The sequence below is a fragment of the Algibacter sp. genome (assembly GCF_039977455.1).
GTDB lineage: Bacteria > Bacteroidota > Bacteroidia > Flavobacteriales > Flavobacteriaceae > Algibacter_B.
In genome coordinates this window covers 1-48400 of record NZ_JBDWDG010000027.1, presented here as the reverse complement: position 1 = coordinate 48400, position 48400 = coordinate 1, and the positions used below count along the sequence as shown (strand labels likewise).

Here is a 48400-nt window from a genome sequence, read left to right as displayed (position 1 = left end):
ATCTTGATGGCCTCCAAAATTCCCGTCTGGAATTGGGTAAGGCACGTAACCGTTCTCAATATAATATTTTAAACCACCACCCAGATCTGTATTGTGCTCATACCCTGCTTTGCCCATAATACCATTAAGCATATGGTTCTTTTTTAAGGCTTGATAAATACCTTCCAAATCTTCGGTAATTAGTCCTTTTTGAATGGCAGTAACCATAAATGGTGTAGAGGATGCACCCGTCATCACGTAAGTGTAATTACCTCCTGAAGGTCCACGTGGCACTAAGCCCCCATCTTTATAATATTGCATTAAAGAATGCGCAAAGTCGGCCATAACTTCAGGAAAAACCAATCCCCAAAGGGTGTTAAGAGTCCATTGTGCACCCCAAAATGAATCGGAATTAAAGTGATTAAACTTTGGCTTTCCGTTTTCGTCTAATGGCAATTGCCCCATTCTGAATTCGTCTCCAGTATTATCAGGATACGCTCCGTTGACATCGTTTATAATTCTACGACCTTGTAGCGCATGCCATAAATCGGTATAAAAACGCCTTTGCGCTTGTTCTGTGTTTCCTTTTACATCAATTCGACCAAGTAACGCATTCCACTCCGTTTTAGAAGCCTCTACTATTTGATTGAAATCCCAATTTGGTAATTCTTCAATTATATTAAGATTTGCATGTTCAACGGAAGTGTATGAAATACCCACTTTCATCAAAACGTTCTTTTTATCTTCTTTTAAATTCACGAGGTAGTTGCCCGTTTCTTCATCTCGTTCTAAAGCTTCAATTTCTGTATTTAGCTTTACTTTAAAATAAACAGTTACGGGCTTTGGACGTCGGTGAGTTGGCTCCATAACCAAATGCCCCGAAAGTTCATTTTTATTATGTTGCTCTAAAACCCCATTCGAATTTTCACATGGCCCCAAAATGGTATTCAGATTGAAAAGAATAGCTGCTTTTTCATTTTTAGGAAAATTATATTGATGCAAACCTACGCGTTTTGTGCTGGTCAACTTAGTTTCTATTTGGTAACGCTCCAGCTCTAAACTATGGAAACCTGGTGTTATTTTTTCTTTATTATGACTAAATTTTGAATAATAATCTTTAAAAACACTCGTTTTATTATCTTCGGAAACAGTAACTGGCATAACAGAAACACCAGACATTTGCCAAGCATGAATATGGCTAAACCCTTTAATAGTATCTGTTTTAAAACGATAACCACTACCCCAAGCACCTCCAATTTGTGTATCGGGACTTAAATTAACCATCCCAAACGGACGATTAGCCGACGAGAAGAAAAACCAACGTGAATTTTCGGTATCTAATAAGGGATACACTTTTTCGGTATAATCTATAGCTGATACATGATCTGCTTTTAATTCTTGTTTTTCATTTTCTTTACACGAAAACAGGACAAGACATACAACACTTAAAATGTAAAATCTGGTTTTAAAGAGGTAAGGTAACTTCATTATCATTGTTTTTTAAGGCGTCATTTTATTTAAATTTTCTTCAATGGCATTCAGCATATCTAATGTTGGAAAACCATTGTTTTGTCTTCTGTTTTTTATGGCGTACCAATCTTTCCATTTATCATCTAAATCGCCAGATGCTCTACGTTTATATATATTTTCTAATTGACTTTTAGCTATAGGCAGCAACTGTTTTGCTTCATTTAAAAACCTTGCTTTTTTAGAAGTTTCAAACTCTCGTTTTAATTTTGACATGTTATGAAGCGTAGTTTCAAAAGTAATTAAATCACTATACAATTGCACTGGTAATAAGATATAGGCATGATAAAACTTAGATTTTTCATTTTGATATCCTTTCTCGGCTTCCGCTAAAGCTTTTTCGATGTTTTTTACAGCTATTGCTATATGGTCATAATCATTTTCCACACGTTTATAATCAAATGGAATAGGTGTTTTTCCTGGTCTTCTAATTGGTGCATTTGATAAATATGAAACCGCCTCTCGAATTTCCCATAAATGTTCTACATACCCTTTTCGTCCCTTCTGTGCTTCATGTAAATATTTCATCGAAGCTATAGCGTGGTTCGCTGCTTCTTCTGAAAAATACCGTGATGTCCATCCCTTGTAAAATTCATCTCCGCTAAACGTTTCAGGATTATTACAAACAGCACTATAGGCTTCTAGATTTAATAAAAACGGTCTGAAATTTTGTCCGTTTACTAAACAAAATTTATCGGCATTATAGGTTTCAAACATCTCTTTCATTACCGTTTCCACCTTATTTGGATATGGATTATGAACGGTATGATTTAACCAATATCCAGCATGCATATAGGTACCAAACTCATAATTATCTGTAGTATTTGGAAGATGTTCAAAATCGCCAAATCCATGATCGGACCAAACTACCATCCAATCTGTTGGTGGTCTAAAACCTTCGTTCCACATTTCCATCCCATCGGAATAGCACACCAATACTTTTGGGGCATTAGGTTTATATTCGTCTATTAGTTTCCCAAATTCCACATACACCTCATTAAACACATCTATTTTACTTTCGCCGCAAGAGCTTTTGTATTCCCAATCCCAAACCTGATGGCGTGGACGTAGAATAAAAATATCGGTTTTGGATAACGGCGTCTCTTCTAAATAGTAGCGCCAAGCTTTAATCCAATCGGCTTTATAGGTTTTCCAACAATCTGCTTTATCGGCATCCATAGGATGAATTTGATAGCCCAACTCGAAATCTATAGCCACTTTCATACCCTTCAATTGGGCATAATCGATCATTTTATCTATAAAATCAATGTCTACTTGATAGTCTGGTTTTAGCTTTTTGTATTCTGGACGGACATAGAATTCTGGTCGCCCCAACATATCGAATAATTGAATAGCGTTGTATCGCATACGCACTAAAGCATCGATTAACTCGGTGTAAGTTTCCCAATCGTATTCTAATAATTTACCACGGTAATTTGCTAACTCGTCCACATCGTTTTCAAAATAGGCTAAAACGGGAACTTTTGGCGGTGTTATGGTTTTAGGAGTGAAGTTAAAAAGGGCATCGTTAGATATTTTATTGGCAGTTTTACCTGTCCAATATTCTAAAGGATCAATGCCTAAAACATCTTTTGAATAATCGTAGACAGCATATTGAAACCCTTGAACATCTGAACCTGCAATTACAATTACATTGTTTCCTAGTTTACTCCAAATACCACCTCTAGCTCCTGGAATAACTTTAGAAACATTTATTTTGCCATTATTTGCTTTATCTGCAATTAAATTATTAGAATCCGGTGTTCCTAAAAGAAAAACAATAGCATCCTTTGGAAAATATTCTTTTTCTGTTATTACACTAACTTCTATATCTACTTTGGCTAAATCTTGTTTTAAATCTTCCACGGTCGATAATTCAACCGGACTTATAAGGTTACCAGTAACCAAGTAAACTAACGTTGTATTTGAAACCTTAGATTTACATGACACTAACAATACACTTAAACATAAGCATAAAGTGAGTATTATATTTGATTTAGTAGTCATACTATTTAGTTACTTTTTTAAATAAATTAACGGTAAATTTAATTTTAAAAAACAGGCAGGTTTTTTTAACGACCTGCCTATTTTTAAAAACTAAATTAACTAACTTCAAACTGTTTTTTATGCTATTAATATCCTGGGTTTTGTTCCATAGTAGTAGGAGAAATCACCAACTCGTTGTTAGGAATAGGTCGTAAATAGTGAATATCTGGATCAAAAGCTCCATGATCTATTACGTGCGGATTATACAACTCAATTCGTTCTTCTAATTTACCTGTACGTTTTAATACGGCCCATCGATTAGATTCGCCTGCTAACTCTAGCGCACGCTCTACTAATATATCATCAACAGAAATAGAAGTATAATAATTTGCAACACCTGTTGCACGTTCTCTTACTCTATTTAAATGAATTAATGCATTTACAGGATCATTAGCCCCTAAATAAGCTTCGGCAGCCAATAAATGAGATTCTGCAACTCTAAATACAAAGGTATCTCTGCTCCCCTCTATCTCAGCATTAATATCTTCATCATCAAATTTCTTAAAAATTGGAAAGTGAATATTCTGTGATGGACTTGCAGAATATAAATAATTTACCCCTGGAATATCGTCAGGCACCATGTATAAATACTGATCTGGTTGATATACCCAATACCGGTCTAACTTATCTGTTAATTCAGCAATATCTAAAGCTTTTTTAGGGTAATACACTACAGTATCACCAGCAACAATATTATCTGTTCCCATTACTCCTTCTTTATCTGCAATAATAGTACGATGTATCGTAGCATTCTCCCTTTCATCATCATCTGCGAATAGTGAGTAAAAATAAGGTGTTGGCATACCACTAGACCCTACACCACCATATGGATTTGCTCTACTAACGCCTTGCGATTCATAGTTAAAAACACTATACATAAAAAGTGAGTGTTTTGTATTTGACTTATCACTAGAGAAGCCACTATTTCCAAATTGTACTGCAAACAACACTTCATCATTTACTTGATTATCAAAATCAAAAACTTCTGCATAAGACTGACTTCTAATATCATACCCTCCAATTGCAGATTCTGCTAAAGTTGCAGCAGTTTCAAAATCGTTAGTTCCTGCATACGATTTATAAGCTCTAGTTAAATACACTTCGGATAACAGATGTTGAGCTGCGCGTTTTGAAAAACGCCCAGTTTCTGGAGTATCCAATAAATCTGGTATTGCTGCTTCTAATTCTGCAATAATTAATGTGTAAGTTTCTTCTTCGGAAGACCTAGTATAGTCAGTTCTAATACTCTGAGGTTCTTCTAACTCCAGCGCCACACCCCCGTACTGCACTACCAAATTAAAATAGGCCAATGCTCTTAAAGCGCGCGCTTGGGCTATACCGTAAGCTTTATCATCCAAGTTGGTATCACTCCAATTGATTTGATTTTCATATCTGTTAATAGCGGTATTGGCTTTTGCTATAACATTATAATTACTTGACCATACACCATTACCATCTGGAGCTGTAACGGCAAAATAGTCGTTTTCAGAACTCGTGGAGAATAATTCTCCTTTAATAGTAAAAATATCGGTTCCTAAAAATTTATAACCATAATTTTTATATACTGAACGCAATTGAGTATAAACTCCCACTACAAGTTGATCGGCAGTATTTTCATCAATAAAATTTTCACTGGTAATATCAGAAAAAATATCTTCTTCTATATAATCGTTACAAGCACTAAATAATACAGCAAATGCGAGTAAAACTATTTTATATTTTATATTTTTTAATAATTTCATTTTCTATATATTTTTAAATTAATAAGATAGTTTAAGACCAAACAATACGGTTTTCATTAAATAACCACCATTATAAGAGTTTTGAAGCCCTGTTTCTGGGTCTGGCCCAGCATAGTCTGTAAATGTAAATGGATTTTGAATATCTAATGATAATCGTAAACTAGACATTTTTAACTTATCCAACATAGGTTGAGGAAATTGATAGCCCAAGCCTATATTCCCAATTCTAACAAAATCAAAGCTGGTATAATAATTATTACCTGTAGAGCCATACTCTAGTGCAGGAAACTCAGCATCAGGATTGTTTGGTGTCCAGTAATCTAAATCTACTTTATTAAATTTAGCATCGTCATTTTGCCACGGCACAAAATTATTATAGAATTCAGAATGTCCAAAAGAGCCTTGTCTTGTGTAAACTTGTACCGAAAGATCTAAATTTTTATAGGTAAATGTATTGGTCATACCCCCTATCCAATCTGGTGAAACTTGTCCTAATATTACGTAATCATCTGCACTATTAAGTGAACCATCTCCATTCTGGTCTTTATATTTTTCTTGACCCGGAAAATATTGATAGCTATTCGCTTCAGCAGCCTCATCTAACTGCCATATCCCAATTTTTTCATATCCATAAATGGCATCAACAGCTTCACCTATTTTTAAAATACCATGGTTTCCAAAAGCTTCTTCATCCCTATCGCCATCTAATTCTAAAATTTCGTTTTTATTTCTAGAAAAATTGATATTTGTTGTCCACTTAAAATTATCCGTTTGAATATTTGTTGTATTTAATGTAACCTCAACACCACTATTACGAACTGATGCGTAATTACCTATTGCATTACCATAGCCAGTTATATTAGATAAAGTTCTATCAAAAATACCATCTACTGTCTTTTTATTATATATTTCTAAACCAAGACGTACTCTATTTTGTAGTACAGCTAAATCTACACCGAAGTTAAATTCTTTAGAGCGCTCCCATGTTAAATCATAATTTGGCAATCCACCAACTACAACACCATTAGTTGTGCTATCTCCATATAGATAATCTGCTCCTCCTAAAAACGCTAAGGAACTATAGGCGCTTACTGAACTATCATTTCCAGATTCTCCATAGCTTAATCGTAATTTTAAATTACTTAACCAATCTACATCTTGTAAAAATGTTTCATCGCTGGCTTTCCAAGCAAAAGCTGCTGACGGGAAGAACGCCCATTCATTTCCAACGGCCAACTTAGAAGACCCATCATATCTACCAGTAAATGTGAACAAGTATTTATCCAAAATGCTATAATTTAATCTACCCGCAAAAGACGATAATGTCTCCTTATAATATTGCGTGGAATAATTTCTTACATCTGTACCTGACTCAGTGTTATAAAACAAATACGCATCTGTATCAAAATCTCTAGTTTCAATATTACTTCCTTCTCTTTGTTGGTAATAAACCGAAGATATAAGTGTGGCTTTTAAGTTATGGCCTTCAGTCACATCAAAATTAAAGTTTGCAATATTATCCCAAGTGTACGAAGTGTTGAAAGATGAATTATAATATGCTCTTATTCTATTGGCTTCATTACGAGAAGATTTTGTAAGTAACCCTCTGTACTCCCCAAATCTCGCATTCCTAATATTGGGGGCAAACTGTGTTTTGAAGTTAAACCAATCCGTTGGTTTATAGTCTAAAAATACGTTTGCAATTATGTTCAGTGTTTTTGTATTTACCCTCCAGGCACCGTTAGCATCGTAGTAAGGGTTTGTAAAACGTCCATCTTGTGCGTCTGGGAAAAGAATTACATTACCTTCTGGATCCCTTGAATTTACTGTAGGTGCTAGACGCAGGGTGCTTCTAAATAACTCCCTACTTCCTTCTTCACGTTCAGACAATGCTAAATATGATTTTAGTCCTACACTAAATTGGTCTGACACTTTTTTAGTAAGCGATAAATTTAAATTATAACGTTCAAAATCCTCTATACCAATAACACCCTCATCTTTTAAATAACCAATAGATCCATTATAAACCAAGCCATTTGCACCACCAGACATTCCTAAAGTGTGACTAGTTTGAATTCCTGTATGCCTAAAATCCTCACCCCAATCAGTATATCTGCCGGTAGCTGCATTATTTGCCTCTTCGTTTCCAATTTGTATTTCTGAAGATATATTAACAGCTACATTGTTATAATCTTCCACCGTTGGAAAAATCCCGTTATTTGGATCTGCCAGTCCTCTCCATGCGGTGCTCCTTAGTACCTTGTCAACAAAATCAACATATTCATCTCCATTGTACATATCAGGAACATTGGCTGCTGATCTAACACCCAAAGTAGCCTCGTAGGTAAATTGAGTTTTACCTTCTATACCGTTTTTAGTAGTAATAATTACTACTCCATTTGCCCCTCGTGCTCCATAGATTGCAGTTGCAGATGCATCTTTTAAAATATCCAATTGCTGTATATCAGCTGGATTTAACATATTAATATCCTCAAAAAACACACCATCTACAACAAATAATGGCTGCGAAAGATCGTCGGACAAATTATCACTAACTCCATCCCTACCTGCATTGTTGTTTTTAATAACAGTATTACCCCTTACATCTATTGAAAGTGGTGCACCTGGTTTATTACTAAGAGACCTAACATCTACACCTGCTACTCTACCTTGCAAAGCTTGACCAATATCTGTCTTCTTTTGTTCTGTTATATTTGCTGCACTTAATGAAGCAACGGCACCAGTTAAATCGGTTCTTTTAACAGCTCCATATCCAATAACAACCACCTCTTCAAGTTGAGAAGCATCTTCTAGTAATTGAATATTTAAATTTGATTGCCCCTTGTAAGCTACTTCTAAAGTTTGAAAACCAAGAAAAGAAAACACAAGCACATCTCCATTTTTTGCACCGATTTGATAATTACCATCAAAATCGGTGGCGGCTCCAATATTAGAACCTTTTACCAATACATTTACTCCCGGAATAGGGATATTTTGTTCATCAGTCACGACACCGGTAACTTTAGTTTGCGACCATGATGTCCCAGTAAAGCCTATTATTAAGACTATTAATAAGAGTTTTAGTTTTTTCATATTATTATCTTGTTTAGTTATGACAGCTAATTTATTGTTATACTTTAATTTGTAAATGGACAAATTATTCAAAAACATGGAAAATTGAATTTTACTAGGCATTACTTATAATTTAAGAGCTTTTAAAAAACAGTTATTTTAAGTTTATAAAAATTCGTTTTTAACACTTCAGCAAACCTTACATTCTTATTTTTTTATTAAAACTCAAATGCTGTCTTGTTAAATCTATTCATGTTTTTGACGTTTTAGTCCATAATCAAAACCTCTTAAAACACTATTTTTATAACATTAGTTATTAATATAAATAAAGACTTAAATCATGGAAAATAATATAGCAAATGAAAACCCAATGGATAATATTGATGACTGGGAAGACAACTTAAAAAGCCGTTACCCAAATCCAGAAGCTACAAAAAAAGAAAAAGAAGAATTTAGAAACTATATAGATTCTGATCGTGTAGATACTGTAAAGGAATTTTACAAAATTAACCACATAAACCAAACGTATGATTTTGTTTGTAAAAAGGAAGAAGAGTTTTTAAAGTTTGACAAGAAAGAAATGTCGCTTTGGGAAGCTGTTGATTTTTTAAACACTTTAGTAGATGATAGCGATCCAGATATTGATTTAGATCAATTACAGCATTTGTTACAAACATCGGAAGCAATTCGAGCCGATGGACACCCAGACTGGTTTGTGCTAACAGGCTTTATACATGATATAGGCAAGGTTTTGTGCTTATTTGGAGAGCCTCAATGGGCCGTAGTTGGAGATACGTTTCCGGTTGGGTGTAAATATGCCGATAGTATCGTATATCCAGAATTTTTTAAAGAAAACCCAGATTATACCGATGAAAGGTACAATACTAAATATGGCATTTATTCTCCTAATTGTGGATTAGATAATGTAAAAATGAGTTGGGGACATGATGAATATTTGTATCAAATTTTAAAAGACTACTTGCCCGAGCCCGCTTTATATATAATAAGGTATCATTCTTTTTACTCGCAACACAGAGAAGAATCTTATACGCATTTAATGAATGATAAAGACATTGAAATGTTTGAGTGGGTTAAAAAGTTTAATCCTTATGATTTATATTCCAAAGCACCTGTAGAACCAGATGTAAACGCTTTAAAACCCTATTATGAAGCATTGGTATCTAAATATTTACCAAATAAGTTAAAATTTTAAACGCAAAAACTAACTAATCAATAATTTGTTATGCTTTATACCTACCTAGGTTTTTTCGGATTTACCCTTTTAGTAATATTTTACACGACATACAAACTTCGAAAAGATAAATTTACAACTACAAAAGGATATTTTTTAGCAGGTAAAAGTTTAACAGGGCCTATAATTGCGGGGTCTATGATACTTACAAATATCTCTACTGAACATTTAATAGGAATGAATGGTAGTTCGTATAAAAACGGTATTATTATTATAGCTTGGGAAGTTACCTCTGCCATAGCCTTAGTAATAGCTGCCATTTTTTTTATTCCTAAGTTTATGAAAATGGGGTTAACAACAATTCCAGAGTTTTTAGAAAAACGATTTGATGGTGCCATCCGCTCTGTTGTTGCTTTTTTATTAATGTCCTCATTTGTAATTACCTTACTACCCATTGTTTTATATTCGGGCGCCATAAATATTGAAAGTGTTTTTGAGTTTTCTGAAATATTTCAAATTTCGAAACAAGAATCGTTAATTTATACCGTGCTTGTTATAGGGGTAATTGGATCATTATATGCCATATTTGGAGGTTTAAAAGCTGTGGCGTATTCAGATTCATTAAACGGTTTAGGCTTGATGATAGGAGGCTTATTAATACCTATTATAGCCCTCTATCAAATAGGTAACGGTGATATGTTTAGCGGATTAACGACTGTGTATAACTTTGCTCCAGAAAAATTTGATATTATAGGTAAACCAGATTCTGTATTACCTTTTTCTGTGTTATTTACGGGGTTAATGATCAATCAATTATATTTCTGGGGAATGAATCAAGCCATAATACAACGGGCATTTGGTGCAAAAAACCTAGTAGAAGCACAAAAGGGTTTAATATATACAGGTGTATTAAAATTATTTGTACCGGCAATTATAGTGTTACCAGGCTTAATTGCATATTATTATTTTCAAGATCAATATTATGAAACTCCAGATTTAATTTACCCTATGCTCGTTAAAAAAGTATTACCTACCTATTTATACGGCTTCTTTGCCGCAGTAATTTTAGGAGCTGTACTTAGTACTTTTAATAGTGTTTTAAATTCGGCGAGTACTATTTTTTGCTTAGACATCTACAAAAAAATAATTAACAAAAATGCATCGGATACTAAATTAGTAAAATACGGGAAATTATCTTCGGTTATTTTAGCTGTAATAGCTATAGCTGTAGCGCCTATGGTGGCTTATGCGCCAGATGGATTATACCAACTATTACAGCAATTAAATGGCATCTTTTTTATTCCTATTTCTTCAATAATAATAGCAGGTATATTTTTTAAACAAATTAGCACTAAAGGCGCTAAAGCGGGGTTATTTTTTGGGTTTACATTCTATATTCTTACCACTTTTATACTTGATTTAAATATTCATTTTGTGCATTTATGGGGAATTGAGTTTGTATTAAATTTTATTATTATGTTTTTAGTTTCCTTTTATACGACAGAAAAAGACATTCCATCAACGTATGTTGATAAGGATATTGAAGACCCATCATGGCCTGCTGTAAACACAGCTGGAGTTATACTCGTTACATTAACAGTATTAATTTATGTATTACTGTCTTAAAAATTTAAAATAATCTAACTCTATTTTAAAATTTTTATTTCCAGTAAAAGTTAAATACAAATCTGATTTCCCTTTTAAACACTTTAAGTTTTTTAAGGAGTATTTTAGTTTTTGATTTGAAGCATCAATAAAAACCTTTCCTAAAGATTCTCCGTTTATTGTGCCCTGTCTTAATTCTAAAACACCTTTTCCTTGAATGTCCTTTAAATATACTTCTAATTCAAAATTTTCATTTTCAAATAACATTTCAGCATATCTAATCCAACTTCCATCTTTTATATTAGTTATTCTAAAGCCATCACCTTTAAGGCCTTTCTTTTCTATATTTGAAGATTTCTCATAAAACCATTCGGCTTCAATTTTATCCCAAGATGCCTTATATTGACCAACTCCATTACTAAAATGCTTATCCAAAAAATTAGTATCGGTAACTATATACCCATTATCATCTATATGGCAATAGGTAATTATACTCTCTCTAAATTTATATGCATTATCAATATAATAGCACCAAATATGATAAAACTGCCCTTTCCATGTAAAAAAACTACCATGAGCAAACTCTCCTAATTTGTACCCCGCCCCAACACTATCCATACACTCATAAGGTCCATAAATATTTTTAGAAACTGCATATTGGTTTCCCCAACTTAAATAGTATCTGTTTTTATGTTTGAACAAATAATTTTTATCCATCCATTCTGGAGCATTTTCCCAAGCCTTTCCTGTAATTAAAATAGGCCTAGGGGTTTCTGCCAGAGATACCATATCATCATTTAATTTAGAAATATAATAAGCGTCTGATTTATCTCCATAAATAATATAAGGACTTTTATTTTTATCATTATCTATAAATATAGTTGGATCGTGCAATGGGGCTACTAATGGCTTATTTAGCGCATCGACAAAATTTCCCGAAGGGTGTTTTGCTTTCATAACACCAATCCCTCGTTTTCTATCGGAAAAATAAAAGTAATAGTTTCCATTTCTAGAAATGGCATCACTAGCCCAACAGTCTTCACTGTTATTGTCCATATAATTATTTCTTGGAGAAATAGTTTGAATGTGTTTCCAATCTAATAAATTGGTAGATGAAAAAACACGCCAATCCTTCATTACCCAAGTTTCATCTTTTGGGTTAGAGTCATGTCCGCTATACAAATAAATGGTGTCATTAAAAACACGAATGTGCGGATCTGAAACGCCTTTATAAGTGGTAATAGGATTCTGAGCATATAATGGTGAGCCAGTAAGAAGCAGACCTAGCATTACTTTAAATAAAAAAACACTGTATTTTAAGCTTTTCATTACCATGACATCGCAATTCGTTTTTAGTCATTTAACACAAGTAAAAACGAATCTTTTAAAATTAATTATTTGTTTTCAATATCAGTTCTAAAAGGATAAGCTGGTAAATTACTAGCATTAACCAAATTAACATCTGGTTTCCCTGCAAAAGCATATCGGATAAAAAGCGGCTTATCCATATCCGGATGACTGAGTACGACTGTTTCTCCTATAATCTTTGCTTCTGCCTCTTGCCATTTTAATGATTTATCGGCTATCCAAAAGCCAGAGGGCGCTTTTTTGTTTAAAGTTTTTAAGCCTGTACTGTTTTTAAAATGTACAAGAAGGGTATTATTTTGAGATTCAACACTTTTAAGCATAGGGCCTTCTGCAACTATAGTCTTGTTTAAAGTATATTTGGCTGCTAAAAGTGCTAACCGTTGACCAATAGGAAACTTATCCGTCGGATGGATGTTTTTTTCATCGCCAAGGTCAATAGTATTAGCCACACTCGTATTGGGTAATTTTAATATTTTTAATTGTGATTCTCGTATCCAAGCAAAGGACTCTTCTGTAGGGCTTTTTGAATCAATATTAGGATTAGCATGAGTACCTTTTCCGTAACCTGGTAACATAACTATTGAAAAATGCATGTTTTCATTACCCCATTCTTCCCTGTAGCGCTCAACCCATAACTTTAAAACATCGCCATATTCTTTCATTCCAATAACCCTATGAAAAAAATTAGCTTTAGTTACTTTAGGCACACCAAATAAGTAACGTGCATTGCGTTCACCTTGATAAAAAACCAAACCTTTACAAGCGTATGGGGCTATTGGTTTTATCATAGCGTTATAAAGAATATTAGGTTGTCGACGTAAAAAAATATCCTCATTTCTAGTCCAACCTTCTTTTTTGCTAAGTGCTGTTTTAATCTTGATATGGGTTTCTTTATCCGCATCAAAATCATCCATTATAGCCTTAAAATACGGCAATTCGTTTGTCATATCCCTAGGCATCCAAGCTTCAAGTGAAGAACTTCCCCATGATGCATGAATAATTCCAACGGGAACATCGCCAATTGCTTCTAAAAAATATGCAAAGCCAAATGCCACTGCACTTTCCGGGTGGTTTGTTGTCCAAGTTCCAGTAACCTCATCTGCTTCTTTAAACGAGACGGTTCTTTTAACTTCAAAGCTTCTAATATTTTTAGCAAATGGTATTAAGGATTCTGTTTGTTTTACTTTATTAACTGGAAATTGCATGTTAGATTGACCAGAACAAATCCAAACCTCTCCAACTAAAACGTTAGAAAATTTAAGTTCTGTGCTTCCTTTTATAAGCATCTCACGGCCTATCTTAGAAACCACAAGAGGTTCCAAAACAACCTCCCATTTTCCATCTTTTCCTGCAATTGTAGACTTAATTTGATTTGCAAACTTAATCGTAATTTCATCATTAGGTTTTGAAGTTCCCCAAACCGGAACCTCAACACCCTGCTGCAATACCATATTATCGCTAAATATTGCTGCCGTTTTTACTTGTTGAGAAAATCCATTATTTAATTGGAAGATTAAAAGAAAAACTAGAATTAAGCTTTGACGTTTCATATTGACTTCTAAAAATTATCTTTATTAAAATTTTGCGGTAATGTTACTTGTTCCTGGATGTAATATTAATATTGAATTTTCATTCACTTTTTTATTATTTAAAAAGACATCCCTTAAACTATCGGGTAAAACAAATTCTGCAGTCATGCCTCCCGGAATATCAACATTAAAATTAATCTCTGAGTTATCCTTAACTTTAAAATTAGCACTAATACTTCCCATTACAGTCGGCACTTTTATTTTAGAGAATGATAAATCGCCCCATTGAGGTTTTATTATAGCTGTTTTAAAACCTGGTGTTTTAGGTTGAATTCCCCACAAACCACGTGGTATAATATTGGCTGGTGTAGCACCCCAAGCGTGGTTCCAATCGGAATTTGGTTTATACTTCATATCCCAAGCTTCTAAAGTCATGGTAGATCCTATTCTAATCATATTATACCAACTTCTATTTTCAGTAGAACGCATTAAATCTAAAGCATAATCACTTTTATTAGCATTATACAAGGCATCTAATAAATATTGAGATCCGTAAACGCTACACGCCATCCCTCTAGATTTAATAAAATTTGCTACTGATGTAATATGTTTTTCCGGTACAATATTAAAGGCTAATGCCATCATATTGGAATGCAAAGAGGCATGCTCTGTACCTTCGCCATCTCTATAATACCCTTTATTTTCATCAAGTAAAATAGTGTTTATGGCTAATTTTACTTTGGCGGCCAAATCACCATATGTTTTGGCTTCTTCAGGTTTATTCAATAATTGAGCAAATTCAGCTAAAATTTCAACATTTCTATAATACAAACAATTTACTACGGTATTTATAGGTTTAAAAACAAAGCCATCGCGTTCTCCTTCTTCAGTAGCTAATTTCCAACCTGTATCTTTTTGTGCCGGAGGCCAATCAACAATATCTTTTAATTTAGTTTTAGGGTTTTTAAATCCTAATTTTTTCATGAACTCTGGAGTGGCATTAGATGAACTTATTAATCCATCTTCACGTTTCAATTCCATTAAAGTTTTATGCTTTAAATCTTCATAATATTTTTCAATAAGTTCTGTACTTCCCGTGTACATATAATCGGCATGAAACATTAAAGCCACATGCAATTGCCACTCAGTTGGCCATGTTGGGTGTTCCATAAAGTACTCTATAGTTTGACGCGCCATAGCATACTCTCTATCGGTTGTATAGTGACTTAATTGATTTAAGTAAGCGTCTGCTTCATACGGAATGCGTTCCCTATCTCCATCAACATAAACACCTGCAAAAGTTGTTGCCTTTATAGAATATTTACACAAATCCCACACTTGATTTAGTATAGCATCAGAACTTTCAAAATAGCTTTCATCCTCTTCCCAATAACTATGATAGACTAATTGTGTGAAATTATTAGCATTAAAATTTTGATTATAATTTTCTATTTCCGCGTATCTAAAAGGCATTAAAACAGGAAAAGAATCCGGCAATATAATAGCCCCTTTTTTAGTATTTCTTTTATCTGGTTTTATAGGTAAAATATAATCTCGCTTTCGCGGATTTACGGGCACTTTAATTTCTTGATAACGTATAGTACCTTTTGGTTTTCTATTTATTGCACCGTCAATTAGTTGTTCGCCAATACGAATAATTAAGGTGTCATTTTCTTTGGCTTTATATTCAAAATGTAAGTTAGCAAAGGCATCTTTTCCAAAATCTATAAAGTAAGAATTACCAGCCATTTTATTCGTTTTTACAGGCTTAATACTATCAACTTGAAAACTATTGGCCGTCGTAATTGTAGAGTTGCTTTTACCTAATTTAAACGATTGAATATTTGAAAATAAGGATTCTGTATTTTTTTCGTCCCAAACTTTAACTTTCCAAAAATAAGTTTGTCCTTCTTTTAAGGGCGCACCATCATATTCAATATTTATAGAATTACGACTCAAGACTTTTTCAGAATTCCATAGGTCGCCCGAGTTATTTTCAAGGATACCCTTGGAAGATGCTACTAGGATTTTATACGCGGTTTGCGTTTTAATTGTTCCAGGTAATACCCAACCAAACTCAGGTTTAGCATCCACTAAGGATACATTATAGGTGTTTCTAATATTTTCTATTACTAGGTCAATAGGTTTAACTAAAACATCTGTTTTGTTAGTAATTCGAGATTTACAACTAAAACTTAATAACAAGACACTTAAACAAATTAAGCGTGTTTTACTTTTAAATAAAACACGCTGAGAAAAACAATTCATATTTTTAATATAACAATTAATTTAATGGGATTAAGGTTTTAGTAATTATATAACTTAAAACCAACTTTCATAGCATTATACAGGTTTAATTTCCCAACCTGGTTCGTACGTTCTAGACCATAATTTCATAGCTTCTCTATTAAATATGCGTCCTGTTGCTTCATCAACCTCAAAAGCATCATCAATTCTTGAAGCAATATTGGCATAGTGTGTAAGCATCTGGCTGATAACACCTTGCTCGATTGGAGATGTTAATGGTGCCTTTCCTCGTATAGCATCAAAAAAGTTTAATGTATGGTTTGTAGAAAGTTGACCACCGCCACCAAGGGAATTTCCAGATTCAATTCCTGAAACAACATTTTCTTTAATTAGTTCATTTTTTTGATTGTACAGTTTGTATCCATCACGATCTATAAACACACAACCTTTTGATCCATAAATAATAGTACCTCTTCCGGCTCCAAATTTTTGGTATCCATTTCTGCTTTGTCCGTCCCACATAATTCTTCTATTACCTGAAAACTCAAAATTAGCTTGCATGGTATCATACATTTCCCAACCATCATCTTTAAAATGAAATTTACCTGCATTCACATCCACACGCTCCGGGTACTTTACTTGTAAAGCCCAACGTGCAATATCTAATTCATGGGTTGCATTATTACCCATTTCGGCAGTTCCATAATCCCAACCGTACCAATGCCAATTATAATCCCATGTGTTATCGGTATAATCTCTTCGAGGTGCAGGACCTTGAAAAAGTTCCCAATCTAAACCTTCTGGTGGCGCTGTCTTTGTTTGGTGCGGTACTGGTCCTCTTCTACTAGTGTAAAAGGCTGTAGCCTCATAAACATCACCAATAATTCCGTTATGAATATCTTTTATAATTTCTTGAGATTGTAATGATGAACGTTGTTGGTTCCCCATTTGCACCATTCTATTATACTTTTGTTGATAGGCTACTAACAGTTCACCTTCTCTAGGGTTATGACTACATGGTTTTTCTAAATAAACGTGTTTACCAGCTTGCATGGCCATACATGCGCCTGGAGCATGCCAATGGTCGGGTGTTGCCATAAAAATAGCATCTACCTTTTTATCGTTTATTACCTTACGAATATCGTTCTCTAAAGTTGGTTTAGTATTTAAAGCTTTAGATACCACTTTAGCTGCCTTATCTCTTTGGCTTTTCATTACATCGCATAAGTACACTAATTCAACATTACTATTTTTAGAAGCAATGGCTCCTAAATATGCTTGATAACGACGTCCAAGGCCCTGAATAGCGACATGAATACGATCATTAGATCCTAAAATTTTCGAGTAACTTTTTGCACTCATTGCATTTGCTGTACTTCCTAATGCAATACCTGCTGTGCCAGCTGCTGCTTTTTTTATAAAATTTCTTCTACTACTCATATTTTATATTTTATAACGATTTTACTTTAATGTTTTTAAAAGATACTCTATCACCGTGATCCTGTAATAAAATTTGTCCTTTATCAAGCTCTCCAAAATTAGGCCATTTTACATACTTACTTTCCGAAACAAGCTTTAAATAATCTTCACTTTTTCTTTCGTATTCTAAAACTTTCATGCCATTTAACCAATGTTCTACATGATTGTTTTTTGAAATAATATGTGCCGTATTCCATTCTCCAATAGGATTCATGTGTTTATTAAGATCTGCTTGTATTAAATCGTATAATGAACCTACCGTTCTGCTACCTTCGTGATTTCCTAATTTAGCATCAGGGTGAAGGGCATCGTCTAATATTTGAAATTCTAAACCTATTGAAGATCCTGGTCCTTTATTAATTTCGGTATCTACATAATATTTAATACCACTATTTGCACCTGGAGTTAGTTTAAAATCGGCTTTAAATTCAAAATCCCCAAATAATTCTTCTGTTACAATGTCCCCACCAGCATTAGATTCTGCTCCTCCTGAAGACAAAACGGTTAATTCTCCATTTTCAATTACCCAACCTTCTTTTGGAAACTCATTCAGTTTAGCACCTTTCCATCCTGTAGTTGTTTTGCCATCCCAAAGTAATTTCCAACCTTGTTTTTGTTCATCAATCGTTAAGGCATTTTTAGTTACAATAGGCTCTAAAGACGTTTTTTTTGAGTATTTCTCTAAATTCTCGGTTAAAATATTAATGTTTTTCCAAATAATTTCCGTCCCTTCTTTTTGAGCATCTTTAATACTATGCACTTGTAAACCAATAAAGCCTGTTGCCGTTTTATCGTCTATTAAATGAGCCGCTTCAACACCATTTATCCATGTTTTAAGCGTGTCTCCAATAGCTTCTATACGATAATGATTCCAATCGTTTTGTTTAAAAGCTTTTTGAGCTGCCGGGTTATTGGTTAATGGATTAAGCCAACCTCTACGACTTTCATCATAAATACCTGCACTCCAAGCACGATCTGAAGGATCTATTTCTATTTGATAACCATGTACTCTTCCATTTCTATAATGAGGAAAACTATTTGTTCTAATTTGAATTCCAGAATTCATTGAAGAATCTACCTTGTAATCTAACTCTAATATGAAATCACCATAAAGTTTATCTGTCCTTAAAAAGGTATTTGGAGTATTTTTAACTGTAGTTCCAACTATCGCACCATCTTGAACTTTATACGTTGCCTTACCCCCTATTATGGACCAACCCTTTAATGTTTTTCCATCAAACAAACTTACCCAAGGGGTTGTATCTTTTGTAGTATTACCACATCCTAGAATCCCTAGTGTAACCGTTAATAAAATTAGTTTTAGTGAATGTCTTTTTTTCATAATAAATTTATAGAAATGTTTAGTAAATATTTTTTTAAAAATATATAATATATCCCTTAACGGCATGGATTTTTCAATCAAAAATATGGTAATACACGTCTAGAAGGGGGGTGTTGATTATTTTTTTTCTATTTCACTATACAATATACATGGATTGTACCTTTCGAGTTAACTATTATTACAATTAATTTACATTTTATAATTTATCGAGAACTACTTGATTCTATTTTGTAAAATTTACAAACTACCTTTTTTTATTTATAATTAAAATGACACTTGGCCGATTACAAACACATTTAATTCTGTTCTTGCTTCTTTTAAAACACCTTCCATATCTTTAAAAATTCCGAAGAGTTTGGAGTCCACATAATTTTCTAAAAACTCTAAGGACTTTTCTTGAATTAAGGTAGGTGCATAATCTTCTTTTTTTTTTAAGCATCAGCCAATGCATACGTACCATCTGAAATGGGAGGCTACCTTTCTGGATTAACTTATTTATGCCCTCTAATTGGTGTATATCTAGTATATAGCCCGGTTAAAATGCCGAACACGAAGGTGTACATAGGGTATTGCCAAAATAATTTTGGGTAAACGTTCCTTTTCGCCTTTAAAGCGAATTCCTTATTATTATAATTTAATTTTATAAATGGATTAAATCATTAAACCTCAAAATGTTCATTTTCATAAAACGGGAATTCAATTTATTTAAAGGCTAATTTTTACTCGCCAATACATATTATTTCTTTTAATGTTCTATGATAAATATGACCATTTGCAAAACTTAACGAATTAACGGTCCACGTTTCTCCTTTTTCACCTAGGTCATTTACAGCTACTAAAGCTGTGCTATCAAATTTTTCCGCGTTAGCATCAATAACATAAACCATTCCTAAGGCATTTGTAAAATAAATATAATTATTAATCATAACTGGCGACCCTAAAAACACCCTTTGAAATCCATCACCCAACACCCTTCTATCATTACTATGTAATTGTCCCCTAGAATTAAGCCCATCGTTCTTTTGGGGTGTTTTCCAAACAAAACTACCATCAGGATTTATTTCCCTAGGCAACTCCAAATGTTCGTTTTTCCCTGTTTCAATATTATGACGTGCAATAAATGGCTGATGCATAACCATATAAAAAGTATACTTATTTGTAGCCATATTACAATGGAATTCGTTTTCAGAATTTTCCAATTTAACTCCTTCCTTAAGTATGTATTTTTGTTCTTGTTCATCATAAATATATTGGTCTACAACATTTAATGGTTTTTGACCAATAAACTTACCCGTTTGGGAATTTACAGTTAAATTTTCTTCACATTTATAAATCCAAGACACCTTATTTTTATCCCAATGTTGTGTGTTTAATGCGCCGTAGCCTGAAATTTTATTTGGAGCTTCTGGTTCCCAATTCCAAAGTGCATCACCTACATTATTTTCATCTAAACTTATTAAACTTAGACCTACCGGGCGTTCAGGTACCTTATGCGGACCACCTCTTCCAATCATTATGGCTGGTTTTCCTTCGGCAGTTTCTCCCAAAACGGGGGTGTTATAGTGTGTAATAGCTTCTTTGGTAACCCACAAGCGTTCTCCTGTATACTTATTAAATCCATGTAAATAATTCCAACCTTTTACTCTAGTCGTATCATTTTCTTCTGAAGGTTCAACGTTTAAAATCCAATCTTTATAAAGAACGGAATCGAACTGCTTGTTAAACGGACCACCAACTGTTGGCATCCAAGTTCGTTCCCATATTAAATCACCTTCCATTGAAAAACACGCCATACCTCCACTCGCGTTTATTACCCAAACATGCCTTCCGTCTGTTATTGGACAAGGTGTTGTAGAGTCGCTAAACCCATAATTATAGTCGCTTGGTAGGTTGCCTTTTACAGCCCGAGTCCACAAAATTTCACCTGTATCTGCGTTCATGCAATAAAGCTCAATATCTGCGCTTAATCCTTTCGTATTCATTAGGGCTAATGCATCATTTAGTTTTTTAAAACTAGATTTTGTTTTTTTAGACGATAAATTTACAAATGCAACTAAGTCTTCCGAGGCTTTAGTAAACGCCTTACCCTTTTCATTTTGCCTTAACAATTTATTATACGCTGCATTTTTTTTCTTCCCTGAAAGTTTTACGTAATTTTCATTACTAGCCAAAAATGCTTTCCAGGTCTCCAAGGCGTTTTCTTTAGCTAACAAAACTTTCCTTAAGGCCGATGCTTTATTTTTTAATAGATTATTAAAAGTAATATTATATATACTATCGTATTCTTGCTTAGCATATTCATAATTTGCTTTTAATTCAGAATAAGGTGGTGTATTTAAAGGCGGATTAATAGTGAAAAATATTTTTTTCTCCCAAACAGCAATACCACTTTGTCCACCTTCTGGTAAAGCCCTTTTCCATTTTATATTTTGATTATTACGTACAGACCATTTTATAGGGACTTGCAATGATGTAATTAATTTCCAACTACCATCTGGACCACCAGACATGGGCCATTGATTGTCACTATTTTTCACCTTAACGCCGCTGCCATTTTGTTTACAAGACATACAAACAAAGCATAAAGACAAAACAAACCTTAAAATGAATCTTTTTTTACTTAAAAAATAAGTCCCTTTATTTTTAATCTGAAAACTTATAACTTTATTCAACTTTCATTCTTTTTAAAGAACTAAAACCATAATACCCTACAAAAGCTAAACATAAAGCAGGTAGAATAAAAGACAAATTTACTTCTGGAATGTAACCTAGTAGATTTAAATCGGCAAATCCGTCGCCACCTAAATCTAAAATTGCAGCTTGTGCAATAGGCATAAAAGCCCCCCCTACAATAGCCATTACTAATCCTGCTGAACCGATTTTAGCCTCATCACCCATATCTTTTAATGCTATACCATAAATAGTAGGAAACATAATAGACATAAAAATTGAAATAGATACTAAAGATAATAAGCCCATCATTCCCGGTAACATAATAGCGCCGATACTTGCAAGCGCACCACCTAAACCAAATATACCCAAAACTTTTGGCGGATTTACTTTTTTCATTAAAGCGGTACCAATCCATCTTCCTGATAAAAACAAAATCATAGCAGCTACATTATAATTGGTTGCTGTAATGTTCCACCCTGTACTATCATTTAAATTATCAACGTATTGAAAAATATAGGTCCAACACATTATTTGCGAACCAACACAGGCCGCTTGTGCCAAAACGCCCATTAAGTAGCTTTTGTTTTGAAATAATTTTGAAAACGAATCGGACAAACTCATTTTATCTTCTACAGGCGTTCTGGGGATTTTTGTAAAAAATATAACCGCCATTATAAGTAATACTAAAACACCTAAACATAAATAAGGGATACTTATTACGCCTAAATCATTTTCCCGAACTGCAGCTAATTCGTTTGATGATAAAGCTGTATAAGCTTCTGCTGTATAATCGTCAGAACGCAAAGCAGCTAATACAAATACTTGTGCTATAATCATTCCTGTAAGGGACCCAACAGGATTAAACGCTTGAGCTAAATTTAAACGTTGTGTAGCGGTTCGTTTATCGCCTAATGCTAAAACCAAAGGGTTTGCTGTGGTTTCTAAAAAGGCCAAACCACAGGTTATTACCCATAAGGATACTAAAAAGTAACTATACTCTTCGTATTTAGCTGCTGGATAAAACAAAAATGCGCCAATAGCATAAAGTGACAAACCAAGTAAAATACCTGATTTATAACTAAATTTTCTTATAAATAAGGCCGCCGGTAATGCCATAAAAAAATAGCCAAAATAAAATGCAAATTGCACTAATGATGCCTGAATATTAGATAATTCGGGCATTACTTTTTTAAATGCCGAAACCATTGGATTAGTTAGATCGTTGGCAATTCCCCATAAAGCAAATAATGAAGTTATAATAATAAAAGGAAACAATAAATCTTTGCTAACAATAGGAATTTTTGTCTTTTTGGTCATTTGGTTGGTTTTAATTATATGTTTTATAGAATTGACGGTAATACACCGGTACTATCTGAAAATTTCTCTGTAGGCACATCTATTTTATTCAACATACTTACAAATAGATTAGACATGGGTACTTCTTTTTCATTGAATTTAGTAAAGGAGCCATGATTTACACCTAAATTAGCGCCACCAGCTAAAACCAATGGGCAATTTCGCGCATTATGGGTTGAACTACATGCACTACCGTATAGAATTATGGTATTATCCAATAGAGAACCATTTTCGTCTTTTGTGTTTTTCATTTTATCAATAAAATATGCAAACTGTTTTGCATACCACTGATCTAAACGCCCCCAGTCTTCCCAATGACCTTTTGTTTTATCATGCGAAATACTATGATGCCCTTTCAATTTTAAAGCTATTTTAGGGAAATTATCGCCAAATCCCATGCCGTCTTCTCGTGCCATCATATAGGTCATAACCCGAGTGGCATCAGTTTGAAAACCAAGCACCATTAAATCAATCATGGAACGCACATAATCCTGTGGAGTATCGGTAGGATCTACATCCAGGTTAATTAAGCTCGCATCAAAATCCTTCATAGGTACATTTAACCATTTTTCATTTCGTTTAACCTGTTCTTCAACTTGATTTAAGGACGTTAAATACTCGTCTAACTTCATGGTATCGTTAGCGCCTAAACGCTTTTGAAGACTTTTACTATCTTCTAAAACCAAGTCGACTATTTTCTTTCCTTGATGAATACTCTTTCTTCTTTCGTTTGTTGACCCACCGCCATTTGGAGAAAAATAACGTTCAAATATTTCTCGTTGACGATGTTCGGAAGGAATTGGTCGTCCCGATGAATTAAAAGATAAAGTTGACACTCTAGATTTATAACCCACACCACCATCGGTAGATAATGATAATGACGGAAAGCGTGTATATCTACTAAGTTTTTCGGCAGCAACCTGATCGACAGATATACTATTTTTATATTCACCTCGTAAATCACCACCAGTTAACCAAGTATCGCCAGCAATATGCCCTAACACCTTACGACTGTATGGGTGACTTAGCCCTCCCATTATAGAAATATCGTCTCTGTGAGCTGCTAAGGGTGATAAAGAATTTGTTAATTTATAGTTTGAACCTTCGCCATGTGGAAACCAATTCCAACTTTTATGAAACTTACTTTCTACAGGCGGAAGTCCTACACCATTAGGAAAGTATAAAAAACACAGTCGTTTTGGTTTTACTGGTTCTAAAAATTTAGAAACTCCACTCAAGGCCATACTTTCAAAATAAGGAAGCATACAGGCTACTCCTAATCCTTTTATAAACGTACGACGATCTAAATGCCAAGGTTTTTTACTCATTATCCAAATATTTTATTAAACCAATTCTGTTCTTTTTTGTAAAATGAAGAACTTAAAACGATTTGTTCTATGACTGTTTGAAAACGGAAATCGTCTTCTATAACTTCTTCAACTATTTTATTTATTTCTTTTTGGTCGGCAAAACTTATATCACGTCCTAAAGCGTAAGCGTAAAGATGTTCGACTAAGGATTTTGTAAAATCTTCCCTTTTCATTCTTATAATATAATCCTTAATACCTTGAATACCTTCAACTTCAGTACCATCTGGTAATTCAGATTTTGTATCGATAATTTCACCTTTTACAGTTAATTGATACCTTCCAACGGCGTCATAATTTTCAAAAACAACACCATAAGGGTCTATTTTTCGATGACAGTCTAAACAAGCTGCTTTATTTCGGTGTAAAAACAATTGTTCTTTTAAGGTCATATCTTCAAAACCTGGTGTATCTGGATCTAATTCTGGCACATTAGGTGGCGGTGGTGGTGGCGTATCTCCCAATATTTTTTCTTTTAACCAAACAGCTCGCTTAATTGGATGTGCTTGAACACCATCGGAATGTCCATTTAAAAATGCTCCTTGAGAAAGCAAACCGCCTCTATTTAAGTCTTTAGGCAACTCTACAGGTCGAAACTGATGACCTTTAACCCCATCTACCCCATAAAATTCGGCTAGATTTTGATTAAGCATGGCAAAATCTGAATCTATAAAATTCATGATACTCATGTTATTTTTAAGCACATAATTAATAAACTCATACGTTTCATTCGCCATATCCTCTTTAACAAATCTGGTGTAATCCTTATACTGATTTACATCGGTATCCATGGACTTATGCCGATCTAATCGTAACCATTCATAAGTAAAGGACTTAATCATTCGTGAAATTTTAGAATCGTTTACCATGCGTTCAATTTGTTCTGGTAATTCATCGTGTAACTCGCCATCGGCAGCCAAAGTTGTTAAAGTTTCATCTGGAGGTGAATTCCAAAGAAAATAAGCCAATTGTGAGGCTAAAAAGAATTCATCTTCAGATTGTTTTGTGTCTGGCGAATCGGAATCCTCAGGTTCAAATAAGTAAATAAAATTCGGAGAACATAAAACGGCTACTAAAACTTCTTTGACACCATCTTCATAACGATCAAAATCATTTTTAATACTATTCCAAAAATCTACATACCTATTTAATTCTTCTTCGGTAACAGACCTCCTAAAAGCTTTACTCATAAAACGATTCAAAATTTCTTTGGTATAAACTTCTTTATCTAATTTATTAGGCGAATCGAAAAAGATATCGGTATGACTATTTGGTGGCCAAACGGGATGGTAAGGCGCTTCAAATTCAACCGATTTAATAAGTAATGGTGGACCTGTAAGACTATTTTCTTTAACCAAATGATTATTCCAAAGCCCAACGGTTAACATATTTGCGAGGTCTCCACTTACTTGGTTCCCCGCTAAAGGAATTGGCAAATTCTCTAATCGCCCTTTAAACTCGTAGGTTTTTAACTCTCCAAAAGGCACGTTAACTTCTATACACTCATCAAACACCTTATAATCCATACCATCATCTGTTCTTGAGCCTGAAAACACTTGAATTGAAGGATTAACATCGGCGTATTGCTGACTATTTAATTTTGCTTCTTGCTCTAATATTTTTGGTAAAGGATCGTCTTCTGCTAATGGTGTTAAAATGATATGACTAAATCCAACAAAAAATTTACCTCCAATATACCCTTTGTGTTTCCCCTTGGATAAGTAAGCTAAGGTAACAGGTGTAACCACCTTTTCTACACCTTCTAGATTTTTATCCATATACAAACGCTCACTTACACGCCCTTCTTTACTGCCTCCAAAAAGACTAATTTGATAGGATGGCATAGCATCTTCAGAGATATAAGGATGAACCAAATCTACCTGATAAATTCCTGATTTAGGAACGTTATACGCAAATTTTGTTTTCACATTATTTGCAACATTTTCTGGCATTAACCAGCGATTATCTTTTAAAATAAAGTCTTTAGGATTTTTAATATCCTTAGCAACAACTTTTATCGCTTTAGTAGTGGTTCTTGCAGGTACTTTTTTTCTTAAATCGATAAGGCGCTCAACCGACGTAGATTGATAGCCTTTAGATGCCTCGACTCTAAAAACAAAATCTCCAGTTCTAGGAAAATCTTCTTTAACTAATAGTTTTAAATTTGGCGAAGGCCCTTGCCATGACTTTGGCGCTACCTCTTTAGCTGGTAATGCAGAGTTTAATAACATCCCTTCTTTTTCGACACTATACCTATTACTTGCAGATCCACGCATGCCTATACCTATTTTATTCTTCAAGGCCAACAATGTATCTTTTTCTTTTATTGAAGCACCAATAATAGGATTACCATTTTCGTCTAAAATATCGATAGTAAAATCCTTATTATTAATGGCAGCCGTTTGGTAACCGCCATATTGTGCTCCCGTTATACCATCTCCTTTATTTGTACCTAAAGTAACTTTGTATCTTTTAGATTCTGGCTTAGCACCAAATACAATGGCTTTACCTAATGCCTCTCTAGCTATTTTTTGATAATAATCTATATGCAATGCCGAAGTCTGAAGCACACTTCCGTTGTTACTAAACCCCATTTTAGATTTTCCATCGTCTGGTAAAACATCTCCAAAATTAACATTAACGCCAAGCAAATCGTTTAAGCTATTGGTGTATTGAGCTTTGGTTAACCTTCGCATAACCCCCTTATGAACAGCTTGTTTTGCCGTAGCTGCCTTTTCTAAATTGCTAGTCATCCAATCAACAACATCACGTCTTTCTTGATCACTTAATTGCGGTTCTTCCTTTGGAGGCATTTCGCCAGAATTAATCATATCTAAAGCCGAGTGCCACCCTTCCGCATCTGGACCATTTATCATATCCCAATTCAAAACATCTAAACGCACACCGCCCTTTTCTTTCTTTGGTCCATGGCAATCGTAACAATGCTTTTCCATTATTGGTTTTACATTGTTTTTAAAATATAAAGCAGCCTCGGATGTAGAATCACCCGGTTTCATGGCTAAATATGAATCTTCATTTGAAACGCCCAAAACAGACTTCATATTTGATGGCATATATTTAGTTAAATATGTTGAGCCATGGGTTAACGAGCCACCGTAGTGTCCTGCAGCAGACAATAAAATGACATTTATTAAAAGAAAAGCTTTGTAACCTTTGCCTACTTTGTTTGAACCATCAATAGGCTTTTTATTACGTAAAACCAATAGCCAAACACAAATTATTGCAGTAAACCATCCCAACCATTGGTGGGTATTTAAAAGATCTTCATTATAATGTCCGCTTGATGCCAGAAAAAACCCTAAAACCACAGTTGGTATTATACTAAATACAGAAAACCAAAGTAATATATTACAGGCGGAATCTAAATGTAATTCAGGACGTTTTGCATTTACAAGTTCCATTACAAACAATACAATTAATGCGCCAATGGGCAAGTGTAAAATTATAGGGTGAAACCGACCAAGAAAAAAGACAAGGGTATTTTCTGAATCACCATTAAAAGGTATTAAAATAAGCCCCAATAAAACTAAAGTGAAAAATAAAGCAATTATCAGTTTGTTTTTCATAAAATATTAATCCTTTTAATGTGTTACTATGTTTTTATAATTTTTAGCAAATACTTTTTTTTATTTTCGAATTTACCTTAATTTTTAATTTCACAATTAATGATTTAAAAGATAATATTCTGTATAAAAAATTTCTTAAAAGAGTAAAAATACATAGTCATTTTCCTATTTTATATAAATTATGTTTCATCTAATATAACATATGGCTCAATTAGGGGTTTTGTAAGACTTGTAAGGGCTATTAGTTATCATCCCACTAGATAGTACATTTTTTTTTACTAAAAAATTACTAAAACATTCGTATACTCCAGCTAAAGAGTAAACCAATTACACTTTATTAGAATGGTATAAAATTCGGAGTACTTTAGTTCAAGTAATTTCCAAAAAAATAGGGTTCAATAAAACCTTTAAGTGCTTAACTATTTTAAAAGAGACTTTAAAATTTTACAACTTACTCCTTAAAAAATTAAGAAAAGATAATTTGGTATAGAAACAAACATAAAAATTTATAAAACTAAAATAGTTATGGACTACGATTATAGAATAATAAACCTATTAGTAAAGGCTTTTATTTAATTGTTATAAAAATCAATCGATTTTAGAAATACGATTTTTCCGTTAAATATTTTACAAAAACAAAAAACACCGTTAATAAATGATTAACGGTGTTTTTAATTTTTCCTATCTCTAGGTTAGTCGGGGTGGCAGGATTCGAACCTGCGACCTCCGCGTCCCAAACGCGGCGCGATAACCGGGCTACGCTACACCCCGAATGGTTATCTAAATTTCTATAAAGAAATTTGCGGAGAGACAGGGATTCGAACCCTGGGTACCTATTTCTAGGTACGACGATTTAGCAAACCGCTCCTTTCGGCCACTCAGGCACCTCTCCAGTATTTTTGTTATAAGAACTGTGCATTTAATTTCAAATGCGGATGCAAATTTAGTTTTTATCTTAAAGAACGCAAACATTTTTTAAGTTTTTTTTACTTTTTATTCAGGATATTCAATTCTTAAATGATAAATGTTTGCAAGCTTGTGTTTTAGCACTTTTTTTATGGATTGAATTTCTTTAAAAGTAATATTCGCATTTAAAAATTGCCCCTCTTCAATCTGTTTATTTATAATTTTTTCTACAAAGGCTTCAATTTTGGTTGAGGTTGGTTCCTTCAAGCTTTTAGAAGCAGCTTCGATACTATCACACATCATTAATATTGCTGTTTCTTTACTAAATGGTTTAGGACCTGGATAGCTAAAATCTAACTTATCGATTTCCATTTCTGGATAATCCTTTTTTTCTTGCATATAAAAATAATAAACTACGCTTGTGCCATGATGGGTTCTTATGAAATCAATAACTCTATCTGGTAAATTATTTCTTCTAGCTATTTCTATACCGTCTATGACATGATCTGTTATTATTCTAGCACTTTCTTTTGAAGATAATTCATCATGAGGATTAATACCTGTTGATTGATTTTCGGTAAAATAAGTCGGGTTTTTCATTTTGCCTATATCGTGATACAATGCGCCTACCCTAACTAACATAGCATTAGCGCCTATCTCATTGGCCGACGACTCTGCCAGATTCGCTACGTTTAATGAATGATGAAACGTTCCTGGTGCCTTATTAGAAAGTTCTTTAAGTAATTTACTATTTGTATCAGAAAGTTCTAGAAGAGAAACATCTGAAACTAATCCGAAAAGTTTTTCATAAGCATATATTAGTGGCTGCACAAACAAGGTGGCTAATCCACACAAAATAAACCATATAAAAGTTTCCCATTTTAGAGTTTCCACACTCCCCTCGTGAATAACAAAAAAAGCAAAATAAGCTATAATATAAATAAGTGTTATTTGCCCTACCGAAATAAACAAATTAGCTCGTTTATACAGCTCGGAAACCGTTAGAATAGTTACAATACCAGCTATAATTTGCAAAAACAAATACTCGTAACTATTTGGAACTACAAACCCTAACAACAACACAGTTAATACGTGGGCAAACAAACCCAAGCGTGCATCAAAAAAAGCTTTAAACACCAATGGTAATATGCAAATTGGTACAATATAAATATATTTAGAATCGTAATTAACAACCAAGGTGGTAATAAAAACCATTAGTAAAATATTGAAAAATATAAAGGTGACCTTTGTATTATTCTCAAAAACAGTCATTCTATATTTTCTTAAAAATAGAAGTAACATTAAAAGGGCTAAAGCAACTAATAAGGTATAAGCAAACAATACCCAATTATAATTCGATTCATTCCAAACCTGAGACTCATATTCAGACTGTAAGGATTTTAAAATTTGGTATTTATCGCCCTCAATAACTTCACCTTTAGAAATAATTAATGTTTCTTTGGCAATACTCCCTCTTGTATGGGATATTCTGCTTAATTCATCATTAATAGCCTTTTCTGTAAAGTTTTTATTAAACGTAATATTTGGTTCAATCAAATCGAAACAAAAGGCAAGAAACTGTATTTTATAATTAGACAAATTACTTGTTGATAATACGTTTTCTATAACAAGAGGTACATCGTTCTGCTCTACTAAATTTGAGTAAAACCCATCTTGTTTTTTTTCTCTTCCATCCAAAACAACTATAGATTGATCCTTATCAAAGTCGTAGTTTTCACTTAAAACGCCGTAAGCATATAATTCTGAAACAACACGTTTACCTGCATTATACAGCCTATTAGAAATATCGCTAGATAAAGTATCGGAAAACGCAGATACAAACTGTGTATTATACGAATCGTTAACTTTCTTAAGAATGGTATTATCTAAATCAAAATACAGAGTTGCGTGATCTGTAATACTCTTTTTTTCAGATGCAATTTCCTCGTCCGTCTTTTTAATTGCAAAATCAAACGGTGCCTGTAAACTTTCAGATTGCCATGGTTTACCTTTTTCAAAATTATATTTAAACTTCCCACTTTTAGGAAACAAATAAACAATTAAAAATGTGGTGCATATAAACAACAACACTTTATAAATTAAAGTATGGTTTTTATATAATTTGTTTATTAAGTCTTTCATGTATTAGTATTCGATCTCCCGTAATATATGCGCTCCCATTTTACTTAAACTGTTGGATGGCTGCTATATAAATTTGGCTAGATATCCATAATTTCATCTAAAAACCAAATGTAATAAATTTATCGTCCTTTAATGTTTTTTTACTCAAGTCCTCATAACATTTTTATCCTACAACGCAAACAGGAGACCTAATATAAAAAATCGCATTAAAAAAATTAATTATATGAAATACTAAAAACTTCATTTTATCGTACTACTATTCAACCTAACTAAAATCATCGTGATTAGTTCTATTCCAATCTTTCAAATTTGTGTGAAAAAATCGTTATTTTCGCAAGTACTATTCTAAAACTTAAAATTGATGAATAAAGAAGTCGTTATTGTTTCTGCCGCAAGAACTCCCATTGGAAGTTTTCTAGGTGCTTTATCAACTATACCTGCTCCTAAATTAGGAGCCATTGCTATAAAAGGCGCCTTAGAAAAAATTAACTTAAACCCAGAACTGGTTGATGAAGTTCTTATGGGAAATGTGGTACAGGCAGGAACGGGTCAAGCTCCGGCAAGACAAGCGGCTATTTTCGCAGGTATTCCAAATACGGTACCCTGCACAACAATAAACAAAGTGTGTGCTTCAGGAATGAAAACCGTAATGCAAGCGGCACAATCTATAGCTTTGGGCGACGCCAATATTGTTGTTGCTGGAGGCATGGAAAACATGAGTCTTATTCCGCACTATTTACACGCTAGGAGTGGTACAAAATTTGGACCAACTACCTTGATAGATGGCATGCAAAAAGATGGTTTAGTAAATGTCTACGATCAAAACGCCATGGGTGTTTGTGCCGATGCATGTGCTGCCAAATATGAATTTTCAAGAGAAGATCAAGATGCTTACGCTATTCAATCCTATAATAGGTCTGCGGCCGCTTGGGAAAACGGTAAATTTAATAACGAAATTGTACCTGTAGAAGTACCACAACGCCGAGGAGAGCCTATAATTGTCGTAAAAGACGAAGAATACGGTAACGTAAGAATGGATAAAATTCCGCAATTACGGCCTGCTTTTTCTAAGGACGGTACTGTAACGGCAGCAAACGCTTCAACAATAAATGATGGTGCGGGTGCTATGGTTTTAATGAGTAAGGAAAAGGCTGAAGAATTAGGATTAACCATTTTAGCAACCATAAAAAGTTATGCCGATGCTGCGCATGAACCTGAATGGTTCACGACTGCTCCTGCTAAAGCCTTACCTAAAGCTTTAAGCAAAGCAGAACTTACTTTAAATGATATTGAGTTTTTTGAATTTAACGAAGCTTTTTCTGTTGTAGGTTTAGCTAACATGAAAATGTTAGGACTTTCCGATAAAAATGTAAATGTTAATGGTGGTGCTGTTTCTTTAGGTCACCCACTTGGATGTTCTGGAGTTAGAATTTTAATCACCCTGTTAAATGTTTTAGAACAAAATAATGCAAAAATTGGTGCCGCAGCAATTTGTAATGGTGGTGGCGGTGCTTCTGCTATGATTATTGAACGTCCTTAACGAATAGTTTATAAACTCTAAAAGCAGTATTTTCCCCAATGAACAACAAAGCTATTTTTCTTTTTAGGTATTTTATAACACTATTTTTTTAATGCAATACGGTATTTGTAATTTAAGCATTGTTCCGCTTCGAAATGAACCAGCAGATGTTAGTGAATTAATTTCGCAGGTAATTTATGGCGATTTTTTTAAGATTTTAGAACAACGTAAACAATGGACTAAAATTAGGCTAGCTTTTGATAAATATGAAGGTTGGGTGGACAATAAACAATATATTGAAATTACCGAAGAACAATATAAAGAACTACATTCTCAAAGCCCGATATTATCAACAGATTTGGTCGAATTTATTGAAGACAAAAACCATCAACTATTCCCTATTTCTATCGGTTCTAGTTTAAACGGACTATCCCTATTAAACCATACTTACGACGGAAATTCACGCAATAAAAAACTAGAAAAACCCAATATTATTCAAACTGCGTTTACCTATCTAAACGCACCGTATTTATGGGGAGGAAAAACACCTTTTGGCATTGACTGTTCTGGATTTACACAAATGGTTTACAAACTTAATGGCTATAAATTATTACGAGATGCCTCACAGCAAGCAACCCAAGGGGAAGCTTTAAGTTTTATTGAAGAAAGTGAACCCGGAGATTTAGCATTTTTTGACAATAACGAAGGTGTTATTACACACGTAGGCATTATCATGAAAGATAATTACGTTATACATGCCCATGGCAAAGTTAGGATTGATAGATTAGATCATTCTGGCATATACAATGTTGATAAAAAAACACACACGCATAAACTTAGAGTGATTAAAAAAATTATATAAAAAAAGCCGCTAAATAGCGGCTTTTTTTATTAAATACTTGTGTGAGATACACATTCTTATTGACCACTCATGGCTGCAATTTTATCACTCATTTCGTTTGCTTTGGCTGTTTCACCTAAAGCAAGATAAATGTTTTTTAATTGTGTATAAATATCAGACCCTGTGTTTGGGTTTTTACTTATAAAATCTAAAAGAATATCAGCACCATTTTGAAACAATTGATTCTTTTCAACTTTCAGTTTTTCATATTTAGCATCATCAGCTTTACTCATTCCTAATTTCCCCATAGCCTCAATAACCACATTTCCTTTTTCAATATATAAATTTGAAAGGTTTAATGCCGCATCAGAATAACTAGGATCTAAACTTAATACAGTTTCAAATGATTTTTTAGCACTATCTGAATCTCCTTTATTCATACTTACAACACCAACATTATAATGCAATGCCGCGTTATCTGGTTGCTTAACCAATGCTTGCTCAATTAGCTCTTTAAATTTATCTTCATCCTTTAATTGCAAATAAATATTAGCTTCATTAATAATTAAATCTACATTATCTGGATTCTCAACTCTAGCATCCTTAATTGCAGAAAGCGCTTTTTCATTATCGCCATTAGAAATATAAATAAGAGCAATATTTTTAACAATCTCAGGTTTTTTAGACTCACTTACACGCTCTCCTGGTTTAATATAAGTTCCAGTTTTAACGTATAAATCACGAGTTTCCTTAGTTAAAGCTTCTTCTTCACCAGTTTCCTTGTTTGTAGCAAAGTACTCTTTAGTAGCTCCCGTATATCCTAATTCTTTAAGCTCTTCATAAAGACTTAAGGCTCTATCATATTCCTTTTCATTTACAGCCATTGCAGCCGCATAGTAAAGAAACATAGTGTCTTTTGTTTTTATTCTGTATGCTTTTTCAAAATACTTTGAAGCCTTAGAAAACTCTTGGCCTTCGTAAGCAGCATTACCAGTAGTAATTAAATTATTAGAAATAGATTGTTTTAAGTCTTTAATTTCAGAGACATAAGCGCCATTGACCATATCAAAATTTTCAAGAGCAGCACTAATATCGTTAATGCTTCCTTTTCCATTAGCGTATAAAGCTTGTCCTTTTAAGTAGTAAAATTTAGCTTTATACTTGTCGTCCATACTAGACAATAGGCTTTCCGCCTGAGAAATAGCTGTTTTAGCTTCAGCGAAATTGTTGCTTTTAATAGCTTTTTCCGCAAGTTTCAATTCTTTTTTCTGTGCAAATGAAAATGCACTTATTGAAAACGCTAAAGCCAGGATTAATTGTTTTTTCATTTTAAATAATATTAAATTTAAGATTCAGTGTTATTATCGGTTAAATTATCATCAAGAGTTGTGCCGTCTTCTGAAGCCTCAGTGTTTTCAGTAGCTTCAGAGATTATTACATTCCCTTCTTCATCTATTTCTACCTCATCCTCATCATGCATTACTTTTGCAACAGCCGCTATTGAGTCTTTACCTTTTAGGTTAATTAATTTAACACCTTGAGTAGCACGCCCCATAACTCTTAAATCTTTTACAGCCATTCTAATAGCTATTCCGGATTTATTGATAATCATTAAATCATCATCATCTGTAACATTTTTAATAGACACTAAGTTACCTGTTTTTTCTGTAATGGAAATGGTTTTTACACCTTTTCCTCCACGATTGGTAATTCTGTAGTCCTCTAAACTTGAACGTTTACCATAACCATTCTCAGACACTACAAGCACATTGCTATCCATATCGTCTACAGCAATCATACCAATAACCTCGTCTGTTTCTTCGTCTTGTAAACGAATACCTCTTACGCCCGAAGCACTACGTCCCATAGGTCGTGTTTTAGCCTCTTCAAAACGAATAGCTTTACCAGATTTTAAGGCTAACATAACTTGACTTTCTCCAGTTGTTAGTTTCGCTTCTAATAAAACATCATCATCTTTAATTGTAATGGCATTAATTCCATTTGTTCTAGGACGCGAATATTGCTCTAAAGAGGTCTTTTTTACTTGACCTTTTTTAGTAGCCATAATTACATAATGACTGTTTATATACTCTTCATCTTTTAAATCTTGAGTACAAATAAATGCCATTACTTTATCGTCTTGCTCTATATTTATAAGGTTTTGGATTGCTCGACCTTTAGATGTTTTGCTACCCTCTGGGATCTCGTATACGCGCATCCAGAAACATTTTCCTTTTTGCGTAAAGAATAACATGTACTGATGATTAGTACCTACAAATAAATTCTCTAAGAAATCTTCATTTCTAGTGGTAGAGGCTTTTTGTCCAACACCACCTCTATTTTGAGTTTTGTATTCTGTTAAAGAGGTACGCTTAATATATCCAGCATGAGAAATGGTGATTACCACTTTTTCATTAGGAATCATATCTTCAATACTTAAATCTCCACCAGCATATTCAATTACAGAACGACGCTCATCGCCATATTTATCCCTTACAACTTCCAACTCTCCTTTAATGATATCCATTCGACGCTCTTTCTTGTCTAAAATATCTTTAAGATCGATGATGGTTTTCATGATTTCCTCGTACTCACCACGTAACTTATCCTGCTCTAAACCAGTAAGCTGACGCAACCTCATTTCTACAATAGCTTTAGCTTGAATTTCAGAAAGTTTAAAACGTTCAATTAAATTCGCTCGAGCCTCATCTGCATTTGAAGATGCTCTAATTATTTTTATAACTTCATCAATATTATCAGAAGCAATAATTAAACCTTCTAAAATATGTGCTCTCTCTTCTGCCTTACGCAATTCATAAGTAGTACGTCTTACAACCACTTCATGTCTGTGTTCAACAAAATAATGAATTAACTCTTTTAAGTTTAATAACTGTGGGCGTCCATTAACCAATGCAATGTTATTAACACTAAATGAGGATTGTAAGGCGGTATATTTGAATAATTTATTTAGAACGATATTTGGAATAGCATCACGTTTTAAAACGTAAACAATTCGCATTCCGTTTCTATCAGATTCATCTCGAATAAGCGAAATACCTTCCAACTTTTTATCGTTAACCAAGTCGGCAGTTTTCTTAATCATATCTGCCTTATTCACTTGGTATGGAATCTCGTCAACGATAATACATTCACGACCATTTACCTCTTCAATATTAGTTTTAGCACGCATAACTATACGACCTCTACCTGTATGAAAAGCTTCTTTAACACCATCGTAACCATAAATAGTTCCTCCAGTAGGAAAATCTGGTGCTTTTATATGCTGAATAAGTTCATCGATTTCAATTTCGTTATTTTCAATGTAAGCTATTGTACCATTAACTACTTCGGTTAAATTGTGAGGAGGCATATTTGTTGCCATACCTACAGCAATACCAGAAGCTCCGTTAACCAATAATCCTGGAATACGCGTTGGTAATACCGTTGGTTCCTGTAAAGTATCATCAAAATTTAATTTATGATCTACAGTTTCTTTATCAATATCTGCCAACATGTCCTCAGAGATTTTACGCATACGCGCTTCTGTATAACGCATTGCTGCAGGACTATCTCCATCAATTGACCCAAAGTTACCTTGACCATCTACAAGCATATAACGCAAACTCCACTCTTGAGCCATACGAACCATAGCATCGTAAACTGATGTATCACCGTGTGGGTGATACTTACCTAAAACTTCTCCAACTATTCTTGCGGACTTTTTATGTGCGGTATTAGATCTAACTCCTAATTCATGCATACCATAAAGCACACGTCTATGAACCGGTTTTAAACCATCTCTTACATCTGGTAAAGCACGTGACACAATGACTGACATTGAATAATCAATGTAAGCCGATTTCATCTCATCCTCAATATTAATAGGGATCAATTTTTCTCCTTCTGCCATATATAAATTAATTTAATTTTATGTAAATTTCAAAACATGCTAATATAAGAATTTCGATAGTTATAGATAAGCTTATCTCCCTCCTTTTTCATGTAATTTATTAACAATTTAAACGACTTATTTGGTTAATAAGTATAAGCGCTTATATTTTGATTTAATAAAGATTTTTTCGTCAATTAGCGCTAAGTACTCAAAACATTTAGAGTTTTAGATTTTTCACTTTTTCTTTTTCCTGTTTTTGGGTTAAAAGATAAAACCTAAGCTTAAGTTATAATTCAAACTTTTGTTTTATCAAAAGAATAATTTAAGGTATTAATTTCCAACAAAACCTAAATCTTTTTAGTATTAACACATTTTTAGGTATAGTTTTTGACTTTAGTTAAAATGTTTTACTATTTTTAATGCAGAAAGGACACGATTTATGGATGATAATTTTTCCCCAAGAGTAAAAAATGTAATTGCATACAGCAAAGAAGAAGCATTGCGTTTAGGTCATGATTTTATTGGCACTGAACACCTTATGCTTGGACTTTTGCGTGATGGCGATGGCAAAGCAATAAATATTTTAAATGCCTTAGATATAGACTTGAATCATTTAAGACGTAAAGTTGAAATTTTAAGTCCTGCGAACCCTAATATCATAATAGCTTCTAATCAGAAAAAGAACCTACACCTTACTAGGCAAGCAGAACGCGCTTTAAAAACTACTTTTTTAGAAGCTAAACTATTTCAAAGCACTTCTATTAATACAGCGCATTTATTACTTTGTATTTTAAGAAATGAAAACGACCCCACTACCAAGCTTTTAAATAAGCTTAAAGTAGATTACGACAACGTTAAAGAACAATTTAAACTTATGATTACAAACGACAACGACTATATAGAACCTAAGTCTGAATTTCAAGATGACGACAACAATCCTGAAGAAGAATCTACAAAGGATAATATTTTTAACGCCCCAACAGGCAAGACTAATAAAAAGTCAAAAACACCTGTTTTAGATAATTTTGGGCGCGATTTAACCGCTCAAGCTGAAGAAGGCAAACTTGACCCTGTAGTAGGTAGAGAAAAGGAAATACAACGTGTTTCTCAGGTTTTAAGTAGAAGAAAGAAAAACAACCCGCTTTTAATAGGGGAACCTGGTGTAGGTAAATCTGCCATTGCCGAGGGTTTAGCGCTTAGAATTGTTAAACGAAAAGTGTCTCGTATTTTATTTAACAAACGTGTTGTAACTCTTGACTTAGCAAGTTTAGTTGCCGGAACAAAATATAGAGGTCAATTTGAAGAGCGCATGAAAGCCGTAATGAATGAGCTTGAAAAAAATGATGATGTTATTTTGTTTATTGACGAAATACACACCATTGTTGGTGCTGGTGGAGCCACTGGTAGTTTAGATGCTTCAAACATGTTTAAACCCGCTTTAGCAAGAGGTGAAATACAATGTATTGGTGCTACAACTTTAGATGAATACAGACAATACATCGAGAAAGATGGTGCCTTAGAGCGTCGTTTTCAAAAGGTTATTGTAGAACCTACTACTGTTGAAGAAACTATAGAGATTCTTAATAACATTAAAGGCAAATACGAAGAACATCATAACGTTGATTATACTCCAGAGGCCATTGAAGCTTGTGTAAAATTAACTAATAGATACATGACCGAACGCTTTTTACCGGACAAAGCTATTGATGCTTTAGATGAGGCAGGGTCGCGCGTACACATTACAAACATTGAGGTTCCTAAGCAAATTATTGAATTTGAAAAACAACTCGAAGACATCAAGGAATTAAAAACTGCAGTTGTTAGAAAACAAAAATACGAAGAGGCTGCAAAACTTAGGGATGACGAAAAACGTATTGAAAAAGATTTAGCTATAGCTCAAGAAAAATGGGAAGAAGACACTAAACAGCACAGAGAAGTTGTTACTGAAGATAACGTAGCAGATGTGGTTTCAATGATGACGGGTGTTCCTGTTAACAGAATTGCTCAAACCGAAATTAACAAATTGGCAGAGTTACCTAACCTAATTAAAGGAAAAGTAATTGGTCAAGATGATGCCGTTGCCAAGGTGGTTAAAGCCATTCAACGTAATAGAGCTGGACTTAAAGATCCTAACAAGCCCATTGGTTCGTTTATATTTTTAGGACAAACCGGAGTTGGAAAAACCCAATTAGCAAAAGTATTATCTCGCGAATTATTTGATAGTGAAGATTCACTAGTAAGAATTGACATGAGTGAATACATGGAAAAATTCGCTATATCAAGATTAATTGGTGCACCTCCAGGGTATGTTGGCTATGAAGAAGGCGGACAATTAACCGAAAAAGTAAGAAGAAAACCCTATGCTGTTATACTTTTAGATGAAATTGAAAAAGCACATCCAGATGTTTTTAACATGCTGCTTCAAGTACTTGACGATGGGTATTTAACCGATAGTTTAGGTAGAAAGATTGATTTTAGAAACACTATTATAATCATGACCTCTAATATTGGTGCCCGTAAATTGAAAGATTTCGGCACAGGAATTGGTTTTGGTACTGCATCACAAAAAGCACAAGAAGATGCCAATGCAAGAAGTGTTATTGAAAACGCACTTAAAAAATCATTTGCACCAGAATTTTTAAATAGAATTGACGATGTTGTTGTCTTTAATGCTTTAGAAAAAGAAGACATCAATAAAATTATTGATATTGAGCTTGAAAAGCTATTATTTAGAATTAAAGGTTTAGGCTACACTTTAACACTTACCGAATCTGCTAAAGACTATATAGCCGAAAAAGGTTTCGATAAGCAATATGGAGCTAGACCGCTTAAAAGAGCAATACAAAAATATGTTGAAGATGCTTTAGCTGAAGAAATTGTAGCATCAAATCTTCAAGATGGTGATAATATTAAAATCGATTTAAACAACGATTCTGATGAACTTGTAATATCAATTGTAAAAGCTGAAAAGCCAGCTGAATCTTAAAATTGAAAACACATTAAACTAAAAAGCTCGAATTTGAACATTCGAGCTTTTTTTATTCATTGTTTTACTGTAAAAAACTCTTCCGTTTTGTTTATTTAGTAAATAACCTCTTCATAAATAATGCTGTTTTTTTTAAACCATCTTTTTAAAATTTCTAAAAGAATTTAAGTTAACAGGATTTGAAGATTTCACACCTCCTGCTTGGGCACTCTAAATAACAAAATAATTCCTGCTAAAAAGAAAACGAATAAAAACAAAATACCGTTGCGCATACTCCCGGTTACCTGATCTATAAAAGCGAAAATAACCATACCTATAACGATTCCTATTTTTTCGGCAACATCATAAAAACTAAAATATGACGTTGAAAGCTCTGTATCTGGTAAAAATTTGGAATATGTTGAACGCGCTAAAGATTGCACTCCTCCCATTACCAAACCAACTAAACTTGCAGCAATATAAAACTGTATTGGAGATTTCATAAAATAAGCATAAAAACATAAACCCATCCATATGAAATTCACAAAAATTAAGGTTTTTATATTACCAAATTTAGATGAGGCCTTCGAAGTTAAAAATGCTCCTAGAATGGCTACAACTTGAATAACCAAAATACTAACAATAAGCCCCATCGTTTTTTCACTTTCTCCCCCCCATTTTATTTCTTCTTCACCAAAGTATACCGCAACCAACATTATGGTTTGCACCGCCATACTAAAAACGAAAAACGCATACAAATACCGTTTAAGCCTTAAGTTTTGTTTTAACTTGCCCCATACTTGAAGCAATTCTTTTAACCCATTAAACACTACAGCTTTTGTCACCTTATGACCCTTAGACACTCCTTTGGGTAGGTAATAAAACGTATATTGGCTAAATAGAGCCCACCAAACCCCCACGGTTATAAATGCAATTTTCATGGCTTCAAAAGACGCACCATCTTTTGCCTTTTTTAATGCTTCCGCAATATCAGCTTCAGAGCCGTTTTCTAATAAGACATTAGATATACTAATATCAAAACCAAACCACTCGGGAAAAAGAACCATTAACAAATTAAAAACTAGTAAAAGCACACTACCCAAATACCCCAACGAAAACCCCTTAGCACTAACATCATCTTGCTGATCTGGAAATGCTATATCCGGCAAATAGGAGTTATAAAAAACTAAACTTCCCCAATATCCTATTAGCCCCATAAAATAAAACAGTAAACTTAAATGCACTTTAGTAGGTGTGACATCAAACCAATACAAACCAATACAACCAATACTTCCTGTGTAACAAAAAAACTTTAAAAAGATTTTTTTATTGCCTACATAATCTGCAATACCTGAAAGAATTGGAGAAATAAAGGCCACTACTAAAAAAGTAAATGCCGTAACAAAAGTTATAAGCGCGGTGCTTTTAAACTCAAAACCAAAAGCCAATACCGTTTTAACATCCGTAGTATTTTTAAGAAACAATGCCGAATAAAAAATAGGAAATATTGATGAAGCAATTGTTAGCGTGTACACTGAGTTTGCCCAATCGTAAAAGGCCCATGCATTTAATAGCTTTTTACTTCCTTTTTTAAGTTGCTTCATATAAATGTTTAACTATTATTTATAAGCTTTTATTATCTTATTTATGAGATCCTAATTGGCGTTGGAATTATTAAATTAAAACCCACTTTTTACTACATAAAAAAGCTGCCCTTTTATGAGCAGCTTCGAAAATAAGCAAATATTTTATTTATATCGTAAATACTAATTTCTAAATGTAGTAACTCCAAATTTCTTAGCCTCTGCTTTTGCACTTGGTGCCCATTTAGTTAGATTAGCAATTCTTGTATCGTTTGACGGGTGTGTACTCATAAATTCTGCAGGAGAATCTCCCCCACTATTGGCTTTCATACGTTTCCATAATTCAGCAGCTTCATCAGGATTATAACCCGCAATAGCCATTAAGTAAATACCAATTTGATCAGACTCCGTTTCATGACTTCTACTAAAGGGTAACATAACGCCTAATTCTGATCCAATGCCATAATATTGATTAAATGCATTTCTTGAATTTTCATCTTTTATTGCTATATTTCCTGCTACTGCTATACCTTGTTGTAAATATCCAGCACTCATGCGTTGCTGTCCGTGGTTTGCCAAGGCGTGAGCTACCTCATGCCCCATAATAGCAGCTACACCAGCTTCATTTTTTGCAATTGGTAATATTCCTGTATAAAAAACAATTTTTCCACCTGGCATACACCATGCATTTACCGTAGCATCGTCTACTAAATTATATTCCCATTTATAATCATTTAAATAACCTTCATTCCCATTAGCGTTCAACCAACGTTCGGCGGCAACCGCAATACGTTGACCAACTCTAGTAACCATTTCAGCATCTTGAGTACCCGTAATTACTTTATTTTCGTTTAAAAACTGACTATACTGAGAGAAAGCAGTTGGAAACAACTGAGAATTAGGCACTAAAGCCATAGTTTTCTTTCCTGTAAACGGATTTGTAGCACAAGAAAACACTAAAGCGGATAAGGCTATTAAGTAAAGGGTAGGTTTCATTTTCATAATTCGATGGTTTAATTTCAATCCTTAAAAATACATAAAAAATGCATCTTTATTTTAATAGGACACTTAATTTATATTTTTGTCACATATTAAGAATCCCTAAAAGACCTACTGGTAAGTTTTGAAAAAAATAGCGACTTAAACATTATAAAATATATAATTATGAGCAAAATAATAATGGCATTAGCATTAATTTTCTTTTTTAATTGTAACTCTACCGCACAAAAAGCTTCAAAGCCCGAGGCTGAAACTTATAAAATAACCAAAACAGAAGCTGAGTGGAAGATTCAATTAAGTGCTAAAGAATTTTACGTTTTACGACAAGCTGGTACAGAACGTGCTTTTTCAAGCCCGTTAAATAAAAACGAAGTTGATGGTATTTATGTTTGTAAAGGATGCAATACACCTTTATTTAAAAGCGGGCATAAATTTGATTCTGGTACGGGTTGGCCTAGTTTTGACAGAGAAATTAAAGGAAATGTTAGTTTTTCGACCGATTACGATTTAGGTTATGCTAGAACCGAAGAGCATTGTGCTACTTGTGGGGGGCATTTAGGACATGTTTTTAATGATGGCCCTAAGAACACCACAGGTATGCGGCATTGCATTAATGGAGTTGCCTTAAAATTTATTCCTAGTTATTAAAAAAAATTAAATTCTATATCTAAAACACCAAATTTCAAAAAATTATTGAAGTGTATAAAAACTTGCAATTTAAAAATTGATGCTCTACCTTTAGTATATGGAAAGTTATTTAGAAAGCGTAATTAAACAGTTTGAATACTATAAGAGCCTAGGTGATAAAACGTTTAGACAGCTTAATTTCGACGACATGCTTTGGCAAAGTGACGAGGATGCGAATAGCATTGCCATTCTTGTTAAACATATCGCTGGCAATATGCTAAGCAGATGGACTAATTTTTTAACTGAGGATGGTGAAAAGAGTTGGAGAGATAGAGATGCTGAATTTGTTAGTGATTTTACTTCGGAAGAAGCTGTAATAGCTTCTTGGGAAAGCGGTTGGTTTTGTTTATTTAAAGCTTTAAAAGATTTAAAAACCGAAGATTTAGAACGTATTATTTACATTAGAAACGGTGGACATACTGTTACTGAGGCCATAAATAGGCAACTAGCTCATTACGCTTACCATGTTGGGCAAATTGTTTTTTTAGGAAAACTATTAAAAGGTAAGGCTTGGAAATCGCTATCTATCCCTAAAGGAGATTCTGCCTCCTATAATAAGGACAAATTTAATATGGATAAGGAGCGACGCCATTTTACTGATGATCTTTAAACGAAGTCGCTGGGTTCAATCGCAGTTGGCAGTTTGCTTAGTTTTTTGTTGAACTTTACGTTGGACAACCAATTTCTTATATTTTATTTCTCGCAAAGACACGAAGTCGGAAAACTATTTACGAAACTGATCTATGAGGTTTAAAAAACCTTGTAGGTCTTAATTTTATCCTCGCCCTTTTCTTTTATAAGTTTAGCAATATAAATGTTTGGACGTTGAAAATCTTTATGGCTTTGTGTTATACATTAACTTAATAGATATACCTAAATCTGAAAAACCTTTATTTAGCAGATACACCCGCGATAAGGATTGAGGCATTTGTTGAAGCTCTTTTTGTGGTGTTGCGCCTATGCAATACAAAAAAGCGACTGCCTAAAGCCTGACCCGATTTTTCTTCGGGGATCGCCCAAATGCATAAAAATTTATGTCTTTTTTTTCTTTTTAAATGGGCGAATTATTAATCGGGCTTCCCTATCGAATCGGATGTAATTATACACCCAATTTACAAACACCACCATTCGGTTTCTGAACCCTATTAGGAAAAATAAGTGTACAAACATCCAAACATACCAAGCGAAAACGCCTTGAAATTTCCAACGTTTTAAATCGACTACGGCTTTATTTCTGCCAATGGTTGCCATGGCGCCTTTGTCGGTGTAACTAAAAGGTATCATGGGTTGGTTTTCAATAAGTTTTAAAATATTATCGCCTAATTGATCACCTTGCTGTATAGCAGGTTGCGCCATCATTGGAAAACCATTCGGAAAATCATCACTAACTAAACAGGCAATATCACCAATTGCAAATATATGGTTATAGCCTTTAACTTGGTTAAATTCGTTTACCAAAAGCCTGTTACCACGACTTACAAGATCTTGAGCATCTAAGCCTTTTATGGTTGCTCCTTTTACGCCAGCTGCCCAAACTAAGGTTGCAGTTTCGAAGGTTAAATCGGTATTTGTGGTAACCGTTTTTCCGTCGTAATTGGTTACACGAACGTTTTTCCAGATATTAACACCTAACTTCTCGAGAAAATCTTCTGCCTTTGCCGAGGCTTCGGCGCTCATTCCTTTTAAAATGCAATCACTAGATTGTACGATATGAATTTGAGCTAAACGGGTATCTAAATCTGGGTAATCTTTTGGAAGAATGCCTTTTTTAATTTCGGCCAATGCGCCTGCAAGTTCTACTCCGGTTGGTCCGCCACCTACAATTACAAAATTCATTAAGGCATTCCGCTCATTTAAATCGGAGGTTAAAAGAGCCTCTTCAAAGTTTTCGAGAATTAAACTTCTTAAATCTAAAGACTGTGGTATGGTTTTCATGGCCATACTATACTTTTCGACATCGGTATTTCCAAAATAGTTAGTTGTAGACCCCGAAGCCACCACTAAATAATCAAACTTTAAATTACCAATATTAGTTTTCACTTTGTTTTTATTGGTGTTTATCTCCTCGACATCTGCTAATCTGAAATAAAAATTGGGGAAGTCTTTTAAAATTTTACGAATGGGATACGCAATAGAATCTGGCTCTAAACCTCCAGTAGATACTTGGTATAATAAAGGTTGAAAGGTGTGATAGTTATTTTTATCTAATAGCACAACTTGTACTTCTTGTTTAGATAATTTTTTTGCCAAGGCAACCCCTGCAAAACCGCCACCAATAATTACAATGCGAGGAAAACTCGTTCTAGGTATGTTCATAAATAAAAACTTGCAACGCAAAGGTAATAAAACAAGGGTAGATTCTATTCCTTGATTCTAGCCAACAAAACAACTAATACCTTATGTATATTGTTGAATATTTTTTTTGGATTTAATAAGCTCTCTATTCTTTTTTAAAAATCGATTTCGTAAATTCGCACTCTAAACTTTTTAACAAATGAGTAAATACGATATTATTGTTCTTGGAAGTGGTCCTGGTGGTTATGTAACAGCTATTAGAGCATCACAATTAGGTTTTAAAACCGCTATTGTTGAAAAAGAAAATCTTGGTGGCGTATGCTTAAACTGGGGTTGTATTCCAACAAAAGCATTATTAAAATCTGCTCAGGTTTTTGAATACCTAAAGCATGCCGAGGACTATGGTTTAAAAGTAAAAGATGCTGAACATGATTTTGATGCTGTTGTAAAACGTAGCCGTGGTGTTGCAGATGGTATGAGCAAAGGTGTTCAGTTTTTAATGAAAAAGAACAAAATTGATGTTATAGAAGGTTACGGAACACTAAAACCAGGTAAAAAGGTTGATGTTGAAGGAACTGTTTATAGCGCAGATAATATTATAATTGCAACTGGTGCACGTTCGCGTGAGTTACCAAGTTTACCGCAAGATGGTGAAAAGGTAATTGGATACAGACAAGCCATGACCTTAAAGGAACAACCAAAGAAAATGATTGTGGTTGGATCTGGTGCTATTGGTGTTGAATTTGCATATTTTTATAACTCTATTGGTACTGAAGTTACTATAGTAGAATATTTACCAAAAATAGTTCCTGTTGAGGATGATGATGTTTCTAAGCAATTAGAGCGTTCTTTCACTAAATCTGGAATTAAGGTAATGACATCAGCCGAAGTAACATCGGTTGATACTTCCGGAAAAGGCGTTAAAGCAACAGTAAAAACAAGTAAAGGTGAAGAAGTACTTGAAGCAGATATTATTTTAAGTGCCGTAGGTATTAAATCTAATATTGAAAACATTGGTTTAGAAGATGTCGGTATTGTAGTTGACAGAGACAAAATTATAGTCAACGATTTTTACCAAACTAACATCCCAGGTTATTATGCTATAGGAGATGTTACTCCAGGGCAAGCTTTAGCACACGTAGCTTCTGCAGAGGGTATTCTTTGTGTTGAAAAACTTGCAGGAATGCACGTTGAAGCTATAGATTACGGAAATATACCAGGATGTACGTATTGTTCTCCTGAAATTGCATCGGTAGGATTAACTGAACAGCAAGCTAAAGATAAAGGTTTAGATATTAAAGTTGGTAAATTCCCATTCTCTGCTTCTGGTAAAGCAAGTGCTGGAGGGAACAAAGAGGGCTTTGTAAAAGTTATATTTGATGCTAAATATGGCGAATGGTTAGGTTGCCATATGATTGGAGCCGGAGTTACCGATATGATTGCTGAAGCTGTTTTAGGAAGAAAACTTGAAACTACAGGACATGAGGTATTAAAGGCTATTCACCCGCACCCAACAATGAGTGAAGCGGTAATGGAAGCTGTTGCTGCAGCTTACGATGAAGTGATACATTTATAGACTATATTAAAGTATTAAATAAATAAAAAAGTTCCAGAAATAAATTTCTGGAACTTTTTTTATGTCTAAAATTTAATAATATAATTCTATAATCATCTAAGTTATTTGATGATTTAAGCTAAAAACTCTGAATAGCCAACTCGTAACTTTGTAAACCAAAACCAAGAATAACACCTTTGGCATTAGGTGATATAAAGGATTGATGTCTAAATTCCTCTCTATTGAATGTATTAGAAATGTGAACTTCTACTACAGGGGTTTCAATAGCTTTTATAGCATCGCCAATACCTATAGAAGTATGAGTATATGCTGCTGCATTTAAAATAATGCCATCAAAACTAAAGCCTACCTCATGCAATTTATCTATTAACTCGCCTTCTATATTAGATTGAAAATAATCAATAGAAACCTTAGGATATTTTCCTTTTACTTTTTCTAAAAACTCTGTAAAAGTCAAACTTCCGTAAATATTTGGCTCTCTTTTTCCTAATAGATTTAAATTAGGACCGTTGATGATGATTAGTTTTTTCATGAAGTAAATATATAAAATTTGAGCATAAAAAAAGGAGAGTAAATCTACTCTCCCTTCCCTTTTTATTTTTACCGTTCATTTATTATTCTATTACAGCAGAAATTATTATTACCAAACCTAATGTAATTTGTCCGAATCCAGAATTTTTTTCTCTAAACGATCTGTATGCAAGAACTAGATCTAAAGTTTCAGTAAGTCCATAAATCACACTTGGTGAATAGTAGACTCCTCCATCATTGCCATCGTTAATACCCACACCATAACCTACATCCGCACCTAAAGATAAATCATCTGATACATTTAAACGACCAGATGCTGCAATAGGAAGAAACGATATATTATCACCATCAAA

General features: G+C 33.7%; 28 protein-coding genes, 2 tRNA genes and 1 pseudogene. 8 read left to right on the top strand and 23 right to left on the bottom strand.

The window, feature by feature from the left end:
- From ABJM36_RS13240 to ABJM36_RS13225, 4 genes are all read right to left on the bottom strand, one after another.
- On the bottom strand, positions 1 to 1467 hold a 1467-nt coding region (locus tag ABJM36_RS13240; RefSeq protein ID WP_348451973.1), incomplete at its 3' end, for a glycoside hydrolase domain-containing protein.
- Between the two features lie 12 nt (positions 1468 to 1479).
- Positions 1480 to 3513, bottom strand: coding sequence for a glycosyl hydrolase 115 family protein (locus ABJM36_RS13235; protein ID WP_348451972.1), 2034 nt, complete (start codon positions 3511 to 3513; stop codon positions 1480 to 1482).
- A 125-nt stretch (positions 3514 to 3638) separates the two neighbouring features.
- A complete protein-coding gene (locus tag ABJM36_RS13230) occupies positions 3639 to 5294 on the bottom strand; it encodes a RagB/SusD family nutrient uptake outer membrane protein (protein WP_348451971.1) in 1656 nt (551 codons plus the stop codon).
- Between the two features lie 18 nt (positions 5295 to 5312).
- Positions 5313 to 8387, bottom strand: coding sequence for a TonB-dependent receptor (locus ABJM36_RS13225; RefSeq protein ID WP_348451970.1), 3075 nt, complete (start codon positions 8385 to 8387; stop codon positions 5313 to 5315).
- A 319-nt stretch (positions 8388 to 8706) separates the two neighbouring features.
- Between ABJM36_RS13225 and ABJM36_RS13220 the strand changes: the two genes are divergently transcribed.
- A complete protein-coding gene (locus ABJM36_RS13220) occupies positions 8707 to 9579 on the top strand; it encodes an inositol oxygenase family protein (RefSeq protein ID WP_348451969.1) in 873 nt (290 codons plus the stop codon).
- 30 nt (positions 9580 to 9609) lie between these two features.
- On the top strand, positions 9610 to 11184 hold the full coding sequence (locus ABJM36_RS13215; RefSeq protein WP_348451968.1) for a solute:sodium symporter family transporter: 1575 nt from the start codon (positions 9610 to 9612) through the stop codon (positions 11182 to 11184).
- Here the strand turns inward: ABJM36_RS13215 and ABJM36_RS13210 are convergent.
- The 12 genes from ABJM36_RS13210 to ABJM36_RS13155 form a co-directional block, all read right to left on the bottom strand.
- Entirely contained in the window at positions 11173 to 12492 is a 1320-nt protein-coding gene (locus ABJM36_RS13210) for a family 43 glycosylhydrolase (RefSeq protein WP_348451967.1), read from the bottom strand. The two genes, ABJM36_RS13215 and ABJM36_RS13210, sit on opposite strands and share 12 nt — an antisense overlap.
- A 65-nt stretch (positions 12493 to 12557) precedes the next feature.
- The gene (locus tag ABJM36_RS13205) at positions 12558 to 14081 is read right to left on the bottom strand and encodes a hypothetical protein (protein ID WP_348451966.1); all 1524 of its coding nucleotides are present in this window, start codon (positions 14079 to 14081) and stop codon (positions 12558 to 12560) included.
- Between the two features lie 24 nt (positions 14082 to 14105).
- A complete protein-coding gene (locus ABJM36_RS13200) occupies positions 14106 to 16328 on the bottom strand; it encodes an alpha-L-rhamnosidase C-terminal domain-containing protein (RefSeq protein ID WP_348451965.1) in 2223 nt (740 codons plus the stop codon).
- Between the two features lie 75 nt (positions 16329 to 16403).
- A complete protein-coding gene (locus ABJM36_RS13195) occupies positions 16404 to 17747 on the bottom strand; it encodes a Gfo/Idh/MocA family oxidoreductase (RefSeq protein WP_348451964.1) in 1344 nt (447 codons plus the stop codon).
- Between the two features lie 10 nt (positions 17748 to 17757).
- Positions 17758 to 19128 (bottom strand): DUF1080 domain-containing protein, encoded by a 1371-nt coding sequence (locus ABJM36_RS13190; protein WP_348451963.1) that lies wholly within the window; start codon positions 19126 to 19128, stop codon positions 17758 to 17760.
- 719 nt (positions 19129 to 19847) lie between these two features.
- Positions 19848 to 21698 carry a serine/threonine protein kinase related protein gene (locus ABJM36_RS13185; protein WP_348451962.1) on the bottom strand — a complete coding sequence of 617 codons (1851 nt, stop codon included), beginning with the start codon at positions 21696 to 21698 and terminating at the stop codon, positions 19848 to 19850.
- A 94-nt stretch (positions 21699 to 21792) separates the two neighbouring features.
- Positions 21793 to 23118 (bottom strand): L-fucose:H+ symporter permease, encoded by a 1326-nt coding sequence (gene fucP, locus ABJM36_RS13180; protein WP_348451961.1) that lies wholly within the window; start codon positions 23116 to 23118, stop codon positions 21793 to 21795.
- A 23-nt stretch (positions 23119 to 23141) separates the two neighbouring features.
- Positions 23142 to 24485: a DUF1552 domain-containing protein gene (locus ABJM36_RS13175; RefSeq protein WP_348451960.1), complete on the bottom strand. Its 1344-nt coding sequence runs from the start codon at positions 24483 to 24485 to the stop codon at positions 23142 to 23144.
- On the bottom strand, positions 24485 to 28111 hold the full coding sequence (locus ABJM36_RS13170; protein ID WP_348451959.1) for a DUF1592 domain-containing protein: 3627 nt from the start codon (positions 28109 to 28111) through the stop codon (positions 24485 to 24487). Before ABJM36_RS13170 ends, ABJM36_RS13175 begins: the two co-directional genes overlap by 1 nt.
- Positions 28112 to 28807: 696 nt before the next feature.
- Positions 28808 to 28882 (bottom strand) — tRNA-Pro (locus ABJM36_RS13165).
- A gap of 32 nt (positions 28883 to 28914) precedes the next feature.
- Positions 28915 to 29003 (bottom strand) — tRNA-Ser (locus ABJM36_RS13160).
- Positions 29004 to 29104: 101 nt separating this feature from the next.
- Positions 29105 to 31159 (bottom strand): HDIG domain-containing metalloprotein, encoded by a 2055-nt coding sequence (locus tag ABJM36_RS13155; RefSeq protein ID WP_348451958.1) that lies wholly within the window; start codon positions 31157 to 31159, stop codon positions 29105 to 29107.
- Between the two features lie 361 nt (positions 31160 to 31520).
- Between ABJM36_RS13155 and ABJM36_RS13150 the strand changes: the two genes are divergently transcribed.
- A complete protein-coding gene (locus ABJM36_RS13150; protein ID WP_348451957.1) occupies positions 31521 to 32699 on the top strand; it encodes an acetyl-CoA C-acyltransferase in 1179 nt (392 codons plus the stop codon).
- 91 nt (positions 32700 to 32790) lie between these two features.
- Positions 32791 to 33540, top strand: coding sequence for a C40 family peptidase (locus ABJM36_RS13145; RefSeq protein WP_348451956.1), 750 nt, complete (start codon positions 32791 to 32793; stop codon positions 33538 to 33540).
- Positions 33541 to 33596: 56 nt separating this feature from the next.
- Here the strand turns inward: ABJM36_RS13145 and ABJM36_RS13140 are convergent, their stop codons facing one another.
- Positions 33597 to 34847, bottom strand: a complete 1251-nt coding sequence (locus ABJM36_RS13140) for a tetratricopeptide repeat protein (RefSeq protein WP_348451955.1) — start codon at positions 34845 to 34847, stop codon at positions 33597 to 33599.
- Between the two features lie 17 nt (positions 34848 to 34864).
- Positions 34865 to 37429 (bottom strand): DNA gyrase subunit A, encoded by a 2565-nt coding sequence (gyrA, locus tag ABJM36_RS13135; RefSeq protein ID WP_348451954.1) that lies wholly within the window; start codon positions 37427 to 37429, stop codon positions 34865 to 34867.
- Between the two features lie 421 nt (positions 37430 to 37850).
- Between gyrA and ABJM36_RS13130 the strand changes: the two genes are divergently transcribed.
- Positions 37851 to 40397, top strand: a complete 2547-nt coding sequence (locus tag ABJM36_RS13130; RefSeq protein ID WP_348451953.1) for an ATP-dependent Clp protease ATP-binding subunit — start codon at positions 37851 to 37853, stop codon at positions 40395 to 40397.
- Positions 40398 to 40585: 188 nt separating this feature from the next.
- Here ABJM36_RS13130 and ABJM36_RS13125 read toward each other — a convergent pair whose 3' ends face one another.
- Positions 40586 to 41980 (bottom strand): MFS transporter, encoded by a 1395-nt coding sequence (locus ABJM36_RS13125; RefSeq protein WP_348451952.1) that lies wholly within the window; start codon positions 41978 to 41980, stop codon positions 40586 to 40588.
- Positions 41981 to 42142: 162 nt separating this feature from the next.
- Positions 42143 to 42961 (bottom strand): M48 family metallopeptidase, encoded by an 819-nt coding sequence (locus ABJM36_RS13120; RefSeq protein ID WP_348451951.1) that lies wholly within the window; start codon positions 42959 to 42961, stop codon positions 42143 to 42145.
- A 162-nt stretch (positions 42962 to 43123) separates the two neighbouring features.
- On the opposite strand from ABJM36_RS13120, the gene msrB reads away from it, so the two are divergent.
- On the top strand, positions 43124 to 43606 hold the full coding sequence (gene msrB / locus ABJM36_RS13115) for a peptide-methionine (R)-S-oxide reductase MsrB (RefSeq protein WP_348451950.1): 483 nt from the start codon (positions 43124 to 43126) through the stop codon (positions 43604 to 43606).
- A 97-nt stretch (positions 43607 to 43703) separates the two neighbouring features.
- The gene (locus tag ABJM36_RS13110; RefSeq protein ID WP_348451949.1) at positions 43704 to 44255 is read left to right on the top strand and encodes a DUF1572 family protein; all 552 of its coding nucleotides are present in this window, start codon (positions 43704 to 43706) and stop codon (positions 44253 to 44255) included.
- A gap of 422 nt (positions 44256 to 44677) precedes the next feature.
- Here ABJM36_RS13110 and ABJM36_RS13105 read toward each other — a convergent pair whose 3' ends face one another.
- On the bottom strand, positions 44678 to 45961 hold the full coding sequence (locus ABJM36_RS13105) for an NAD(P)/FAD-dependent oxidoreductase (protein ID WP_348451948.1): 1284 nt from the start codon (positions 45959 to 45961) through the stop codon (positions 44678 to 44680).
- Between the two features lie 178 nt (positions 45962 to 46139).
- On the opposite strand from ABJM36_RS13105, the gene lpdA reads away from it, so the two are divergent.
- Entirely contained in the window at positions 46140 to 47516 is a 1377-nt protein-coding gene (lpdA, locus tag ABJM36_RS13100; protein ID WP_348451947.1) for a dihydrolipoyl dehydrogenase, read from the top strand.
- A 118-nt stretch (positions 47517 to 47634) separates the two neighbouring features.
- Here lpdA and aroQ read toward each other — a convergent pair whose 3' ends face one another.
- Together aroQ and ABJM36_RS13090 are read right to left on the bottom strand one after the other, a co-directional pair.
- On the bottom strand, positions 47635 to 48048 hold the full coding sequence (gene aroQ / locus ABJM36_RS13095; RefSeq protein WP_348451946.1) for a type II 3-dehydroquinate dehydratase: 414 nt from the start codon (positions 48046 to 48048) through the stop codon (positions 47635 to 47637).
- Between the two features lie 82 nt (positions 48049 to 48130).
- Positions 48131 to 48400 (bottom strand): annotated as a pseudogene (locus ABJM36_RS13090) (hypothetical protein); the annotation flags it as partial.

Excerpts from the sequence above, each read along its gene's own strand:
- ABJM36_RS13125 (WP_348451952.1), bottom strand. The coding sequence starts at position 41,980 with ATGAAGCAACTTAAAAAAGGAAGTAAAAAGCTATTAAATGCATGGGCC.
- ABJM36_RS13185 (WP_348451962.1), bottom strand. The coding sequence starts at position 21,698 with ATGTCTTGTAAACAAAATGGCAGCGGCGTTAAGGTGAAAAATAGTGAC.
- ABJM36_RS13205 (WP_348451966.1), bottom strand. The coding sequence starts at position 14,081 with ATGAAACGTCAAAGCTTAATTCTAGTTTTTCTTTTAATCTTCCAATTA.
- aroQ (WP_348451946.1), bottom strand. The coding sequence starts at position 48,048 with ATGAAAAAACTAATCATCATCAACGGTCCTAATTTAAATCTATTAGGA.
- gyrA (WP_348451954.1), bottom strand. The coding sequence starts at position 37,429 with ATGGCAGAAGGAGAAAAATTGATCCCTATTAATATTGAGGATGAGATG.
- ABJM36_RS13130 (WP_348451953.1), top strand. The coding sequence starts at position 37,851 with ATGGATGATAATTTTTCCCCAAGAGTAAAAAATGTAATTGCATACAGC.
- ABJM36_RS13225 (WP_348451970.1), bottom strand. The coding sequence starts at position 8,387 with ATGAAAAAACTAAAACTCTTATTAATAGTCTTAATAATAGGCTTTACT.
- ABJM36_RS13145 (WP_348451956.1), top strand. The coding sequence starts at position 32,791 with ATGCAATACGGTATTTGTAATTTAAGCATTGTTCCGCTTCGAAATGAA.
- ABJM36_RS13150 (WP_348451957.1), top strand. The coding sequence starts at position 31,521 with ATGAATAAAGAAGTCGTTATTGTTTCTGCCGCAAGAACTCCCATTGGA.
- msrB (WP_348451950.1), top strand. The coding sequence starts at position 43,124 with ATGAGCAAAATAATAATGGCATTAGCATTAATTTTCTTTTTTAATTGT.
- ABJM36_RS13120 (WP_348451951.1), bottom strand. The coding sequence starts at position 42,961 with ATGAAAATGAAACCTACCCTTTACTTAATAGCCTTATCCGCTTTAGTG.
- ABJM36_RS13235 (WP_348451972.1), bottom strand. The coding sequence starts at position 3,513 with ATGACTACTAAATCAAATATAATACTCACTTTATGCTTATGTTTAAGT.
- lpdA (WP_348451947.1), top strand. The coding sequence starts at position 46,140 with ATGAGTAAATACGATATTATTGTTCTTGGAAGTGGTCCTGGTGGTTAT.
- ABJM36_RS13215 (WP_348451968.1), top strand. The coding sequence starts at position 9,610 with ATGCTTTATACCTACCTAGGTTTTTTCGGATTTACCCTTTTAGTAATA.
- fucP (WP_348451961.1), bottom strand. The coding sequence starts at position 23,118 with ATGACCAAAAAGACAAAAATTCCTATTGTTAGCAAAGATTTATTGTTT.
- ABJM36_RS13190 (WP_348451963.1), bottom strand. The coding sequence starts at position 19,128 with ATGAAAAAAAGACATTCACTAAAACTAATTTTATTAACGGTTACACTA.
- ABJM36_RS13195 (WP_348451964.1), bottom strand. The coding sequence starts at position 17,747 with ATGAGTAGTAGAAGAAATTTTATAAAAAAAGCAGCAGCTGGCACAGCA.
- ABJM36_RS13210 (WP_348451967.1), bottom strand. The coding sequence starts at position 12,492 with ATGAAAAGCTTAAAATACAGTGTTTTTTTATTTAAAGTAATGCTAGGT.
- ABJM36_RS13105 (WP_348451948.1), bottom strand. The coding sequence starts at position 45,961 with ATGAACATACCTAGAACGAGTTTTCCTCGCATTGTAATTATTGGTGGC.
- ABJM36_RS13170 (WP_348451959.1), bottom strand. The coding sequence starts at position 28,111 with ATGAAAAACAAACTGATAATTGCTTTATTTTTCACTTTAGTTTTATTG.
- ABJM36_RS13155 (WP_348451958.1), bottom strand. The coding sequence starts at position 31,159 with ATGAAAGACTTAATAAACAAATTATATAAAAACCATACTTTAATTTAT.
- ABJM36_RS13220 (WP_348451969.1), top strand. The coding sequence starts at position 8,707 with ATGGAAAATAATATAGCAAATGAAAACCCAATGGATAATATTGATGAC.
- ABJM36_RS13200 (WP_348451965.1), bottom strand. The coding sequence starts at position 16,328 with ATGAATTGTTTTTCTCAGCGTGTTTTATTTAAAAGTAAAACACGCTTA.
- ABJM36_RS13175 (WP_348451960.1), bottom strand. The coding sequence starts at position 24,485 with ATGAGTAAAAAACCTTGGCATTTAGATCGTCGTACGTTTATAAAAGGA.
- ABJM36_RS13140 (WP_348451955.1), bottom strand. The coding sequence starts at position 34,847 with ATGAAAAAACAATTAATCCTGGCTTTAGCGTTTTCAATAAGTGCATTT.
- ABJM36_RS13110 (WP_348451949.1), top strand. The coding sequence starts at position 43,704 with ATGGAAAGTTATTTAGAAAGCGTAATTAAACAGTTTGAATACTATAAG.
- ABJM36_RS13230 (WP_348451971.1), bottom strand. The coding sequence starts at position 5,294 with ATGAAATTATTAAAAAATATAAAATATAAAATAGTTTTACTCGCATTT.